Annotated in this window: 43 protein-coding genes, 2 tRNA genes and 4 pseudogenes (2 of these 49 only partly in view); 29 read left to right on the top strand and 20 right to left on the bottom strand. The window is 40.3% G+C overall.

Annotated elements, in window-relative coordinates; all coding sequences use genetic code 11:
* The 3 genes from P4S60_RS08395 to P4S60_RS08385 form a co-directional block, all read left to right on the top strand.
* A protein-coding gene (locus tag P4S60_RS08395) for a tryptophan halogenase family protein (protein ID WP_337115647.1) crosses the window boundary here: on the top strand, positions 1 to 238 show its end. Its footprint begins 1,331 nt before the window's first position; the window shows 238 of its 1,569 coding nt (coding positions 1,332-1,569); its start codon lies beyond the left edge, outside the window; the stop codon is at positions 236 to 238.
* 33 nt (positions 239 to 271) lie between these two features.
* The gene (locus tag P4S60_RS08390; protein WP_337115646.1) at positions 272 to 982 is read left to right on the top strand and encodes a SapC family protein; all 711 of its coding nucleotides are present in this window, start codon (positions 272 to 274) and stop codon (positions 980 to 982) included.
* A 260-nt stretch (positions 983 to 1,242) separates the two neighbouring features.
* The gene (locus P4S60_RS08385; RefSeq protein ID WP_337116842.1) at positions 1,243 to 1,524 is read left to right on the top strand and encodes a sulfatase-like hydrolase/transferase; all 282 of its coding nucleotides are present in this window, start codon (positions 1,243 to 1,245) and stop codon (positions 1,522 to 1,524) included.
* A 365-nt stretch (positions 1,525 to 1,889) separates the two neighbouring features.
* Here P4S60_RS08385 and P4S60_RS08380 read toward each other — a convergent pair whose 3' ends face one another.
* Together P4S60_RS08380 and P4S60_RS08375 are read right to left on the bottom strand one after the other, a co-directional pair.
* The gene (locus P4S60_RS08380; RefSeq protein ID WP_337115645.1) at positions 1,890 to 2,504 is read right to left on the bottom strand and encodes a GntR family transcriptional regulator; all 615 of its coding nucleotides are present in this window, start codon (positions 2,502 to 2,504) and stop codon (positions 1,890 to 1,892) included.
* A 104-nt stretch (positions 2,505 to 2,608) separates the two neighbouring features.
* Positions 2,609 to 4,945 (bottom strand): agarase, encoded by a 2,337-nt coding sequence (locus P4S60_RS08375; RefSeq protein WP_337115644.1) that lies wholly within the window; start codon positions 4,943 to 4,945, stop codon positions 2,609 to 2,611.
* A 325-nt stretch (positions 4,946 to 5,270) separates the two neighbouring features.
* Here P4S60_RS08375 and P4S60_RS08370 point away from each other — a divergent pair, with 325 nt between their 5' ends.
* From P4S60_RS08370 to P4S60_RS08330, 9 genes are all read left to right on the top strand, one after another.
* Entirely contained in the window at positions 5,271 to 6,866 is a 1,596-nt protein-coding gene (locus P4S60_RS08370) for an MFS transporter (protein WP_337115643.1), read from the top strand.
* Positions 6,863 to 7,801 carry a sugar kinase gene (locus tag P4S60_RS08365; protein ID WP_337115642.1) on the top strand — a complete coding sequence of 313 codons (939 nt, stop codon included), beginning with the start codon at positions 6,863 to 6,865 and terminating at the stop codon, positions 7,799 to 7,801. The genes P4S60_RS08370 and P4S60_RS08365 overlap by 4 nt, the downstream gene beginning before the upstream one ends.
* A 9-nt stretch (positions 7,802 to 7,810) precedes the next feature.
* Positions 7,811 to 8,899: a glycoside hydrolase family 117 protein gene (locus P4S60_RS08360; protein ID WP_337115641.1), complete on the top strand. Its 1,089-nt coding sequence runs from the start codon at positions 7,811 to 7,813 to the stop codon at positions 8,897 to 8,899.
* A gap of 11 nt (positions 8,900 to 8,910) precedes the next feature.
* The gene (locus tag P4S60_RS08355; RefSeq protein WP_337115640.1) at positions 8,911 to 9,963 is read left to right on the top strand and encodes a UDP-glucose--hexose-1-phosphate uridylyltransferase; all 1,053 of its coding nucleotides are present in this window, start codon (positions 8,911 to 8,913) and stop codon (positions 9,961 to 9,963) included.
* Positions 9,963 to 11,117: a galactokinase gene (gene galK / locus P4S60_RS08350; RefSeq protein ID WP_337115639.1), complete on the top strand. Its 1,155-nt coding sequence runs from the start codon at positions 9,963 to 9,965 to the stop codon at positions 11,115 to 11,117. Before P4S60_RS08355 ends, galK begins: the two co-directional genes overlap by 1 nt.
* Before the next feature lie 10 nt (positions 11,118 to 11,127).
* A complete protein-coding gene (gene galE / locus P4S60_RS08345) occupies positions 11,128 to 12,156 on the top strand; it encodes a UDP-glucose 4-epimerase GalE (RefSeq protein WP_337115638.1) in 1,029 nt (342 codons plus the stop codon).
* A 5-nt stretch (positions 12,157 to 12,161) separates the two neighbouring features.
* Positions 12,162 to 13,136, top strand: coding sequence for an aldose epimerase family protein (locus P4S60_RS08340; protein ID WP_337116841.1), 975 nt, complete (start codon positions 12,162 to 12,164; stop codon positions 13,134 to 13,136).
* Positions 13,137 to 13,225: 89 nt separating this feature from the next.
* The gene (locus P4S60_RS08335; protein WP_337115637.1) at positions 13,226 to 15,508 is read left to right on the top strand and encodes an alkaline phosphatase D family protein; all 2,283 of its coding nucleotides are present in this window, start codon (positions 13,226 to 13,228) and stop codon (positions 15,506 to 15,508) included.
* A 207-nt stretch (positions 15,509 to 15,715) separates the two neighbouring features.
* Positions 15,716 to 19,183 carry a TonB-dependent receptor gene (locus P4S60_RS08330; protein ID WP_337115636.1) on the top strand — a complete coding sequence of 1,156 codons (3,468 nt, stop codon included), beginning with the start codon at positions 15,716 to 15,718 and terminating at the stop codon, positions 19,181 to 19,183.
* Positions 19,184 to 19,241: 58 nt separating this feature from the next.
* Here P4S60_RS08330 and P4S60_RS08325 read toward each other — a convergent pair whose 3' ends face one another.
* Positions 19,242 to 19,724: a hypothetical protein gene (locus P4S60_RS08325; protein ID WP_337115635.1), complete on the bottom strand. Its 483-nt coding sequence runs from the start codon at positions 19,722 to 19,724 to the stop codon at positions 19,242 to 19,244.
* A gap of 57 nt (positions 19,725 to 19,781) precedes the next feature.
* Positions 19,782 to 20,147, bottom strand: a complete 366-nt coding sequence (locus P4S60_RS08320) for a hypothetical protein (protein ID WP_337115634.1) — start codon at positions 20,145 to 20,147, stop codon at positions 19,782 to 19,784.
* 363 nt (positions 20,148 to 20,510) lie between these two features.
* On the opposite strand from P4S60_RS08320, the pseudogene P4S60_RS08315 reads away from it, so the two are divergent.
* Positions 20,511 to 22,872: pseudogene (locus tag P4S60_RS08315) on the top strand (alkaline phosphatase D family protein).
* Between the two features lie 169 nt (positions 22,873 to 23,041).
* Here the strand turns inward: P4S60_RS08315 and P4S60_RS08310 are convergent.
* From P4S60_RS08310 to P4S60_RS08290, 5 genes are all read right to left on the bottom strand, one after another.
* Positions 23,042 to 23,488: an antitoxin Xre/MbcA/ParS toxin-binding domain-containing protein gene (locus tag P4S60_RS08310; protein ID WP_337115633.1), complete on the bottom strand. Its 447-nt coding sequence runs from the start codon at positions 23,486 to 23,488 to the stop codon at positions 23,042 to 23,044.
* A 535-nt stretch (positions 23,489 to 24,023) separates the two neighbouring features.
* Positions 24,024 to 24,100 (bottom strand) — tRNA-Val (locus tag P4S60_RS08305).
* 50 nt (positions 24,101 to 24,150) lie between these two features.
* Positions 24,151 to 24,227 (bottom strand) — tRNA-Val (locus P4S60_RS08300).
* Positions 24,228 to 24,341: 114 nt separating this feature from the next.
* On the bottom strand, positions 24,342 to 25,361 hold the full coding sequence (locus tag P4S60_RS08295) for a DUF3080 family protein (RefSeq protein ID WP_337115632.1): 1,020 nt from the start codon (positions 25,359 to 25,361) through the stop codon (positions 24,342 to 24,344).
* Entirely contained in the window at positions 25,336 to 26,694 is a 1,359-nt protein-coding gene (locus P4S60_RS08290; protein WP_337115631.1) for an MATE family efflux transporter, read from the bottom strand. The genes P4S60_RS08295 and P4S60_RS08290 overlap by 26 nt, the downstream gene beginning before the upstream one ends.
* Before the next feature lie 94 nt (positions 26,695 to 26,788).
* On the opposite strand from P4S60_RS08290, the gene P4S60_RS08285 reads away from it, so the two are divergent.
* On the top strand, positions 26,789 to 27,430 hold the full coding sequence (locus P4S60_RS08285) for a riboflavin synthase subunit alpha (RefSeq protein ID WP_337115630.1): 642 nt from the start codon (positions 26,789 to 26,791) through the stop codon (positions 27,428 to 27,430).
* On the opposite strand, the gene P4S60_RS08280 is transcribed toward P4S60_RS08285, so the two are convergent.
* A complete protein-coding gene (locus P4S60_RS08280; RefSeq protein WP_337115629.1) occupies positions 27,427 to 27,630 on the bottom strand; it encodes a CPXCG motif-containing cysteine-rich protein in 204 nt (67 codons plus the stop codon). The two genes, P4S60_RS08285 and P4S60_RS08280, sit on opposite strands and share 4 nt — an antisense overlap.
* Before the next feature lie 228 nt (positions 27,631 to 27,858).
* A pseudogene (locus P4S60_RS08275) lies at positions 27,859 to 28,718 on the bottom strand (fructosamine kinase family protein).
* Positions 28,719 to 28,830: 112 nt separating this feature from the next.
* On the opposite strand from P4S60_RS08275, the gene P4S60_RS08270 reads away from it, so the two are divergent.
* A complete protein-coding gene (locus P4S60_RS08270; protein WP_337115628.1) occupies positions 28,831 to 29,526 on the top strand; it encodes a DUF445 domain-containing protein in 696 nt (231 codons plus the stop codon).
* Positions 29,527 to 29,579: 53 nt separating this feature from the next.
* Here the strand turns inward: P4S60_RS08270 and P4S60_RS08265 are convergent, their stop codons facing one another.
* Entirely contained in the window at positions 29,580 to 29,942 is a 363-nt protein-coding gene (locus P4S60_RS08265; RefSeq protein WP_188730786.1) for a DUF3718 domain-containing protein, read from the bottom strand.
* A gap of 358 nt (positions 29,943 to 30,300) precedes the next feature.
* Between P4S60_RS08265 and P4S60_RS08260 the strand changes: the two genes are divergently transcribed.
* From P4S60_RS08260 to P4S60_RS08250, 3 genes are all read left to right on the top strand, one after another.
* Positions 30,301 to 31,086 (top strand): hypothetical protein, encoded by a 786-nt coding sequence (locus tag P4S60_RS08260; protein ID WP_337115627.1) that lies wholly within the window; start codon positions 30,301 to 30,303, stop codon positions 31,084 to 31,086.
* Between the two features lie 111 nt (positions 31,087 to 31,197).
* The gene (locus P4S60_RS08255) at positions 31,198 to 32,580 is read left to right on the top strand and encodes an amidohydrolase (RefSeq protein WP_063704983.1); all 1,383 of its coding nucleotides are present in this window, start codon (positions 31,198 to 31,200) and stop codon (positions 32,578 to 32,580) included.
* 11 nt (positions 32,581 to 32,591) lie between these two features.
* A complete protein-coding gene (locus P4S60_RS08250; RefSeq protein ID WP_337115626.1) occupies positions 32,592 to 33,818 on the top strand; it encodes an amidohydrolase family protein in 1,227 nt (408 codons plus the stop codon).
* A 63-nt stretch (positions 33,819 to 33,881) separates the two neighbouring features.
* Here the strand turns inward: P4S60_RS08250 and P4S60_RS08245 are convergent.
* Positions 33,882 to 35,080 (bottom strand): annotated as a pseudogene (locus tag P4S60_RS08245) (Nramp family divalent metal transporter).
* Between the two features lie 313 nt (positions 35,081 to 35,393).
* On the opposite strand from P4S60_RS08245, the gene P4S60_RS08240 reads away from it, so the two are divergent.
* Positions 35,394 to 35,810, top strand: a complete 417-nt coding sequence (locus P4S60_RS08240) for an MAPEG family protein (RefSeq protein WP_337115625.1) — start codon at positions 35,394 to 35,396, stop codon at positions 35,808 to 35,810.
* 74 nt (positions 35,811 to 35,884) lie between these two features.
* Here P4S60_RS08240 and P4S60_RS08235 read toward each other — a convergent pair whose 3' ends face one another.
* On the bottom strand, positions 35,885 to 37,732 hold the full coding sequence (locus tag P4S60_RS08235) for an ABC transporter ATP-binding protein (protein WP_337115624.1): 1,848 nt from the start codon (positions 37,730 to 37,732) through the stop codon (positions 35,885 to 35,887).
* A gap of 159 nt (positions 37,733 to 37,891) precedes the next feature.
* Between P4S60_RS08235 and P4S60_RS08230 the strand changes: the two genes are divergently transcribed.
* The 4 genes from P4S60_RS08230 to P4S60_RS08215 all read left to right on the top strand — a co-directional run bounded on the left by P4S60_RS08230 (position 37,892) and on the right by P4S60_RS08215 (position 40,090).
* Positions 37,892 to 38,722, top strand: coding sequence for an alpha/beta hydrolase (locus tag P4S60_RS08230; protein WP_337115622.1), 831 nt, complete (start codon positions 37,892 to 37,894; stop codon positions 38,720 to 38,722).
* Positions 38,723 to 38,725: 3 nt separating this feature from the next.
* Entirely contained in the window at positions 38,726 to 39,121 is a 396-nt protein-coding gene (locus tag P4S60_RS08225; RefSeq protein ID WP_337115621.1) for a VanZ family protein, read from the top strand.
* A 61-nt stretch (positions 39,122 to 39,182) separates the two neighbouring features.
* The gene (locus tag P4S60_RS08220; RefSeq protein ID WP_337115620.1) at positions 39,183 to 39,554 is read left to right on the top strand and encodes a PAS domain S-box protein; all 372 of its coding nucleotides are present in this window, start codon (positions 39,183 to 39,185) and stop codon (positions 39,552 to 39,554) included.
* A gap of 5 nt (positions 39,555 to 39,559) precedes the next feature.
* Positions 39,560 to 40,090 carry a GGDEF domain-containing protein gene (locus P4S60_RS08215; RefSeq protein WP_337115619.1) on the top strand — a complete coding sequence of 177 codons (531 nt, stop codon included), beginning with the start codon at positions 39,560 to 39,562 and terminating at the stop codon, positions 40,088 to 40,090.
* Between the two features lie 23 nt (positions 40,091 to 40,113).
* Here P4S60_RS08215 and P4S60_RS08210 read toward each other — a convergent pair whose 3' ends face one another.
* Both P4S60_RS08210 and P4S60_RS08205 read right to left on the bottom strand, forming a co-directional pair.
* Positions 40,114 to 41,214: a tyrosine-protein phosphatase gene (locus P4S60_RS08210; RefSeq protein ID WP_337115618.1), complete on the bottom strand. Its 1,101-nt coding sequence runs from the start codon at positions 41,212 to 41,214 to the stop codon at positions 40,114 to 40,116.
* 65 nt (positions 41,215 to 41,279) lie between these two features.
* Positions 41,280 to 43,769 carry a TonB-dependent receptor gene (locus tag P4S60_RS08205; RefSeq protein ID WP_337115617.1) on the bottom strand — a complete coding sequence of 830 codons (2,490 nt, stop codon included), beginning with the start codon at positions 43,767 to 43,769 and terminating at the stop codon, positions 41,280 to 41,282.
* Positions 43,770 to 44,077: 308 nt separating this feature from the next.
* On the opposite strand from P4S60_RS08205, the gene P4S60_RS08200 reads away from it, so the two are divergent.
* The 3 genes from P4S60_RS08200 to P4S60_RS08190 all read left to right on the top strand — a co-directional run bounded on the left by P4S60_RS08200 (position 44,078) and on the right by P4S60_RS08190 (position 47,499).
* On the top strand, positions 44,078 to 44,917 hold the full coding sequence (locus tag P4S60_RS08200) for a hypothetical protein (protein WP_337115616.1): 840 nt from the start codon (positions 44,078 to 44,080) through the stop codon (positions 44,915 to 44,917).
* An 82-nt stretch (positions 44,918 to 44,999) separates the two neighbouring features.
* Positions 45,000 to 46,010 carry a hypothetical protein gene (locus tag P4S60_RS08195; protein WP_337115615.1) on the top strand — a complete coding sequence of 337 codons (1,011 nt, stop codon included), beginning with the start codon at positions 45,000 to 45,002 and terminating at the stop codon, positions 46,008 to 46,010.
* Between the two features lie 91 nt (positions 46,011 to 46,101).
* Positions 46,102 to 47,499, top strand: coding sequence for a M28 family metallopeptidase (locus tag P4S60_RS08190; RefSeq protein ID WP_337115614.1), 1,398 nt, complete (start codon positions 46,102 to 46,104; stop codon positions 47,497 to 47,499).
* Here P4S60_RS08190 and P4S60_RS08185 read toward each other — a convergent pair.
* Positions 47,492 to 49,648, bottom strand: a complete 2,157-nt coding sequence (locus P4S60_RS08185) for an ATP-binding protein (RefSeq protein ID WP_337115613.1) — start codon at positions 49,646 to 49,648, stop codon at positions 47,492 to 47,494. The genes P4S60_RS08190 and P4S60_RS08185 overlap by 8 nt on opposite strands.
* 223 nt (positions 49,649 to 49,871) lie before the next feature.
* On the opposite strand from P4S60_RS08185, the gene P4S60_RS08180 reads away from it, so the two are divergent.
* From P4S60_RS08180 to gdhA, 3 genes and pseudogenes are all read left to right on the top strand, one after another.
* The gene (locus P4S60_RS08180; protein WP_337115612.1) at positions 49,872 to 52,061 is read left to right on the top strand and encodes an LruC domain-containing protein; all 2,190 of its coding nucleotides are present in this window, start codon (positions 49,872 to 49,874) and stop codon (positions 52,059 to 52,061) included.
* 2 nt (positions 52,062 to 52,063) lie between these two features.
* Positions 52,064 to 52,549, top strand: a complete 486-nt coding sequence (locus P4S60_RS08175; RefSeq protein ID WP_337115611.1) for a hypothetical protein — start codon at positions 52,064 to 52,066, stop codon at positions 52,547 to 52,549.
* A 76-nt stretch (positions 52,550 to 52,625) separates the two neighbouring features.
* Positions 52,626 to 53,977 (top strand): annotated as a pseudogene (gene gdhA, locus P4S60_RS08170) (NADP-specific glutamate dehydrogenase).
* A gap of 241 nt (positions 53,978 to 54,218) precedes the next feature.
* Here gdhA and P4S60_RS08165 read toward each other — a convergent pair.
* From P4S60_RS08165 to P4S60_RS08155, 3 genes are all read right to left on the bottom strand, one after another.
* Positions 54,219 to 55,193, bottom strand: coding sequence for a transposase (locus tag P4S60_RS08165; RefSeq protein WP_337115610.1), 975 nt, complete (start codon positions 55,191 to 55,193; stop codon positions 54,219 to 54,221).
* A 173-nt stretch (positions 55,194 to 55,366) separates the two neighbouring features.
* Positions 55,367 to 57,082 carry an AMP-binding protein gene (locus P4S60_RS08160; protein WP_337115609.1) on the bottom strand — a complete coding sequence of 572 codons (1,716 nt, stop codon included), beginning with the start codon at positions 57,080 to 57,082 and terminating at the stop codon, positions 55,367 to 55,369.
* Positions 57,083 to 57,319: 237 nt separating this feature from the next.
* On the bottom strand, positions 57,320 to 57,671 hold the 3' portion of the coding sequence (locus tag P4S60_RS08155) for a DUF3010 family protein (protein WP_054554891.1). 101 nt of this gene lie beyond the right edge of the window; only the last 352 of its 453 coding nucleotides appear in the window; its start codon lies beyond the right edge, outside the window — the gene reads right to left on this strand; its stop codon occupies positions 57,320 to 57,322.

Genomic DNA, 57,671 nt, shown 5'->3' with positions numbered 1-57,671 from the left:
TGACAACCACTTTGATTATTCTGTCGAGGTATTTCCAGCAGCAAGCTACCAATACGTGCTGTATGGCATGGGCTTTAAAACGGCGACGACCCATTATGGTAATCATCCTACAGCGATTAAAAAAGCGCACAATCTAGCTACTAAAAATACCAAAGACACGACTGAATTAGTGAGTAAATTACCGGATAACCGCACATTATTAAAACAAATCAAGCAGTATGGTTTACAAAAAATTTAGCTAAATCACCGCATTTAAATGAGCAACTTTACGATGACAGACGCAACAATATTAGATAAACAAAAACACGCAAACTTATACATAAACAATGCGCCAAGTGCTGAATTTGGTGACAATATTAATTATATTCCCATAGTGGCTGATGAGTTAAAGCAATTGGTGCTGGATTACCCTGTGTATTTTATGAAAAACCCACAGACAGGCCAGTTTGAACTGTTTGTTTTAACTGGCTTTACAGCGAGAGAGAACCTATTTTTGCAGCAAGGACGTTGGCGAGCACAGTACATTCCGCTGCACATCAAGCGCCAGCCGTTCAAACTAGGTTTACGTGATGCCACAATAACCAATCCAACGGATAACGATTTAGCAGTGCTTATTCACCAAGATCACCCTCGGGTTAATGCAAACATAGGAGAGCGGATTTTTGATCAGCAAGGAGAGCCCACAGCTTACTTAAATGCTGTTTGTGAGCAGTTAATGACATTAATGCACGGTAATAAGCGCACTAGCGCGTTTATTACAACCTTGCTAGAGCATGAACTGCTTGAAGCCGTACAACTGAGCCTGACTCAACATGGCGAAAAGCAAACGTATAGTGGCTTATACGCCATCAACGAACAAGAATTGGCACAGCTTGACGCACACACGCTTAAGTCATTACACGAAATGGGCTATCTCCAAGCCTGTTATATGATCATCGCTTCAACAGGGCATATACAAAAGCTATTAAACTGGAAGAGCTAAACGCTTTTTGATAATAAGGGGCTTTTATATTGTAATTGTACGCTTCGTATAGTTTTCCAATAAAAAATACACCCTGTTAAATATTAACAACTGATGGTGGGGTAATTCTATCCGATGGTGAATTGACTTTATAAGGTAATAAAATGACATTAAATTTATTTGCGGGAAACAGGGTTTCTCAGTTAATACTGCTAGTGCTTGGGTTTTACACATTATGCCTAAGTGGTTTTGTCGAGTCTAAGCAGCCGAATATATTATGAATTATTACAGACGACCAGCGACCAGACTCTGTATCGGCTTATAATCAGGCGGTCTATGGACAAAGCAACAGCCCGTTAGGGTATGTTGAATCCCCGAATATCGACAAATTAGCCGCTGAAGGCGTGTTATTTACCCATGCTTTTACTAATTCACCGGTTTGCGGTCCGTCGCGAGGTTCAATGCATTCAGGACGATACCCGTTTCGAAATGGCCATTATGCCTTTGAGTTAACACATCAAAACCCTGACTTTGTAAAACCGACTGTTTATTGTACGTCGTGACTTGTTCAGTAACTTTGCTGCATTGCCAATTGTTATTCTGTTTTCTGCTACTTTAGCAATAATATCAACAGTGAGTTGAGTTTTTGAATCCATCACAATCATCCTCAACATGCCTTATTAGTATTCCAAAAACAAAACACTAACAGACACGTAAAAAAGTGACCGACAAATTCCCTTGGTAATTAGCGATTACGACAGAATCGCTTGGTAATTAAGATACGACAAAGTCGCTTGGTGTTAACACTCTTAAGCTTAAGCGCGGCGCCTCATAATCTCTTTGTGAATAATAACTTAAAGGGGTTTTGTTGTCTTTAAAACTAAAAAAGCCGCTTTGCAGCGGCTTTGCTCAGCATAAATTTATTTCATTACTTGATATTGTGTTTAATCGCTTTGATTGCAGTGGCGCTGTCTTGGGCTTTTAGGGCTTCAAGAATTGCGCGGTGTTCGTTAACGCATTCAGAGCTTGAGGTAATACGCTTATAATTTAAACGCATACGCATCACATACGGATACCAAATATTAACCAGCTCTTCACCACCGGCTTGGTAAATTAAATATTGATGGAAAGAAATATCGATTTTTGTGACTTCAGTGTAGTCCTCACGTTCAAATGCTTCTTGTAGCGAGTCTAAAATAGCTTCTAAATCTGCAAAATGTTGCTCATTTAAATTACCGTTTAACTCGGTTACGGCATATTCTTCGATACTGCGGCGTAATTTGATCATTAACTTTTGCAGTTTAGGGTCGAGTATACTGTTTACTGATGCGCCACAGTTATTACGTGAAATCAATAAACCTTCTTTCGTCAATTGCAGTATGACATCACGAATCGGGCCACGAGATAGACCAAAACGTTCTGCTAATTCTTTTTCATTTAATTTAGTTTGTGGGGGCATCTCACCAGAAATAATATCTGAACGTAGCTGTTCAGCTATTTGATCTTTTACAGATAAAATTTTTGTTGGTCTAGCTGCGGCCATATTTTTTCCTACGATTATTTTATGCTTTGTTTTTCTTTATTTAGTGTATATAAAAAAAGCGAATGGTCTATTGTCAACACATTACAATAGACCAGAATTTAAGCTTATTTTTTAAATCGACGCTCGTACATTTCGTTGTTTACAGTTTTTGCCGCTTCGACCATTTCAGTATAGGGGCGATCTGTGACTGTAATAAAACCAACGTTATAGTTTTCTCCATCATAAGCTCGTCCTGTAATAGGTGAGTCTATGTATTGGAACCAGTGAGCACCAATAAAGTATGGGTTATCAATCACTGAACGCATGTAATCTGTGTACATTTTAGCACGGTCTTGTTGATTTGACGCATGGATAAGACCTGGGTGGAATAGGCCAGAATCTGATGCGCCTACATGGAACTCACCAATTATAGTTGGCTTGTCGAATTCACTTAAGAATTCCCATTTTTTCGGTTTAATGCCTTCTTTGTATGCATTAAAGCTTATCACATCAACATGCTTTGCTGATGCTCTAACGACCTCAATTGGCATACCCCAATCAGGAAAACGAGCGCCTAAGTACAAGTGATTAGGTAAATATTTGTCCATTGCGGCATTAACTACACTGAAATACTTATCAGCGTAAGCTGTAAGCATAATTGAAAAGTCAGCCAGTTGGTCGTTGTTTTTGACATCCACTTTGACGCCTTTATCAAACTCTTGCCATGAGGCTAAATTTAGGTCCCATACTTTGTTGAGTTCGTTTATGTCAGCATATTTTTCTTTCATCAAACGTGAGAACTCTGCTTTAGTTGGCACTGTTGCGGCATCTCTACCAAGAGTGTTGATTACAATGCCATAATGACTTTGCACTGAGTCAGGACGACCAAAGCTTTTTTCGTTATCAATAAACACGCCAACCGCCCAAGGGGAGTTATTAACCTCATTGGCTACATTTTCTACGGTTATATTGGCACGCTCAGTAAAATGTGGATCAAATACATCAGGCATTGCACCCCAAAAATCATTGCCGCTCGAAACGGTTTTAAAGTCGCCGATGATCCAGCCATTGGCAAAGTAGGGAACTTGCTGATTATCGTAGTAGCTTGGATCTGTCCAGTTACCTAGTGAGGTAAAGCCCCATGTGATCATGCGTTTTAAGGTTACTTCACGCCATTTTTGCATATAGTCACTATTGTTTTGACCATATTTACGCTCTAGGTTGGCAGAATAAAAGCTGTAAGTTTCACCATGAGCGAGTGGACCAGAGTGAGCACTCTTACGGTAACCATAGTGTTTACCCATTGGCTCATCGTAACTGGGCAACCATTCAAACAGGTCTTTACGTACTTGTGATGCGACAAAGCGACTTGCTAGGGCTTCTTTATTCACTTGATTTAAGCCTTTTGAATCTTCCGGTGTTAAACCTGATTCATTGGCACTTTTGAATAGGGATTGGTCAAAATCATAGCCAGTTAAGGTAGTGGAATTGGCAAGACGAATAATATCTAAGCCCGTTGCCAAATAAAGGTAGCCGTCTGGGTCAACCAACGACCATTTACCCTTGTGTTTTGCTGTTCTAAAGTAGCCTGTTCCTTCAAGTTTTGGCCCTTGTGCCCAACCGCCAAAGCGTGAGCGATCTGCTGGGCGCAGTGATAGCAGCTGTTGCGCTTCTTGTTTTTTATCTGCTATTAACTCGGCTTCAGAGTCTACCTTGTAAGCAAAGTCTTGTTTTGCATTTTGACCAAATTTATCAACTATGTGGGTTAAAAATTCAGTATCGAATTCAGGGTTGCTACGTAAATCGATTGATTTTATTTGTAAAGCTTTATCATGCAATGCGCTTTGTACACTTAAAGAAATTTTAGTGATCCCTTTAAGGTTTAAGTTCTTTTTGCCCCACATAGAGATAAACTGAGTTTCATCGGATTGCCATGTTGCAGGGTTAGAGCGTAAGCCTGAGGTAAAGTTAAGCTCTACATTTTCTTCTCCTTCAGGAGTAGCTAAATCATGACCATCAAGTTTGGCATAATAAGTATTAAAGCCACCGATAGGTACATTCACTGTGCGGGTATAATTAGCACCATCAATATCTGAGATATCTAAGTAAATTTGTACTGAATGTTGGCCTGGGTTTGCAAGTTCAAAGGCAATATTGAAATCTTTAAATTGGCTCCAATTCCATGGGGTATCTGGGGTTAATGTGATACCTGAATAGAGGTTTTGCTCTGAATCAAATGCAACATTAATCACACCGGTATCATTGGTGACTCTTGCGCCGCTGGTTTTTATTTGTACGGCGGTGTTAGCAGTATGCTGGGCATCATCTAACAGCTGCAGTAGGGTTTTGCTGGTGTTTATTGCTTGGGCTGCCACGGGCTCTGACACGCCGTTTGTCTTCTGATTACAGCCTGTGAGAGCGAGTAGGAGTGCAGTTACAGCTAGATTTTTGTTATGTTTCATTGTTGTCCAACCTTATTTAACTATTTAACACACCATACACGAAAAACAACAAATTGAAAATTGTTAACAAAGTGCAATTTGTTGTGTTGTCGTTATTCTATTCTAATTAATTGATTCTAAATGATTTAAAAGTTTCAAAAAAATATTAGCACAAATCGAATTTGCTAGTTTTTTCAAAATATATGTTGCATACGAGTTAATTATGAAATAACCTCAAATGAATCGCTTATGGTTAATTGTTAACAATATTAAGGATGCATGCTCTGATTGTTAATTTCTCAATTAATACACACACAATGATAACAACAAAATTGGATAAAGATGAATGAATGGTAGCAACCGTAATGTGTTCTTTTTCGCCTTGGTGGTCGCCTTTGGCGGTTTTATTTTTGGCTTAGATGCTGCTTTGATCTCAGGAACGGTTCGTTTTGTCTCTGCTGAGTTTAATTTAACTGATATACAAATAGGCACTGTGGTAAGCGCTCCTGGTTTTGGCGTGTTATTCGCCTTATTAATAACCGGGTATATATGTAACGTATTTGGTCGTAAAAATACACTGATTGGCATTGCATTCATTTATATATTTTCAGCTATTTCTTCGGTATTAGCGCAAAGTTACGAAGCGTTAGTGATTGCACGTTTTATTGGAGGGTTGGCATTTACGTCTTTATCAGTGGCTGCAATGTATATTGGCGAAGTAGCCCCAGCTAAGTATCGTGGCAAGCTGGTTTCTATGATCCAAATAAATATTGTTGTCGGTTTATCTGCAGCCTATTTCGCAAATTATTTACTCGTTGAGCTATCACAAAGTAGTTATCAATGGGTCAGCACTTATGCAATGCAAGATAACTTATGGCGTTGGATGCTGGGTGTTGAAGTTATTCCTGCTGTTATTTGGTTTTTATTGTTATTTACTATTCCGCAAAGCCCTCGCTGGTTAGTTATGAAAGGCAACGAAACACGTGCAAAAGCGGTGTTATTACGCTTAACCAAATGTAGTACGCTGGCCGCTGAACAACTGCAGACTATAAAGTCGAGTTTAACCGATTACTCAGATAGCGGTAGCTATTTAGCTTCATTCAAACAGTTACTTGATAGTCGTGTTCGTGCCGCTGTGATTATTGCGTTAACAATAGCATTGGTACAGCAAGTCACTGGGATTAACGCCATTATGTTTTATGCGCCAACCGTGTTTGAGCAGTTGGGTGTGGGGACTGATGCAGCATTTTTAAATGCGGTGTTAATTGGTTTGGTTAGTATTGTGTTTACAGTGGTGGCTATTGTTTTGATTGATAAGCTTGGCCGTCGACCTCTAGTGATAGGCGGTTTAGCAACGGCAACGTTGAGCTTATTTATGTGTTATATCGGCTTTAGTCAGGCAGAATACAGCTTATCAGCAGAGCATATTGCTGAATTTTCAAGCTTAAATACAGTGACTGGGTTAGAGCAATTAATTGGTCAGGTATATCACAGTGATGTTGAATTTAAACGTGCTTTGGCCACGGTGTTCTCTGCAACCCAATTACAAGGTTTTGAAAGTGATTTAATTCAACGTGCGGCAACAATTAATGCACCGCTTATTTCACTCGGTATTGCAGGTTTTATTGCCGCGTTTCATTTTTCAATCGGGCCTATAATGTGGGTGATTTTTTCTGAAATATTCCCAACCCGTATCCGTGGTGTTGCCATTCCAACGTTTGCCTTTATTGCCAGTGTTGTGAGCTACTTAGTTCAGCAGTTTTTCCCTTGGCAATTAAATAACTTTGGTGCGGCGAATATCTTTTTGTTTTATAGCATGAGTGGCGTGATTGGTTTTGTCTTACTTTATAAAATTATGCCAGAGACGAAAAACAAGTCGATTGAAGAGATTGAAGAGCAATTAGCCGGTGTATCAGCTAAAAAAGTATTGGAGGGTGTGTGAGTACTTTATTAGCGATAGGCGAATGTATGGTGGAGCTGGTTCCTCAAGGGATCAGTGAATGCAAGCAATCGTTTGCCGGAGATACGTATAACGCTTTAGTTTACGCCAAGCGTTTTGCACAGCAGCTAAATTGTGAATTATTTACAGCGGTTGGTGAAGACGTATTAAGTGTCAACATGCTGAAAAAATGGCAACAAGAAGGCATTAGCGCTCAGCAAGTAATAAAAACGGCTACGCATAATGTAGGGATCTACGCGATTTCAACAGATCAACAAGGTGAGCGTAGTTTTGATTATTGGCGCAATCAATCTGCTGCTAAACATATGATGCAACTGTTTGCTGCTAAGCCATTTGATTTAGGTTTAGGCGCGAATGATTGGGTGTTTTTTAGTGGTATTAGTTTAGCCATTCTTGATGATGAATCTAAACAAGCATTGCTCGATTTATTAGCTTGTTTAAAACGACAAGGCTGCACTATTGCGTTTGACCCTAATTACCGTTCCCGTATGTGGCAATCAAAAGAGCATGCAATTGACTGGGTAGAGCGCGCATACCAAATCAGTGATCTCGTATTGCCTGGGCTTGATGACCACCACACCTTATTTGGCCACACGGATATTGGCGAAATAGTCCAGTATTGCCAACAATTTGCTGTTAATGAAGTGATAGTAAAAGCCGGTGATAAAGGCATGCAGGTGTTTTGCCAAAATAGTTTAACGGCACAGTGCTCATTTAATCCTGCGCCACAGCAAGTTGACAGCACCGCGGCAGGCGACTCTTTTGCCGGCACTTACTTAGCGGCCAGAATGACTCATCATGAACCACAAGCCGCATTACACATGGCTGATAAAGTTGCCTCACAAGTTGTGCAACATCAAGGCGCCATTTTACCTTTTGACGTTTACCAAGCGCTTAAATTAAGCAGTGCAAAGTAAGGAATAGACATGTCTGATAATCAACAAAAATTAAGTTTAGCGAGCCGCCGAGCAATCGAAAGAGGCTATGACAGCCGAGGTCCTCAATGGTTAACAGAGTTTGATGTAGTGCCTTTGAAAGGTGATTTTGCTTATCAAGAAGGGGTTATTCGCCGTGATCCGTCATCAGTTTTATATATAGATGGGCTTTACCATTGTTGGTATACCAAGGGCGAAGGCGAAACGTTAGGTTTTAATTCAAATGATCCCGAGGCAAAAGTATTTCCGTGGGATTTAACACAAGTGTGGCATGCCACATCAAAAGACAGTATTACGTGGCAAGAGCAAGGCGTTGCTATTGCACGTGGTAAAGCTGGTGAATATGATGACCGTGCTGTATTTACACCTGAAGTATTTGCTCATTTAGGTAAGTACTATTTGGTTTATCAAACAGTTGAAACACCTTATACCAACCGTCAATATGAGCATATTGCCATTGCTCAGGCCGATTCTCCTTTTGGACCATGGCACAAGTCAGCTGCGCCAATCGTTAGCCCAAGCAAAGATGGTGTGTGGTCTGGGGATAAAGACAACCGCTTTGCCGTTAGTAAAAAAGGCAGTTTTGATAGCCATAAAGTACACGATCCGTGTTTAGTGTTTTTCCAAAATAAATTTTACTTGTATTACAAAGGTGAAACGCAAGGAGAGGGGATGAACTTTGGCGGGCGTGAAATCAAACATGGTGTTGCAATTGCTGATGACGTAATGGGCCCGTATGTAAAATCAGAGTTTAACCCTATCTCTAACAGTGGTCATGAAGTGGTGGTGTGGAACTTCAGAGGCGGAATTGCCAGCCTGCTGACAACCGACGGCCCTGAAAAAAATACCATTCAATTTGCAAAAGACGGTATCAACTTTGAAATCATGGCACATATTAAAGGCGGGCCTGAAGCCATAGGTTTATACCGCCCAAGCAAAGGCTTTGATGAAAACCCTGCGCCAGGTCTTAGTTGGGGGCTGTGTCATAAATATGATGCTAGTTGGAATTGGAATTATATTTGCCGATTTACACCGCGTAAGCAAGTGCTTGATGCCGGCACATTTCAAAATAGTAATTAAGGTTTGCAGTAATGAATAATCAAAATAACCAATTTGACCCAACTGAACACCCACACCGCCGATTTAACCCTTTATTAGGGGAATCAGTATTGGTCTCACCGCATCGGGCTAAGCGACCTTGGCAGGGCCAAGAAGAGAGTGTTGATCATGAAATCAAACCCGCTTATGACGAAAACTGTTTTTTATGTAAAGGCAATACTCGGATCAATGGTGAAGTAAACCCTGATTATGAAGGGACATTTGTTTTTACCAATGACTTTGCTGCACTGCGTGAAGATGTACCTGATGTCGCGTTTGATGATCCATTATTTAGTATGCAAACTGAGCGTGGTACCGCACGAGTAATCTGTTTTTCGCCGGATCATTCGAAAACCTTGCCCGAATTGTCTTTGGCTGAAATTACCAATGTGGTGGCAACGTGGCAGCAGCAATGTAAAGAGCTATCACAGACCTACCGCTGGGTACAAGTGTTTGAAAACAAAGGAGCTGTAATGGGGTGCTCTAATCCGCACCCGCATGGCCAAATTTGGGCTCAACACCAGTTACCTAGTTTAGTCGAGCGTAAGCAGCTTAACTTACAACAATACACCCAGCAACATGGGTCAAACTTATTGCTTGATTATGCCAAACGAGAAGTGGAATTACAGGAGCGCGTTGTCTGTATCAATGATGACTGGCTAGTGGTTGTGCCTTATTGGGCTGCGTGGCCATTTGAAACGCTATTATTACCGCGTTTTGCGATAACCAGAATGACTGATTTAACAACAGCTCAGCAAGCGAGCTTAGCTGAGGTGATCAAACAAATCACGGTCAAATACGACAATTTATTTCAATGTTCATTTGCTTATTCAATGGGCTGGCATGGTGCGCCATATGATGATCAAGATGACTCATATTGGCAATTACACGGCCAGTTCTTCCCGCCACTGTTACGCTCTGCAACCGTTAAAAAGTTTATGGTGGGTTATGAAATGATGGCCGAGGCACAGCGTGATATAACGCCAGAGCAAGCCGCTACCATTTTAAAACAGCAATCACTGACGCATTATAAAGAGGTGAAATAATGAACATTGAAAGCAATGCCCGCAACGCATTTTTATCTCATTACGGACGTGATGCCGATTTTGTAGTAAAAGCACCGGGCCGAGTAAATCTAATTGGCGAGCACACAGATTATAACGATGGCTTTGTACTTCCTTGCGCCATTGAATACGCCACTTATATTGCTGTTGCACCTCGTACTGATAACACGGTTAATGTGTTAGCACTTGATTGTAATAATGAAGTTGACTACTTTAGCTTAGGCCAAGAAATAGCTCATCACCCAAGCCAGAGTTGGAGCAATTATGTGCGCGGTGTGGTTGATGAGTTACAAAAACGTGGTCATGTGCTGTCGGGCTGTGATATTTGCATTACAGGCAATGTGCCGCAAGGGGCGGGTTTAAGCTCCTCGGCCGCCTTAGAAGTTGGTGTTGCTTATGCCTTTAACCATTTATGTGATTTATTTATTGAACGTAAAGAAATAGCTAAAATTGGTCAAGCGGCAGAAAACAATTTTGTGGGTTGCAACTGCGGCATTATGGATCAATTAATTTCTGCGTGCGGTCAACAAGGTCAAGCACTGGGGATTGATTGCCAGTCTTTAGATTTAATTGAAGTGAGCATTAATGAAGGCATGACCATCATGATGATCAACTCAAATGTAAAACGAGGATTGGTTGATAGCGAATATAACCTTCGTCGTGAGCAATGCTATGCTGGAGCAAAAGCATTTGAAAAAGCCAGTTTACGCCATGTTTCTATTGCAGACTATGAATCGAATAAAGCGCAGTTAGATGAGCAAGTTGCCAAGCGCGTTGAGCATATAGTGTATGAAAATGCACGAACACTTTCGGCAATGCAAGCCTTTACCAATAACGATATTGCGACGCTGAGTAAGTTAATGGCGCAAAGTCATCAGTCAATGCGCGATCTATTTGAAATTACTACACCAGAAATAGATACGCTGGTGGCAATAATCGACAGTGTATTGGGTAATAAAGGGGGAGTACGAATGACTGGCGGTGGCTTCGGCGGTTGTGTAGTGGCCTTTGTACCTAACTTTATGGTTGCAGAGGTTAGTGCGGCAATTTCAGCAAATTATCAGCAACAAACCGGTATTAAAGAAACAATCTATACCAGTTTACCTGCATCTGGTGTGTCTGTTATTCGAGCGTAAGGGGTTTAAAATGGAAAAAATACTTGTTACCGGAGGTGCCGGATACATTGGCAGCCATACCGTGTTGAGCCTGTTACAAAGTGGCTTTGAGGTTGTGGTTATTGATGATTTAAGTAACTCAAGTCGTGAGTCATTAGCACGAGTCGAAAAACTAGCGCAAAAGAAAGTAGAGTTTATTCATGCCAGTTTATTGGATGAAGCTAAACTCAAAGCAACGTTTAGTGCCCATGACTTTAGTGCCGTTATTCATTTTGCAGGTTTAAAAGCGGTGGGTGAATCAATGCAAAAACCGCTGAGTTATTATCAGACCAATTTACTATCGAGTGTTAATTTGTGTCAGTGTATGCTCGAATTTGGTGTCAATAAACTGGTATTCAGTTCATCTGCCACTGTGTATGGGGAAGGGGCTAAACCGCCTTACACGGAAAGTTTGCCATTGGGTCGTCCAGCGAGCCCTTATGGACAAACAAAGGCGATGATTGAGCAAATTTTGACAGATGTGGCTCGCGCTAACTCACAATTTCAGGTTGCAAGTTTACGTTACTTTAATCCCATTGGTGCCGATGCCAGCGGTGAAATAGGCGAAGACCCGCTCGGTATTCCTAATAATTTAATGCCCTTTATTGCTCAAGTAGCCGTGGGCAAACGTGAACAGTTAGCTATTTTTGGTGGGGATTACCCAACCGAAGATGGCACATGTGAGCGCGACTACATCCATGTTACTGATCTTGCAAATGGTCATGTTAAGGCATTGCAGTGGTTATCCAAGCAAAACCATGGGTTATACGAAGCTTTTAACTTAGGTACCGGCACGCCTTATTCGGTGTTGACCATGATGAAAGAATTTATTCGTCATACTGGCGTTGATATTAAATTTACCATAGCACAAAGAAGAGAAGGCGATTTAGCTGCGTTTTGGGCTGATGCTAGTAAAGCAACAGAAGTACTTAATTGGCAATGTGCATTTACCTTGGCCGATATGATGAAAGATACATGGCATTGGCAAAGTAAAAATCCCCAGGGCTTTTTAAGCGAGTAACCGTGATGCAGACAATAACGCTTAAGCAGCACAATGGATTAAAAGTGACTTTAAGTAGCTATGGCGCTACTATTCGATCAATTGAGGCGCCTAACGGCGATCACCTTGCTTTGTGTTATGACAATGAAGACGATTGGCGCAGTAATCCAGTTTATTTAGGTTCTACAGTAGGCCGTGTTGCTAATCGCATTGCTGATAGTAAGTACCTCGGTGAGCAACGTGTGATTAATCTCGTTGCTAATGAGGGCGTTAACCAATTACATGGTGGTAAAAATGGGTTAAGTCATGTTGATTGGCAGGTAATCGAGCACGATATCAGCAATAATAAGGTGGCTTTTCGCTACGTTAGCCCTAGCAATGATCAAGGTTTTCCTGGTCGTGTTGAGTTTATTGTTAGCTATCAGCTTAGTGATAACCAGCTAGTGATCACAATGCAAGGTGATCCAAGTGAAATCACTCCACTTAGTTTAACCAATCATATCTACTGGAATTTAGCGCTAAGTAAACAGCACGATGTTACAGATCATTTTGTGAAATTACCGGCCAGGTTACGGTTATTAAAAAATGAGCAAAATATTGCAAATGGTGAGTTTGCGAATGTTTATGACAGCCATTATGACTTTGCTGAATTTACCAAGCTTGCTTCAGTTCTAACTGGCAACGGTTTTGATGATTACTATTTATTAGACCCACAGGGGGCAGGGCAATTAAAGCTTCATGGCTCTATTTTAAATAAAACAACGGGCTACCAAGTTGATATACATTCAACGGCACCGGGTTGTCAGTTTTATACTGGATTTTACCTTGACCCGCAATTTAAGCATCTTGATGGCCAACAATTTGGCCCTTACATGGGGCTGTGTCTTGAGCCTCATGAACTTCCCAATGCTGTTAATCATCCACATTTTCTCAGTACGCTTTATGCGCCAGAGAAACCGTATTACCAACAAATAAAATTTGAGATCCATTTACCACAATAAAAATAATTAAAAATAAGGTAAGCTGATATGAAACGGAGAAACTTTCTTAAATTAAGTGCAGGGTTAATTGGCTCTAGCATGCTACCGGGTTGTGCGGTTTTTTTGCATCAGTTCGGCCTGAGCTGGCAACGACATTTCCAATTGATACTAGCAAAACAAATGAACAAACGTGGTTGGGCGAGCAATATTGGGCTAACCGACTGCAAGATTGGCGTCGTGTTGGTAATGAATTACAGTGCATCCGAGAAGGCAAAGGCTTTGAAGCGCGTACCGTCTCATTATTAACACGCCAACTAAATAACTCGCTACAAAGTGCGCGCTTAAAAGTAACTGTGCGTAATTTAACCCCAAGCAAAGAGGGTTTTTGCGGTTTTTTACTGGGTGTGGGTAAAGGGGAGTTAACTGCAAAAGGGGCGGCTTTAGCCCAACGCGCAGGTGGGGTTAATGGCGGTCTGGTTGCTGCGTTCGATAGCAGTGGGAAATTATCGTTTCGACAATTTGATGACGAAAGTAAAGCACTTGAGTTTGCCACAATTAATCGTGAGCTTTTTAGTCTAAAACAATATCAAGATGGCTCAGCCATTACATTAGATTGCCAACTTGATCCAATTGATGCAAATCACTTTGATATTCGTTTGAGCGCAATTGATGCCAGCACAGGCCAAGAGCTTGGCTTTGCTGTTTTACATCAGGTTCCTGCAGAGCAATTACACGGTGGAATATCTTTATTAAGTTCGTCTAAGCCATATAAAGCGGGTGCCCGCTGGGGCTTTAGCCAAATTGAAACTGGTGGTGAAAAAATCACTGAAAATAATGCCAACTCATTAGGGCCTGTGATGGGCTGTATGTATACAGTTAATAGGCATGCATTACGTATGACCTGCCAATTAATGCCTGTAAACTTAAACAGCATAAAACAAGTACGCCTCGAGTTTAAAGCTGAAAATGAACAGCAGTGGAATACAGCAGCCACTTCCCCGATTGAGGATGGCTATGTTGCGCGGTTTGCATTAAACGATTGGGATTATTTAACTACCTACCAGTATCGTATTGTTGATGAAACAGCACCCGATGTTACGCTTTACTCAGGCTTAGTTGCAAAAGATCCTCAAAATTCAAAAGAATTTAAAATTGCCCTTTACTCCTGCATTATTCCTACCTCAAAGAGTTTAGATAATACCAATTATACTCGATTAATTGCTAGTGAACGTGACATTGGTCGTTATACCAAAGACAACATTTTATTCCCTCATACTGAATTAGTGGAAAATGGTGCATTTCATGAACCCGATATGTATGTTTTTTGTGGCGATCAATATTACGAAACTTATCCGACACGGTACGGGCGTGATACCGAAGATGCCAAGCTAGACACACTCTATAAGTGGTATTTATGGTATTGGGCGTTTGCAAACAGTATTAAAGATAAGCCTACGATAATTCTTGCCGATGATCATGATGTGCTACAAGGAAATCTGTGGGGAAATAGCGGTGAAAATTCGGACATGCCAAAAGAAGAAGATGGCGGCTTTAAATGGGATAAAGATTTAGTACGCATGGTTTACCGCATGCAGCATGGACATAACCCTGAACCATATGATGCAACGCCTATTAAGTACGATATACCAGTAGCGTATGCCGCATTTGAATATGGTGGAATTAGTTTTGCCATTGTGGAAGACCGGAAATTTAAATCTCCGCCGGATTATAAAGCTGACAAACTTGCAACAACGGGTGAGCTATTAGGTCAACGCCAAGAGTCATTTTTAAAAGCTTGGCAAAGTATGCACCCAGGTAAACCTAAAATTTGTATTACGGCATCAATATGGGGGTCACCACAGACAGATGAAAAAGGGAATGCACTCATTGACTTTGATTCAAATGGTTACCCAGCGGATGGTAGAACCCGGGCAGTTAAGTTGGTCAGTGAAGCCAATGCATTGGTTATTGCCGGTGATCAGCATTTAGGCTTGTTAGCTTATCAAGGGATTGAGGATTACGATGATGGTAGTTTATTCTTTGCCGGACCTGCCAGTGCCGCATTTTGGCAGCGCTGGTTTGAGCCTAAACCAGCGCTCTCTAATCAACGCAATAACGATAGAAATACGGGAGAATTTATTGATACCTTTGGTAATAAAATGCGTGTATTAGCGGTGGCAAATCCAAAAATTAGCCACCAAGAGTTTGCTAAACAAAATAACAGCTGGGGTAAATTTTTGGCCGACCGAGAGCTCAAAAGTGAAGGCTATGGCATTATCAAGGTCAATCACCAGCAGCAACACTATCAATTAGAGTGTTGGGAGTGGTGCACCGACCCTGCAACGGGTAAACAATTTGCAGGTTGGCCTTATGTTAAAAAATTTAACAAATAATTTAACTGACTTTTATAAATAACGTTGAATCCCTTTAATTTAGCGAAACCGTGATAACGAGTGCGAAGTAAGCGTGAAAGCAGCCTCGCTTTTTTTAGAATTCATTTAACATTGTTAACAAAATACAGTTGACAATGAATTGCTGCTCATACTATTGTTTACAAAACAACAACCTGACAACATAATAAAACCTTCAACGGGGAACACATGACGACAATAAAGAAGACATTTAAACTCAGCGCATTGACAGCAGCGCTATTTGCTTCGAATTTGATTTATGCACAACAACAAGAAGATGAAAAAACAAAAGCTGAAGATGATATTGAAATCATTGAAGTAAGTGGCTTAGCAGCAAGTGTAAAAAAATCAATCAATGATAAACGTTTTGCTGAAAACGTTGTTGATTCAATTAACGCTGAGGATATTGGTAAGTCGACAGACCAAAACATTGCCGATGCGCTCTCACGTGTAACGGGTGTGTCAGTACAGACAGTGGATGGTGAAGGCGCACGAGTGACTGTTCGTGGTGCTAACTCTCAGCAAAATAATATTAGTATGAACGGTGTACAGCTCGGCTCAACGGGCTACAGCCAAGGTGTCGATTTATCTCAGTATTCATCAGATATCTTATCAAAAATCGAAGTAGTAAAGACCCCAAGTGCAGATCATGAAGAAGGTGCATTAGGTGCGAATATTAACTTAACCACAACAAAGCCACTTGATTTAAATTATGAAATAAACACCGTGACGCTTGAAGGTCGTTACAACGACTTATCAGAAGAAGATAATTATAAGGTGTCGGGCACTTTTTCTCGTAAGTTTTTTGATGATACGTTTGGTGTGGTTGTTACAGCCGTTAAAGAAACTAATGCTTATCGTAAAGATCAATACTCAGCAATAGAGTGGTTTGCGACAGAGTCTCCTCTTGCTACCGATACCAACGGTAATATTGTTGAAAATGTTGTGGGGATAGCACCTCAAACGACTCAATATCAATATCATGAAAGTGAAAATGATAGAACCAATTTTAATATCGGTTTGCAGTGGATTGCATCAGAAAAAACTGAGTTCAATTTTAATGCGATTTTAGGCAAGCAAGATATAAATAACTCTATGCATGGCATTAATACTCGCTCTAATCAATATGGAAACTTAGTGGAAGGTGTTGACCCTGGTTTAGGTGGAACAGGACCTGCCTTATTTACAGATCCCGAAGCAGATTGGCGTACCATTGATTTAGAAACCAATACATTTACTAAGTTTGTAAATCGCTTTGGCAATGGTGGGTTGGTACAATCTGAGGGTGATTTTGAAAATAAAAATCAAATACTTTCATTGGATATGAATCATAGCTTTACTGACTCCTTTGCAATGGAAGCAGGTGTTGGTTACTCTAAAACTGAGCAAATCCCCAATAACTCTGTGTATGTGGCATTACAAAATTTTGGCAATATTAATGCGTGGATAATAAATAACGTACCGCCAGAAGATATAGAGCCTGTGGGCTATGATTGTACCAGTAGCTCGGTATGTACGTTAGTTTCAGGTGAGGGTTTAATTGATTATGGCCCAAATGATAACTTTGGTGATCCGCTAAATATGTGGGATAACTATAGTACTACAGGTTTTAATGCTGATGAGTTAAGAGCCCAGCACCTTTCATATATGAGCCGTACATTAAATGAAGTTGAAGATACACAAAAATCATTATTTGTAGACTTTGATTATGTTTTAGACTCAGATAACTTTCGTTCTATAGAGTTTGGTGCTAAATGGTCTAATCGTACTAAGTATGTTGATGCACAAGTAGGTTCATTTAGCACTGTTGGTGAGGGTGTCGTAGTATTGAATCCTTACACTGGTAATCCTGCAGTACTGGGAAGCGGTCTGCGTGATATTACCGGAGAAATGGTCACCGATGGTGAAGAGTTCCCAGTTGATGACTTTATGGCAGGTCTTGGCTATGGTCGTGATAGCATTACAGATGGCTGGAACCGTTTCTCTGCATTTAAGGCATTTGAAGTTGCTCAAGGTAGTAGCGAAGTCGCATTTAATACCGATGATTCAAATACCCGTAACACAGAATTAGATAATTTAGCGCTCTATACAAAGCTAAACTTTGAGTTAATGGACGGTAAGATCACTGGTGATGTGGGTGTTCGCTATGTGAGAACTGAAGTTGAAGTGCAAGGTGCTTCAGGTGTGCAATTTGCGTTTGACCCGTCAAATGCTGCTCGCTTAATGGATCCATTTAAATTAGCTGAGTTACGTGATACCAGCCTAGCTGAATGTGCACCTATTTTATTTTACGGCACAGACTACAATGCTGAGTCTCGCTGGTCACGTGTCGATGGTTTAGGCTACGATACCAAGGGCACAAATGATTTAACTGATGACGTTGCGTTACCTGATCAAGGCCCGTGTCATGATCCTAATGCAATACAAGGCAACCCAAATGAGTCAGAATGGTGGTTATGGCGTCACTCTGATGTTTCAACAGAGAAAAACTATGTGTATGGTGAACGTAAGTTTGATGAAAATGGTAACTTATTGCCAACTGAAGACCGAAGCTTACGTTCTTTCAGTGTAACTGATGAGCATGAATATGACGTATTCCTACCGAGTTTAAATCTAAATTATTTGTATGACGAAGATACCATTATTCGTTTTGCGGCTTCTAAGACCATGGCGCGTCCGCAAATAGATTCTCTTCGCCCTGGCTTTAAAGTAAAAGAAACACAATGGGGTGGTGATAATCGTAATAACACTATTACACTTACCAACCCTAAATTAGATCCACTTGAATCATTTAACCTTGATTTATCTTATGAGTGGTACTTTAACAAGTCAGGTTTGTTAGCTGCTACGTTGTTTTATAAAGACATGACTAACTTTGAAGAGTCAGAAACAATCGTTACTTACATGGATGATTTACGTGATGTAGGTTTAACAGAAGGCGAAACCTATGATCCAAACGATCTCGTTCTGATTGCCGGTCAAGATAGTTTAGAAGGCTGTATGCCTAAACGTTTTCAAGGTAGTACAGATTATCAAGAAGATTGGATGTACTCAGGCGATTTAGAACAAATGTGTGCCAAATTTAATACTACCCGTATTAAAAATGGTAAAGGTGCGTCTATCAAAGGTCTAGAGCTACAATACATGCAAACCTACGACAACCTACCAGGTATTTGGTCTGGTTTAGGTTTACAAGCTAACTACACTTATCAAGATAGTGAATATGAGCAAGAAGTTTCTTCTATCGATAGTAACGTTAAAGTGCCATCACTTGCTGTTGCATATACACCTGAACACAGCTACAACTTAACGGGTTTCTGGGAGAAAAATGGTCACCAATTACGCCTATCTTATCAAGGGACTACAGATCAGTTAGTACAACGTTCTTGGGAGAATGGTTCGCTTTGGGAAGAAGGTCGTCAAACACTTGATTTCTCGGCTACTTATCAAGTTTCAGATATGATTTCAGTGTCTTTCCAAGTAGCTAACTTAACAGATGAAGGAGTTCGTCAGTACTTCACTAGCCGATTCTTAGAAGCGGGCGGTGTCACTTTTGATGAAGGTAGCCCACTTGAAGGTGAAGCAACTAAGTCACGTACGGTTTATCAATATCATACCGGACGTACATTTAGGCTTAATACCCGTATTAATTTCTAAACTTCTTATCCAATAAAACGCAAAGCCCGCAGCATCGGCGCGGGCTTTTATATTTCCATTAAAAAATAAAATAATTTGTGTCACTTTTCATTCTCAAGACAATGGTGCGCTGCTGTAATGCTGACACACTTTTAACAACCTCTGGCCAATCAGTGCCAGCGATATTTAGCGGTTTGTTGACTGTTTGATAGATGTTTGTACGGGCTTGTAGCGCCACTTCTTCTGACTTTAAACAGCTCGCGTTTTGCGTCATTTGAGTAAACGCAGATTGTGCATTTTCAGTGGCAAAATTATAAAATAGGCCATTATAAGTTTGCACTGCGGTCGCACTTCTGAAAATTTCGCCGTATATGTATACATCCAATTGTGTATTGCTTGCAGTATTTATAAAGCTATCGTGAAATGAGCGTTCGACACTGCTGGCGACTAAGTAATAGTAAGCATTTGACATTTTTCCTAACTGTTGCTCGCTACTGGCGATGACCACAATTTCACTCAATGTCATTAATAGTTTGCGGATCAGATCGTTAATTTCATACATTGTGTGAACTTCTCGACCAAATTGCGCTATGTATGCTTTACTTAGGTGATTTTTTCATCAGCTACTTGTCTGACTATTTGCAGATCGCTTAATTGTCTGCTGGTTCTCAGTAATGAATTGTTTAAACTGATTAGCATTTGTTAGCGCGTTTTGTCGATAAGCGAGCATCTGTTGCTGCGCTTGTTGTGCACCTGAAGCTGCATCAAGATACAACCTTGTGTAAAACCCTTCTTCTAACAAACTTGAAATCATTGGGTAAGTGACATTAGCGTAATCGAGTATTGCATCAAGCTTACTTATCGCTTGCTGCTGCGCCAAAGAGGAACGTACTTTTTCAACTGACATAAGCCCTGTAATTAGTAAAGGAATGAGCACTAGCGTTAAAATTCGTGTCTTGATTTTGTATTTATTTAGAAATGACATAATGAATCAAGCTGATGTTGATTGTTAACAATTAGCCAAGGCTACATTTTTTTGTCATTAAATAGCAACCATTAATTAGCGAAATAATAAAGCAAAGCATAAAGTTGCGGTTCAGTGTTTAGTTAAATGTTTTATTGTGTTGCGTTAATAAATGACAAACGTGTTAAATATAAGGGGTTAAATCAATGTCGAGCCATGTGTTATTGCGGGTGAAATAGGGGTCTTCAAAACATGTAATCTTACATTTGAATGAAGTTTTTATAATTTCTTAACGTTTTTATGAAAACAAATGCTGATATTTTTAACGAAAATATGTATTGTTTGTTTACTGTTAACAATATTCAATGTGTGAGATTGAAAATTATGAATAAAAATATATCTCGTCGCTCAGTTATCAAAATGTTTGTTGCTGGGGTTGTTGCAACTGGCCTCTCTGGCTGTACTCGTCATTTAGGTGCTATGAATTCAACCGTTACTAGCGGTACCAAGGCTCACCGTGATAACTGGTATAAAACGTATAATAGAGTTTGGCTTGGTAAACAGTATTGGGCTAATCCGATGGAAGATTGGCGTGTGAATAACGGTGCGGCTGAATGTATAACTCGAGGGGGAATCGCAGTGTTCATTCTCTAACACATCAAATAACGAATATTGATCAAGCTTTTTCCATGTCAGTGGAGGTTACGCGTTTAGAGCAAAATAATAACGATGGGGGGCGGGTATTCGTCTTGGCGCTAAAAGTGAACTCAATGAATACCGTAGTAACTGTTTTGTTCAACAGGGATATGACCTCGGTATTAAAAATAACGATTTAGTGTTAGGTAACAACACTGTGCCTTTAACTAGTCAGATAGAGAATCAAGCCGTTACTTTAACACTTACTGGGACTCCTCAATCAGGTGCTATGGCATTAGAGCTAACGGCTCGTTTAACATCATCCGAAAAAATAATCGGTACGGTTACCCATTTACTACCTGCATCAGAACTATTAGGTAATGTTGCGCTAGTCAGTAATTTCTCAATTCCATCTGTTACTTATGAAACTATGCCAGAAGATAAATTAGGCGCACGTTATAAATTTAGCCACTGGGCTATGCAAGGTGAAGCGTTCTCTGTTACTGATGAACAGTCATTTGGGCCTATTCTTTGGACTATGTATTCTTTAAGCGATACATTGAGTCATGAAGGATTTGTGATGAAGTTGAGTGCTTACACAGGGCCAATAGGTGAGCAAGATAATCAACAATTAGAGCTGCAGGTACAACGTGACAATCAATGGATTGCTATCGACTCACAGCGTATTGACCATGATGGCTGGTTGGCGACTTTTCGTATTGCCAACTGGGATGAGAAAAAAGATACGCCTTTTCGAGTTGTATATCTTGAGAAATTCAGCGATGGTACACGCGCGGCCGATCTATATTCAGGGATTATAAAAGCAAACCCAAGCAGTAATACATTACGAATGGCTGCATTGACCTGTCAAAATGATTATGGTTTTCCCTATCAGCCTGTAGCGCAAAATGTTGAAAAACTAAATCCTGATTTGGTGTTTTTCTCTGGCGACCAAATTTATGAAAGTCATGGTGGATTTGGTGTAATTCGCACGCCGGATGATTTGGCAATTTTGAACTATTTACGCAAATTTTATCAATTTGGTTGGGCTTTTAAAGAAGTCATGCGTAATCAACCGACAATTTGTTTACCTGATGATCACGATGTACTGCAAGGGAACTTGTGGGGTGAGGGGGGCGCAAAAATGCAAAATATTGCAAAAGACCCTTCAGCAAGTGTTTTAGGTGGTTACATAGATTCTGCGCGGGTGGTTAATATGGTACATAAAACATCGCTTAACCATCACCCTGATCCTCATGATCCTACACCAACGAATGGCATTAGTTCGTATTATGGGGCGATGCTATACGGCGGTGTTGGTTTTGCCATTCTTGCCGATAGGCAATGGAAAAGTGGCCCAGAGCGGATAAATGTTGTGGTAGGAAAAACAGGGCAAGACGAAGATCCGCTTTATTATAACCCGCTATTCAATCCTCCAGGTTTGGATCTGCTAGGAAATCGCCAAGAGAATTTTCTTAAAGCGTGGGGTAATGACTGGCGTGGACATAAATTAAAAGCGGTATTAAGCCAAACCGTATTCGCTGCTATTTCTACTCATCAGCCTTCGCCAGATCGCTTCTTAAAGTATGATTTTGACTCAAGTGGTTGGCCTGCCTCTGCACGTAACCGTGCAATTGATGCAATGCGTGACTCTATGGCGTTACATATTTGTGGCGATACCCATTTAGGTTCTTTATCGCAATATGGTGTAAATCAACAAAGAGATAGTAATTGGGCTTTTTGTACGCCTGCCATTTCAGCAGGTTGGCCAAGGTGGTGGAAACCTGACTCAATGAATATGCCTTACCAAAACCGCCCTGCACATGGACTTGGCGAAACAGGCGAATATAATGACACTTTTGGTAACAAGATTTATGTCTATGCGGTTGGTAATCCAGAGGTTGGAAAATCAAATAACCGCTATGTGAAAGCACATGAAAAAGGCAGTGGTTTTGGTTTCATTACGTTTGATTGTGACAACCTCACTTACACAATGGATGCCTATCGCTTTTTAGTCGATGTTAACGATGGTAAAGCAAGAAATCAGTTCCCGGGCTGGCCTGTAACAATTCATCAGCAAGAGAACAAAGGTAACAACCTGTTAAGTTAACTTGCTTCTCTAAGTATCACGCATCATAAACATATAATTTATGTTGCGTGAAAAACTTGACTAGACTGTATAGCACAAAGCTTTATGAAAACCAGATACTCTCCACTATAGGTCGTGTTTGAAACTAAAATTGTCATTAAGTTTATTGTTACCAAACAGTAAATTGTCATTAAGCTATAAACCCGTACTGAAGCTGCTTAATTACATTCCTTATCAGCTCGCGGCCACGAATTGAGTTTAAGGCGGTTACAGGTGCTTTGCCATTGAACTGAATATGAGCAGTATTTAACCATGCACTCCAGTTTTCTATATTTCCGAAATAATCAATACCCACTATGCTTATCCTTGCTACTTCAAGCGCCTGTTCGCTAACTTGAGAACTTAAGAGTTTCGTCTTGTTTTGAGATAGCTTTGTTGATGTAGTGCCTATTGCCTTTGCTACTGTTGCAATATCCCAATCAATAGCACTAGCAAATGCATAAACTCCTGATGCTTTTATTCCATGTTTTACTAGCTTAACTTCAATAAGTGGATTGGAATCAAATGCTAGTTCTTTGCATGACATTATACTAATGAGGTCAGTGTTATTTGAAAATTTTGACTGACTTTTTGCCATTATCCACCCACATATAAATTCTCACAGAGATATAATTTTAGCAGAAAAATATTTTTTAATTAGCATTAAAGAAATGGGGTGCATAAAGTCAAATATAAAAGACGTGTTAGGTTAGCTGTTGTAATGATGTCATTGCTATTAAAATTTAGTATTTCAATAGGTTGTTTTCGTGCTCATTAAAAATCAATACTTGTGCACAAAAATCCTGTTGGACACAGTGCTTAAAATTCATGACTAAGATGGTGGTCATTAATTTTGACCTCTATTACTATAGGTAGGGGTAACCATTTTTAGTCAATGTAGTGGTCAAAAATACAGGAGAAAAAAAGTGTAAATTTACCTAAAGGCACATAGGCACAAACTTGGGCACAAAAATTAAATTCTGCTCCTGATATACCTAATGTTAATATGTTTAAATATTACTTTGAATTAGGAATAAAAAATCTAATTTTATGGTTTTTAAGGAATAGTTCAGTAAAGAACTGTTATTTTTATCGCTGAAATTATAAGCAGTATTGCTTGTAATTTATTGATCTGGTACGACTGAGTGGATTCGAACCACCGACCTCTACCATGTCAAGGTAGCGCTCTAACCAACTGAGCTACAGTCGTACAATAAGGATTTGTGCAATATAATTTATTCATAAATGGCAGAATAAATTTGGTACAACCGAGTGGATTCGAACCACCGACCCCTACCATGTCAAGGTAGTGCTCTAACCAACTGAGCTACGGTTGTATTTTGATTTAAAAATGTTGTTAGCGTGGCTAAACAACGGAGGCTAATATATAGCGACTGGTTGTGTGAATCAAGCAGCTTTAGCTATTTTTGTGCTAAGTGCTGGTTTTTTATTCATAACGGACTAATTTCGCACGTTCTATAAAAACCTTGCCACCAAGCAACATGGCTTTTCGCAGAGTGCTTAAGACTTTGTAAAATTGCGTCATTACTGTCGCTATCTACAAACTGGGCCAATTCGGTGTCATGCCATATTTGCTGGTAAAGAGGTTGTAGGGTTTCTAATCGACCCACTAAGAATGATTGATAAGGCTGTAATTGCTCTAAATAAAACTTTTTAAACACATTACTTAGCGTTTGTGGTTTTTGTTTATTCTTGTTGGCAGGGCAGAGATCATCTTTTGAGTACTGCATGAGCAACGCTGTTAATTGTTGATTGTAATGTGTTTGCGCCCTTGCGGCGGAAATGAGTAACTTGTTGTATTTAAAGCGGTTTAATACTTCGAGTTGGCTGATGATTTGATCTGGCTCTATAGCGTTTATTTTGCCGTTATTAATATGATTGTTTAATTCAGCAATTTGCTCCATCGCGCTCACGGTTTCGCTAAAACCTGCGGTGTTTTCATCAATGTGTGTCGAACTTAGCTGCCAGCTTTGCTTAAATTCGCTTTCGTTGAGCAGCATAGCCTTAAAGTAGTTAGGAAGGTTTGCTTGCTTTTGTACTGCGGTGAGTTTTATTTTTTCAAATAGATCATCTTGTTCTTCAAAGCTTTCTAAGCATTCATTTGCGCTTTGAATAAACTTAATTTGATAACTAAGAATGTTAGCAGGCGTTGCTGTTTTGCCAAGCTGGTTATTGTGTTCAGCAATAAGGGTTGCAAGTTTACACTGACGTAATTGGGCAAGCTCGAGCATACCAATGGTTGCTTTATCTTCATTATTTTCTGCAAAGTGGTTTACAGTGAGTGTACTCGGTTTAGATAGCTTAAAACTTTTGGTTTTAAGCACGTTTTCTAATCGTTGTGCGTAGGTGTGATTTACATCACCTGAAGAGGGCGTGCAGGCAATAAGTACCATGCACGCTGTTGCGATAACAGAGTTTAAAAGGCTATTGGTTTTGCAAAAAAGGTGCATGTTTAAATCGCCTATGAACAGTGAACATCAACATAATTGCTGCGGCACTTAAACCCACAATAATGCCTATCCAAAAGCCATGAGGGCCCTGTGCTGGAACAATGAAATCTGTACGAGCAAGTACGAAGCCAAGCGCAAAGCCGATCAACCAATAGGATACAAAGGTGATATAACCAATCGGTGCCGTATATTTTAATCCCCGCAAAATACCATTAGCAGAAACTTGCAGGGCATCTGGTAACTGGTAGATACAAGCCAGTACCATGATTGAAGAGGCAAGTGCCAATACTTCAGGGTTATCGGAATATAATTGGCTAATTATATCTCGAGTAAAAAAGGTCACACTTGCCAGCAGAAAAGCAATTATCGCAGCTAGAATATAACTCGTTTTAACGGCATTTTTTAATTGCTGATAATGTTGTTGGCCAAATAAATTGCCTATTCGTATGCTAATGGCAATTGAGAGGCTCAACGGCATCATAAACAATAATGTCGTTACACTGGCTGCAATTTGGTGACCCGCAACAGCAACAGCACCTAAGTGCGCTATAAACAAAGGAATACAAGCAAATAGCGTGACTTCAAAAAAGGTAGCTAATGAAATAGGGATCCCCACTTTGGTGATGGCGCATAAAGTAGCGGGCTTTGGCGCTTCGAAATTTGCTAATAATGCTTTGGCATCAATCTTTTTATTAAAGTGGCAATAAATAACCTGAGTTAACGCCATTGCTGTAAATACTAGCGCCGTGGCAATACCACAGCCTGCGCCACCGTAGGCTTGAAAACCTAATTTACCATGTATAAATACGTAATTGGCCGGGATATTGACCGCCAAGCCAATTAAGCTAATGTAAAAAGCTGGTTTGGTCATTCCCATACCTTCAGTGATATTGCGATACACACTGAAAAGTAAAAAACCAAAAATACCCCATTTTACAAAATGAATGTATTGCTCAGCTAAGTGGGTAATAGACTGTGAGGTGTCTAATTGACTAAGCACCGTATCAGCAAGGCTTGCCAGCCCTAAACCGATTATGGCAAGTACTAACGCCAGATACAGACCTTGTTGAAAGTAGTGGCTAATACCTTGTTTATCGTTTGAGCCAGCAAACTGCGCAATGATACCCGTTAACGCCAATAATATGCCTTGCAGTGCAAGCATCAACGGATTCCAAATACCCGTTGCAATAGAAAGTGCTGCTAAGTCTGTTGCACTTACTTGGCCTGCCATCACTGTATCAACAACCGTCATTAAAATAAGGGTTACCTGTGCCAAAAAAACAGGAATGGCTAACGAAATTAACCTTTTGGCTTCCCAACTACAAAAAGACATAAATTACACGACTAAATAAACAGACAGCCATTGTAATCTATTCATAGATCAATAAAAATCGCAGTTATCTATTTAATGAAGAAAAGAGAAAGCGATGTTCACTGGAATTGTTCAAACGCAAGCCGTTGTGGTTGATGCGACTAACCAAGGCGGTGTACTAAGGCTAGCTTTAAAAGTAGAGCAGCAATATGCTGAAAACCTGAATATCGGCGCAAGCATAGCCATTAATGGTTGTTGTTTAACCGTAGTGAAGTTTGCATCTACCACTGAAGGTGACTGTGTTATAAATTTTGATGTGATTGATGAAACATTAAAGTTAACCAACCTAGGTATGCTGGCTGTCAATGATACGGTGAATTTTGAGCGTTCGGTAACTTTCGGGACTGAACTGGGAGGCCATATCGTGTCGGGTCACATTCATTGTATAGCCGAGATACTTTCAATTAACCACCATCAAAACAACTGTAAAATGCAATTAGCATTAGCAAAAGAGTGGCAAAAATACGTGCTTTATAAGGGATTTGTAAGCGTTAATGGGGCAAGCCTCACTGTAGGTGAAGTTGATGAGCAGGGCTTTTGGCTACACTTGATACCAGAAACACTTTCTATTACCAATCTAGATAACTACCGTGAAGGCGATAAGTTAAATATCGAAGTCGATCAGCAAACTTATACCATAATCAACACGGTCGAAAATTATCTCTCGCAAGAAGGACATATAAAACGAGCAAATTAAAAAATTTGCTCGTCGTCACTATCGACATGTAATTCAAGTTTGTTGTTTGCGTAATCGATATGCATATTCAAATGGATAGGGTTACAGCATGCTGCGCAATCTTCATAGTAATCTTGGTCACCTTCGCTTGCATCAAGTGCTACGTGAACGTGGTGGCCACAGTGCGGGCATGAAATTCGTTGTGTGTATTGGTCTTTCATCAGCTTTTACCTTAATCAGGCATGCCTGAGTTCGTTAAATTGCAATCTTATTAAACCCTAACTCATTAAAAATGAATCTAGATTTAATAAGATTGATATAACTCACTAACCGAATTGGTATAAGCGTAGCGCTACAACAAACGGCTAGCATCTTTATTAATACGCTTTATAAGCTAAATATAGCTGGGTTTAGGGGTTTGTGACATTCCTTTTACAGTGAATTCGCGCTTATTTCAGTAGCTGATCAATTTGTTGTTTTGCTTCAGTAAGATAGTGTCCTGCAAATATGTTGGCATTATTGAGCATAGGATATAGTTGATAGATAGCTCTACGTTGCTCATAACCTACCTGCAGTGGATAGATATCGTTGTAGGCATCATAAAAGCTATCTGGGAGTGGTGCATAAAGCTCACTCATTGCTATATCGCATTCCCGATCACCATAATAACAAGCAGGGTCAAACACACTGGGTACATTATTATAAAAGCCCATATTTCGGCGCCAAAAATCTCCGTGTAATAACGAAGGTTCTACAACATGGCTATGTAGTGCGTCTTTTACAAAAGTGATGAAGGTGTCTTGATTGACAAGCTCAATGCCTTTTTCTTGTAATAACTGCAATTGCCAACCAATGCGTTCTTCAGCAAAAAAACATCCCATTTTTTGTGCCAGCGATTTGGTTGTAGAGTAGGGCCAAGGAAATTATCGTTATCTAAGCCAAACATAGCTTGAGTATGCTTTTGGTGTAAATGGGCAAGGTGTTCCCCCATTTCATGCCAATTGGTATGGGGCTGTTTATCAAGCTCCAACCATTCAAGCACGATAAATGAAAATTCAATATTGCAACCCGTGGTGATGCAATCTGGGATCATAAATAGGCTTTCTTGGGTTAATAGCTCAAGATTAAAGGCTTCGCACTCTAAGCGCTCCAGATCGCTTAAATGAGCGACTTTCACAAAGAAGTGGTGTAAATCATCGCCAATTTGGAAGTATTTATCGTTATTGGGGGATTGTAATTGGCGCTTAAAGGTATGCTTAAAATCAAAATGCATCGCTTGGCTAATCTGTTCATTCACCGAATTCCACATAATTTTGTTCACCTTTTAACCATATAATTAAACTATGGCAAAAAGACGATGAATTAACAAACCCATAGCGTTAATATTGTTAAAGTTTATCGAAGTATTTATGAGGGATTGGATGAATAAAAGTCTAATTACTAATTTAGTGGCGCTTACCTTAGTATTAGTCGGATTTTTATTTGAACAAGCAATTGTGCTTTCGGTTGGTTTATTTGCGTTATCGGGCGCAGTAACTAACTGGCTTGCTATTCACATGCTATTCGAAAAAGTACCATTTTTATACGGCTCAGGTGTTATCACTTTAAAGTTTGCCTCTTTTAAAGTGGCTATTCGTAACTTGGTAATGACCGAGTTCTTCGCTGAAGAGAAAATCGATCAGGTCATGGCGCTCGCTAAACCAAATATTGATTTAGAGCCTGTGATCAGTGAAGTTAATTTAAGCCCAGCTTATGACTCTTTAATTGAGGTCATCGAAAACTCACAATTTGGTGGCATGCTATCAATGTTTGGCGGCCGTGATGCGCTTGAGCCGATGCGTGAACCTTTCATAGAAAAAATGAAAGCAGCTGTGATTGATATTTCTAAGAGCGACGAATTTAAAACGATTCTTGATGAAAAGCTATTTGCCAACTCTCATCTTGGCGGCTCATTGCATAGTACCGTTGAGCGTTTAGTTGATGAGCGCTTGAATGAGCTTACGCCAACCATGGTGAAAGATATTATTCAAACCATGATCAAAGAACATTTAGGTTGGTTAGTGATTTGGGGTGGAATATTTGGCGGCCTATTTGGCCTGATCGCCGCGCTAGTATAAAGAAGAAGGAATTTGTAGCAGGCCTTTAAAGACCTGCTACAGCGAATTCATCATTATTTAGAACCTGCAATTACAATCACAGTGTCATCAGATGCTTTAGCAATATCTTGGATACTGGTTTTTGTAGCTGTATCTAAATTTAGGTATTTTGCAGAATTATGAAAACCATAAGTGCTTGCAAACTTATCCGTTGTCATGTCATTGCAAAGTAGTTTTTCTGTCATTACGCGTTTGCTCAAGCGTAGATCACGCATTGTGCTTGATACATTGAGTGGTTTGTTAGAGGCAATAGCCATACACGCTTGCGTGCCAGGCGAGTTATCAGCGGCAACAAATTGTGCTGCGTTTGCGTCTGTTACTGCTAGTGAAGAACCTAAAATTAATGCTGTACCTAGTGCTGTTGTTAACGTATTCATCTTTCTCTCCAGTTGTTGTCCGTATGACGTTAAATATGTGCGACCTCGCTTTTTTGGATACTTCACACTTCCTGTTTGCTGGGCACATTTAAAGTATTACGCTAAACAAGCACAATTGCTGTTAATGAAAATCGACAAGATGTAAGTAAGTATGTAGATGTGAACAAGCAAAACTAACCGCTTGAAAAGTGCTATTTTAAAGTGTGAATTTTGACACAAATAGGCTGAAATTTTTTTCATTTAATTTTTAAAAACGTGTTCTAGCTCGTATTAAATGCTTAATTTTTACGTGGCTGTTACATTTAAGTATTAACTCTACCTTTTCATAAAAAGGCTAATCAAAGTATAAGGAGCATGAGTGACCACAAAATTAGCAGGCTATTATCAACAAGCCTATGCATCTGAATCAAAACACTTTAATCAATGTTTTTATTGTGGTTGTGAAGCAACTGAGCGAGATTTTTGTCCGCCACTGCATATGCTGCAAAGTATTATAGATTTGGGCGAAGAGGCCGAATATATTTCAATTCCTGCTTGTTATGAGTGCTTTGCATTACTGCATAACGAACGTGTACTAACCATTGATGGGCGAGTGAGAAAGCTTAAAAAGAAACTTTCAGCAAAATATGCAAAAGCACTGAGAATTTATCACATGTGGCATGAAAGTGAACTTCACGATATGAGCGATGAGTTTGTACACAGCATTAAGGCCGGCATGAAGCTAGGTGCAGAGGCGGCAGAGCGACTTGCATTTCAAGGTTATAGCTATGCAACTGAAGATGCCAGTGTCACTATTCGTGAGAAGCGCGCCGAATTTGATGTGCAAGGCAAAGTTTTTTATGACTTTAAAGACGCGCTTAACTACTGCATTAATGATTTGAACTTAGACAGAACTGAATTCTATAAACTGGTGGTGGAAGATTATAACGGTGATTTTAACCGTGCTTTAAGCCAGTACCATCATAGACACGATAAAGTAACTGCAGCAAATGATGCTGATTTACTGATAAAAAGTTTTGCGAAGCAGCATAAACAAAATTCAGACTTTGTAACTCGCACGGTGAAACATTTTATCAACAAAGATCCGAGTTTAACTACCGAAGGTGCGTTAGAGCAGCTATATAACAACTACATAAAGAAATAGAGCGGCGCGGGCTGGTTATTCATCTTGAAAATTGGTGACTGGCCTCTTTTGTTCGCATTCACATTAACATTTAGTTAAAGTAAATGAATAATAAAAAGGAGAAACAACATAATGCAAAAATTTGCTCCATCCGTGTTGGTTATGGCGCTTGGTGTCGCGTTAGCGGGCTGCCAAGACAATGGCCCACAAGATCCAAAAGTCTCAATTAACAAAAACCCATACCCAAGCACCTATAAGCCACTTGCATCGCAAAGTACGTTAATCACCAACGCTACTGTATTAACAGGCACAGGTGAACGCTTAGATGATGCAGATGTTTTCTTTGTTGATGGCAAAGTACAACAAGTAGGTAAGGACCTATCTGTTCAAGCAGACAAAACTATTGATGCACAAGGTAAATGGGTAACACCAGGTATTATTGATGTGCACTCACATTTAGGTGCATACCCAACTCCTTCGGTGGCCTCTCACCAAGATGGTAACGAAATGACTAGCCCAGTGACTGCAGAAGTGTGGGTTGAGCATTCAGTATGGCCACAAGACCCTGGTTTTAACCGTGCTCGTGAAGGCGGCATTACGTCGTTACAGATTCTACCAGGTTCAGCAAACTTAATCGGTGGCCGCGGTGTTACGCTTAAAAACATTCCATCGCACACGATGCAAGGTATGAAATTCCCTGATGCACCGTATGGTTTAAAAATGGCGTGTGGTGAGAACCCAAAACGTGTTTATGGTCGTAAAGGTGTTTTACCATCAACGCGTATGGGTAACATGGCGGGCTATCGCACAGCGTGGATTGACGCAACAGAGTACAAGCGCGAGTGGGATAAATACGAAAGTGACTATGCTGCTGGTAAAAACCCTGCAGCACCTCATCGTGACATTAAGCTAGATACACTAGCGGGTGTGTTAGAAGGTGACATTTTAATTCATAACCACTGTTATAAAGCAGAAGAAATGGCCATGATGATCGATCTCGGTAAAGAGTTTGGTTATCACTCTGGTACTTTCCATCACGGTGTTGAAGCATACAAAATTGCTGACTTACTGGCTGAAAACGGTAACTGTGCGGCACTTTGGCCAGATTGGTGGGGCTTTAAAATGGAAGCCTACGATATGGTTCAAGAGAACGTAGCAATTGTTGATGCAGTTAAAAATTCATGTGCTGTTGTTCACTCAGATTCTGATACAACGATTCAACGCCTAAACCAAGAAGCCGGTAAAGTAATGTACCGCGCGAATGATGTGGGTTACGACATCTCTGAGCAACACGCAATTAAGTGGATCACTTCAAACGCGGCTAAATCGCTGGGTATTGATGATAAAACAGGGTCACTTGAAGCTGGTAAGCAAGCTGATGTGGTTATTTGGAACCAAAACCCATTCAGTGTTTATGCAAAAGCTGAACAAGTATTTATCGATGGTGCCAAAGTGTATGATCGCAACGATGATAAATACCAAGCACAAAGCGATTTCATGCTAGGTCAAAAATAGGAGTAACATTGATGACAAAATTAACTAAATCATTAAAGCTGTCACTTGTTGCTGCTGGCTTATTTTCTGCGACAGCAAGTGCTGCATCGCTCGCGATTGTCAATGCGACACTACACACTTCAACAGAGCGAGGCGTACTGGAAGGCGCAAGCGTTGTTATTGAAGATGGCAAAATTGTTGCTATTAACCCGGCCTCTATTAATGCTGATACAACGATTGACGCCAAAGGCCAAATCGTAACTGCTGGCTTTATTGGCACAATGAACCAGTTAGGCTTAGTCGAAGTGGGTGCAGTTGATGGCTCACGTGATAGTGGAGACGACAAAGCGGGGATTGATTTTGATCCAAGCCTTGCATTTAATCCTCGCAGTAGCTTAATTCCTTATGCTCGCAAAGGCGGCATTACTCAGGATGTAATTGTACCAAGTGGTGGTGACAGTATCTTTGCGGGTCTTGCCTCTGTGGTTGACTTATCAGGTAGTTTTGAAAGTGTGAATAAAAAGCAAGTTGCACTTGTTGTTCACCTAGGCGAAAAGAGCAAAGGCTCACGTGCTATGTCGATGAAAACACTTATCGACAAGCTTGAAGGCGAAAAGTCAGCTAAAAAAGATGACAAAAAAGAGCCATCGACAGAGCAAAAAGTGCTAGCAGCTGTACTGGCTGGTGATATGCCGCTGATTGCGAGTGTTCAACGTGCATCAGACATTTATGAGCTTGTTAAGTTGAAAGAAACTTATGGCCTTAATTTAGTAATTCATGGCGGTGATGATGCCGTTGTGGTTGCTGATACACTCGCTAAAGCTAACGTGCCTGTGATCATCAGCTCAATGGCAAACTTACCAGGCAGCTTTGACTCACTTCATGCAAACCTTGCTAACGCAGGGAAGCTTGAAAAAGCCGGTGTTAAAGTCATTATTGGTGTTGCGGGTGATTCAAGCCACAATGTATACCAATTACGCTTTGATGCAGGTAATGCTGTGTCTTACGGTATGAGCCAGCAAGGTGCACTAAGTGCCGTAACCAGCAATATTGCTGATGTTTTTGGCTTAAACTCGGGCACGATTGCAAAAGGTAAACGTGCAAACCTTGTAATGTGGTCTGACGATCCTTTTGATTTTAAAGCTCACGTGAGCAAAATGTGGATCAACGGTGAAGAAGTTTCTACCGAAGCGCGTCAAGACAAACTACGCGACCGTTATACAACTGACTCAGCGATGCCACGCGCTTATACTAAATAAGTGTTCAGCATATGGAAAAGGCCGCAAATTTGCGGCCTTTTTTTAATGCTTATAAAGTATAAGCTAAAAAATTAGATTGCTTAGTTTATAAAGGCTAAGGCCAAATATAAGCAGTATTACTGGCACAATCACAAGATTAAGTAAAAGCGAATTAGTGTAGCCTTTCATCACTGATTTTTGATTCACTAACCAAACAAGATAACAGGTCACAATTGGAAGTAATAAACCATTGGCAGCTTGCGCAAAGATAATAACCGCAACCGGATCAAGCCCAAGCGATGCGACCAGTGCACCGAAAACAAGGATAACAATAGCAACGAGTTTAAAGCGTGTATTACTCATTTGCGTTGACCAGCCAAGCATCCCACAAACAGCGTAAGCACCCGCAAGAGGGGCAGTTATTGCACTAGTAAGACCGGCCGCACATAAACCGATAGCAAAGAAATAGTGAGCCATACCACCTAAAAGAGGTTCAAGTTGCACAGCCATATTTGCCGCTGATATTTTACCAGCGTCGGTACCGTAAAATGCCACTGAGGCTGTCGATAAAATGGCTAACGTAATTATGCCGCCTAAAGTAATCGAAATACTGGTATCAAGATTTGTTTCTTTGATGACTTTGTCGATGTTTTTTGAGCTATCGTTTTTTTCAGCAAGCACGCCTGAATGTAAAAATAGGTTATAGGGCACGATAGTTGTACCAATTAAGGCAAGCACGGTAGTGAGAGAATCCTCTGGTAAGCTGGGTATAAAGCCTTTTAGTACTTCCCCAAGTGGTGGAGCCGCCATCACTAGCGTTGAAATAAACACTAAGCTCATCAACACCACTAAAACAATTAACGCCCCCTCAATGACTTTATGTTTACCAGTGTACAAAAGAACTGCACTTAAAATTGCAATTAGGGAGTCCAGAGTATTGGGCTTATTGACGGTATTATTTCTTGCAGTCCTAAACTGGCGCCAGTCAGATTGCCTGCTTCATAGGCTGCACTGCCAATGCCAATTGCACTGATCACTAATATAGCAGCCAGGGCTTTAAAAATCGGTGTTTGAATGGTGGTTCTAAGTGCAGACGCTAAATCAAGTCCTGTAGCCACACCAAGACGAGCAGCCATGGATTGCAGCAAAATAGTTGCTACAACAGAGAATAATAACGTCCAAATAAGTGCAAAGCCAAAATTAGCACCAGCAACACTGGCTGTGGTGATAGTACCTGGGCCAATAAAAGCAGCGGTGACCAGAAGTCCGGGACCTAAACGCATGATAAAACCTTTTATTATTATTTTAGTACATTAACTGATAGATAAAACAGCTATCGTTATATAAAACAGATCTTAAGACTATAGAGAGTCGAAGCAAGGGTAAAGTAAAAGAGGTGAGCTGCGTTAAGTTCACGTGTTTAACAAATATCAATCCACTCTGTAAAATTTATACAAAGTAGGTAGCAGTGGCACAGCATACATAGTTTTTAATAAATATATAATTATTTAAAATCAGTAGGTTATTATAATTTTTGGTTTGGTTGGTTTTTTGCAAGGAATAGGCATTCATGTTGTTATACAAAAGGAAATGAAAATGCCTGAACTTACTTTTTCAGCTTATGCGGCTGTGTATGTTTATCTAATTATGCTAACTATTCAGTGGATAGTTGCAGCTGTCACTAAAGCCAAACAACCCAATGCAGTGCCTGGTAAACTCGATAACTCATTAAGCCATGACAGCTTTGTATTTCGTTCACATCGTACTTTTATGAATACCTTAGAAAATAGCCCGTTATTTTTAGGTACCGTATTTCTTGGGTTCTTTTTAAACTTAAACAGTAGTGTATTTGCACTGTGTATTTGGCTATATGTGATAGCCAGAATTATTCATATGCTGTTGTATTATGGTGTGGCTACTGAGAAGAACCCAAGCCCACGCAGCTATTTCTTTTTAATCGCTGCTTTGGCAAATAGTGTGATGCTAGTTCTGATTGGTTTACGTTTGATTTAAACAGCATTACTAACATATAAAAAAGGCATTGAAAGAATACTCATTCAATGCCTTTTTTAATACTGAAAACCTAGCTACTCAACGCCAATAAAGCCACCGGTTTGATGTGACCATAGGGCGGCATAGATGCCACCTTGCGCGATTAATTGCTCGTGAGAGCCTTTTTCAACCACGCCACCTTCATCAAGCACAATGAGTCTGTCCATTTGCGCAATAGTTGATAGGCGGTGCGCAATGGCAATCACTGTTTTACCCGTCATTAAATCGTCTAAGCTAGTTTGAATTGCAGCTTCTACTTCAGAATCAAGGGCACTGGTTGCTTCATCTAAGATTAGAATTGGCGCATCTTTTAGAAGGACACGTGCAATAGCGATACGTTGACGTTGACCACCAGAAAGCTTCACGCCGCGTTCACCAACTTGTGCGGCAAAGCCTTTATTGCCTTTGCTGTCTTCAAGGTCTTCGATGAACTCAAGCGCCTTCGCTTGTTTTGCTGCAGCGAGCATTTCATCTTCAGTAGCATCGGGCCTGCCATATAGAATATTATCTTTTACTGAGCGGTGTAACAGCGAGGTATCTTGCGTCACCATCGCTATGTGCTTACGTAAACTTTCTTGGCTTACCTCAGCGATGTTTTGGCCATCAATGCGAATTGTGCCCGAGTCAACATCATAAAAGCGCAGTAATAAATTAACTAAGGTAGATTTACCTGCGCCAGAGCGACCCACTAAACCTATTTTTTCACCCGGTTTGATGTCTAGATTTAAACCATTGATAACAGGGCCGCGATGGGTTTCGTTGGCAGCTTTACCATAGTTAAATTGCACATTATCAAAGCTTATCGACCCATTATTAACTGCAAGGGTACTCGCGTTTTCTTTATCATCCACTTCAATCGGTGTTGATAGCGTTTTCATACCATCAGCAACAGTACCAATGTTTTCAAATAGACTACTGATCTCCCACATGATCCACTGTGCCATGCCGTTTAATCTCAGTGATAAACTTACCGCTATGGCGATTGCACCAACACTTATGGCACTAATTGACCATAGATACAAAGAGAGGGCTGCAATACTGAATACCAATAAATAATTTAGCGTGTTAATAGAGAAGTTTAGGCTAGTAACTAAGCGCATCTGCTTGTATACCGGCTGTAAAAACACATCCATGCTGTCTTTTGCATATTGTTCTTCTCGTCGCGTGTACGAGAACAATTTGATAGTAGAAATATTGGTGTAACTATCCACCACACGTCCGGTCATTTCCGAGCGTGCATCAGCCTGCGAGCTGGCTACTTTTTTTAGCTTAGGTACAAAATACATTTGAATAGCGGCGTATAAAACCAGCCAAATCAATAATGGCAACATTAAACGCCAGTCAGATTCTGCGACCAAAAACACCATAGCGCCAAAGTAGACCACGATATACATAAGTACATCGAGCAATTTCATCACTGATTCACGAACAGCCAATGAGGTTTGCATCACTTTTGTCGCAATACGGCCAGCAAATTCGTTTTGATAAAAACTAACACTTTGGCGAAGCAAATAACGGTGGGCTAACCAACGGATAGACATAGGATAGTTGCCAAGCAGTGCTTGATGTAATACCGCTGAGTGAAAGAACACGACAATAGGTAACACCACCAGCAATATAATTGCCATTTTTGTCAGTTCAGCCTGCTGCTCAACAAACAAGGTATCTGGGGTATATTGACCAAGCCAATCGACAAGCTGGCCCATGTAACTGAATAGCGATACTTCTAAAATAGCGAGTGCTGCGGCGCTTAACGACATCAGCAGCAATGAAAGCTCCATGCCACGGGTATAATGACGGCAAAAAGCAAGTAAGCTATTAGGTGGTTGAGAAGGTTGTTCTTTAGGAAACGGATTAGTCATCCGCTCAAATAAACGATACATACACGACGCTTTTTAAAAATCAAAGTGGCCTTACTATACCATTTGAGTGGTTTTTTAGCAGTTCATTTAATTTAAAAACTAAGATTAAAATCTATCAACTATTCAGTTATTTACATCTAGTCTGAGAAATGAAAATATAATAAGAAAAAGGAATTAATGATGAAAAAGTTGCTTTGTACGCTGTCCCTCGTTTTCAGCTTACCACTTTGTGCCTACCAAACCGATACCCACATATTTAAGGGTAAAAAAACTGCCATCGAAAAACCTGTAACGGTGACATTACCGGATGGCTATCAAGACTCAAAAAAGTACAATGTTATCTATGTATTACACGGTTACAGTGGTAATCACAGCGATTGGACTAAGCTGACAAACATAGAAAAATTGGCAGACCAATATGATGTCATCATTGTTAACCCAGATGGCAACTTCGGTTCGTGGTATCTCGATTCTGATATCGAAAAAAGCTCGCAATACGAAACCTACATCGCAGACGATTTACTAAATTATATCGATTCCAAATATTCGACCAACCGGTCTAAAAATGGCCGTGCAATCACTGGTTTATCGATGGGTGGCTTTGGTGCCTTGCACATTGCAATAAATCACCCAGACCAGTTTGCAGCAGTTTCAGGGATATCTGCTGGGGTTGATGTTAGGCCTTTTAGTGCAGAGTTTGACCTTGCAAAAGTACTCGGCAGTTACGCTGAAAACAAAGAAAAATGGGATAGCATTGCCATTATTAATAATCTTCATAAAATTGCTGCAGGCAATACAGCATGGAAAAAAGACGCTGATATCTTACCAATTATGCTTGATATTGGTGTCGATGACTTTTTTATTGAGCAAAACCGAGCGCTACATCAAGCGATGTTAAAAATGCGGATCCGCCATGACTATGTTGAGCGTCCGGGTATTCATGACTGGCACTATTGGAATAAAGTGATTGCCTATCAATTTTTATTTTTAACCTCACATATGGCGCCATAAAAGATGTTTCAACGTATTCTTGTATTAATTGCCCTCGGCTTTTTTGGTTTTATTGGTTGGGTTATTTATCTTGCCAATACCGGGCAAAAGTCGGTGTTTTTCGAACTCGTTGCGGCTATGCCTTACGGTGATAAGTTGGGGCATTTTTGCTTATTTGGACTACTCACATTATTCATCAACCTTGCCTTTAAATTTAAAACAATGAACGTTGCTGGGCGTCCTATTTATTTAGCTGTGTTGATTGTTAGTACATTTGTGATTTTAGAAGAGCTAAGCCAGCATTTTGTCGAATCTCGAACGCTAGACTTTGTCGATTTAATTGCTGACTTTGCGGGTATTGCGGTATTTAGCGCTATTTCACCGTGGCTTTGCAAAAAGTTATATCCAACTAAGGTCTAAACTTTCAGTGACTTGTTAGGTTTCGTCTATACTCAATGTAGACCTAGCCTAAAAGTTGCGTATGAACAAAGATACCTCGGATTATTTGTCAGATATTATTGAGCTTCTACTCGATGCAGTATGCGTAGTTGATGCCAAAGGCACGTTACTTTTTACTAATCCAGCCTTTGAAACAATTTTCGGATACGCGCCAGAAGAAGCCATCAATAGAAACATGCTCGACTTTGTCTATCCAGAAGACAGAGCCAAAACCATCAATGCCATTAATCAAATAGTGGTTAATGATCAACACCCACGATTTGAAAACCGTTGGGTTAGAAAAGATGGCAGAATAGTGCATGTTTTGTGGTCTGTTTATTGGTCAAAAGAAAAGCAAGTCAGAGTGGCTATTGCTTATGACATTACTGAGCAAAAAAACTCGAACAAAAACTGATTTATATGGCAGGGCACGATCCTCTGACCGATCTTCCGAACCGCAGCTTCCTAACAACTCAGCTCGAAGAGTCATTGTCGATTGCGAACACCATTTCAACGGTGATTGCAGTACTGTTTATCGATATTGATGGCTTTAAGCAAGTTAATGATATTCATGGTCATGGCGCTGGCGACAAACTCTTAAAAACCATTGCCATGCGTATTCGTCATGTCTTAAAAAAAGAAGACAGTGTAGGGCGCTTAGGGGGCGATGAGTTTGTAGTGATCCTTAATAGCATTAAACATAAAAGAGACGTCATCGAAATGGTTGATGAATTAATAACCGAGATTTGCCAACCCTTAATTTATAACGATGCAGAGCTTATTTACTCGCCAAGTATCGGTGCCGTACTATTCCCTGAGCATTATGGTGACGCAGAATATCTCATTCAGTGTGCCGATAAAGCCATGTACAAAGCAAAGTATGAAGGGGGTAATCGCATGGTGTTTTATAATGATGGAATAAAGTTACCCGGCGCTAAAAATACAGGGTAACTTTGGAGTGAATGCAGTGTTATTTACAATAAGTACTTAGCACGCAGGATTTGAATGTCTTCATCACTTACGTCTAATTCGGCTTGAATGTAATTAAGTACGCTTCCGTGTTGCTGCTCCATGCTCTCAATTGCAGATTCAAGTAAAGGCTGAGTAACCCCTTTTAGTGGCATCGCTACTTCTTTTGGTAGGCTGGCAAAAAACTGCATCATAGCTGCATATTTTGGGTCCATTTTGCCTGTGTCTTTGGCAAGCATAGTTTCAAAATCGAGGTAGTCGTTTGATGCAAGATAGTCATTCATAATTGTCTGCTGATCAACGCCTAACACAGTTAAAATCAATGCAGCACTGATACCCGTACGGTCTTTTCCTGCCGTACAATGAAACAATAAACCGCCGTCTTTGTTTACTAAGCGGTCGAACATCTGTGTGTAGTTTTGTTTTTGGTCTTCTACAATTCGCGGATACATTTGTACCATGACATTTTCGAGTTTTTCACGGCTTAGGTTAGGGTCACGAAGCACTTTGCCTATTTGTCCCATATCAAAGTCCATTTCGTAGTCACGGTCGATGATTTCAACATTATCAGCAGCCCACACCGTGACTTCTGAATCTCGCTCTGAGTTTGCACGAAAATCAACAAGGGTATCGATATTTAAGCTATTGATAAGCGCATAGTCGTCGTTTGTTAGATTCGCTAAAACCCCAGAACGGTATATTTTGCCCCATTTTACAGTGCGGCCATCTTGGGTTTTGTAGCCGCCTAAGTCACGAAAGTTACGGCCACCTTCAAGTGGAATTAGTCGCGTTGTGGTCATAGTTGCTTCACCATTTTCTGGTTTTACAAAAAAGTAGTAACGCTGATGTTCATTGTTTGGTGACCAATTAAATACATTGGTAGTAATATCATCAGCAATGAGTATTGCATTCGTTAAATCGGGTGTTGTTGATACCAGCACATCAACAGCTGCAGGGATATTTTGCTGCCAGCTAATTTGGTAGTTTTCATTATTAAAATTAGTCTGTGCAGATTCAATAGCGACTTTAGGCGCAGTTGCTGTACACGCTGCAAGTGTTGATGAGACTAACGCAGCAATGGCAATTTTTTTAAAGATTGTATTCATGGTTATTCCTTAGTTATTACTCGGCTCAGAGCGATTAAACTCTGAGCGGTAAATTCAAAAGTAGGTTAGAAGTTGATACGAACACCCGCCATATAACGGCGACCGTAGCGTTCAATTTGGTTAGGAGTGGCTTCTGTGCCGATGTAACGCACGTCAATTTCATCGGTAAGGTTGTTGATGTTGGCGTAAAAACTCACATCTGAACCATACACAGGCTCTGCTAATGTGTAACTCAGTGAAAGGTCTAAACGGGTTTGTGCAGCCCAATATTCACCCATGCTGTCGTTTTCTGTTGTTGATAACCAATCATCACGATACTGATAATTTAATCGCGCAGAGAATAGGTCGTTTTCATAGTAAACGGAGCTGTTGAAAATCATGTTTGATGTGCCAGGTAAACTAAAGCTGCTTCCTGAAAGCGTGGTAAATTCACTGTCTAAGAGGGTTAGATTGGCAGAGAAACCAAAACCATCCCAACTTGCAGAGATAAAATCACTGGCTTGGCCAATAAAGTTAAGTTCGATGCCTTGGAAGTGACCTTCGTCTCCATTGACAAACCCTGTGTATTTCCATTGTTCACCGGCAAACTCACTGATGTAGTTACCTGCATCTACATAGGTCGTATCCGCATAAATTACATCGTCAATGTGTCGGTAGAAAGCGCCTACTGCAACAAGGCTAGCATCGCCTGCATACCACTCTAATGACATATCAGCGCCATATGAAGACTCAGCCTCTAAGAATGGATTACCCCCTGAGATGGTTTGCTCTGTGGTATCAATCGATGCTGATGCGCGCCATTCATTGTAAGTAGGGCGGCTCATACCCGTTGAAAGTGCGGCTCTGAATTTTACTTGATCAGTTAAATCAACATTTAAGTTCACACTCGGTAATACTTCGGTGAAGGTATCAGAATGTTCTCCTTCTGGACCACTGCTGGTGTAGTCAGTACTTTCGATACGTACACCACTGACTAAAGAACCCCATTTGAATTGGTTGGTCACCATGGCATAGGCTGTAGTAATGTTTTCATCTATATTGATTTTGCTGGCGTTATCTGGGGTGACCATAAGACCACCTGATGCGCTTTCTAAATCTGCTCTAAGCTGTTTATTGTCGTAGTAGGTGCCGTTAATGCTGTTTGTGAAATCCGTATGCCATGCTTGATCAGTTACATAGTCACTTGGGTCAATACCATAAAGTGATGCCATGCCACCATTTGTGCCATAGCCCTGTGCTTCACGCTGGTCATGGCCGATCCCCATTTTAAAGGTGTTGTTAAGCCCTGCGAAAGCAAAGTCAGTTTCTGCGTCTAGCTTAAATTGCAGGCTATCAATCGATAACGCACTGCCGTAAACCAGCAGCATTTCGTAGCCATAGTCTATATCGTTAAGTGAAGTGCCTGGTGCAAGTGTGACAAGAGGGTCGTTAATATCTGATACATCATAGCTTGCGACCGCGACGCCATATAAACTGTAAGGCAGGGGTAATAACACATCGTTTTCGGTTTTTGTGAAGTTTGTACGCGCTTCTAAAAACCAATCACCTAACTGGAGATCAGCACCGAGTGTGTTGGTCCATGTTGAGTTTTCATATAAACCATACTCTAAAGAGCGGCTTACCATGGCAAGACCAGTGCCTGTTTCACCGGCAGCTAGGTTGCTGCCCGCAGCTTCTGCACCGCCTGCAAAATCAAACACATACTGGTTGCGCTCTTCATGATCTTGGAATTTGCTGTATAGCGTACTAAAGAAAAATCGGTTCATTGAATCGCTCGGACGATATTCAAATCGGCCACCATAGGCTTCGTCTTCGCGTTTTACTTTATAGCTACGCATATCAAGTTCGTTAACAACTAGCTCTGAATCCACTTGTTCTAAATCGAATTCGCGGTTATCCGTGATTTGTTCACGGCTGTTTTGTGATGCGAATAAACTAATGCCTACATTTTCGCCAGACCATGACGTTCGCACTGAAAACTTACTAATATCACCATCCCCTAATGCTTGATTACCTAAACCTACATCAGTGGCTAGTGAGAAACCCTCGACATCAAACGGGTTAAAAGTTTCGATATTAATGAAACCAGCAATCGATTCGCCTGGCATATCAGGCATAATTGCTTTATTGGCTGATAAACGGCTAGTAATAACAGACGGGAAACTGTCAAAACGGGGAATACGGCCATTTTCAGCGCCAGGAATGGTCATGCCATCGATGGCAATTGTAGTGTAACGAAATGGCGCACCGCGAAAGTTTATATAGCGTGCTTGGCCTTGATCGCGTTCGATAGCAAGACCCGGAACGCGACCTAATGAATCTGCTAAGTTTTGATCAGGAAAGCGGCCAATGGTATCAGCTGCAACAATATCAACAAAGTTAGAGGCGGATTGCTTTGCCATAATAGCTGCTTTTTGGCTGTCTTTTATAGGGGATGCAACAGCAACGACTTCTTCTATTTCGTTATAGTCGTTTGTCTGTGCTGCATAGCTATACGACGATGAACAGGCAAGTACTACGCAAGCCGCTAATCGATTTCGAGCAAATGGTGTCACTTGAATACTCCGGGTTATTTTGGATGTTTTAAAAAGTTGGGCAAAGAATGGAATAGAAATATTGCAGTTTGGTTAAACCGGCATCGTTATAAAATACAGGGATATCTTTTAAATTTTAGTGTTTATTAAACAATAAGCTGGCAAGTTTTAGAGATGTCTTTTTAGTTAATTTACTTAACCAAATAAAGGGACATGAAAGGTTAAATTTGATGTTTTTATGACAAATAAACTAACCCAATTGCATTTCATAAGTTTGTAATACAAATGCTATAAATTAGTCATTTAAAAGACACCTTTAACAATAAAAAATGCCACGTAATTTTGTTTTCACCATTTTAAGACTGCTTATTGTCTCACTGGTTTTACTGCCTGCAATGGTGTTTTTAAGCCAGCAAACAATTGAGCCTGTTGTTTTAAAAGAGCAATACAGTTACAGCTGCAAAGTAAAACATACGAGCGGTAAAAAGCACTTTCATATTTATATGCCGACTAATTGGCAGGTTGAAGAGTTTGCACAAACCTTATGCGATACGTTGCTCGCTAAACAGAGTTTTGAAACTGTTACTGTGTCTTGGCAACCCAGAGAAATGCTCAGCACAGAACAATTACTCAGTGACAACTATGCGCTTTTTCTAAATCGTGATTATGCCTTGAGTGGTTTACTGCCAAATTGGGATGATTTTTATACAGCAATATTAAGCTTGCCTAGTTATCAGATTTCGTGGTTTTCACATCAAGACAATATGCAGCTTTCTGCAAATTCATTAAAAAATAAACGAATAGGTTTACTCGAAGACAAGCGCAGTGAGTCTGGTTATTTAGCCCCAATGAGTGAATTAAAACAGTTTGGTCATGGGCTTGAAAATGCGCAATTGGTTTTTTACCCCAATAGAGAAAGTTTGGTTAATGATTTCTTGGCAGAAAAACTCGATATTATTCCGAGTGTCGGTCACCATGGGCAATTAAAGCGTTGGCCAGCGTCAAAAACACAGCCTTTACAGCATGTTTCATCAACCTTATCTTGGTACCTTAATGATCAATATGCTGATTTAACGCCGTCGCTTGTAACCTATTTACAGCAATATCAGTCAAGGTTATTAAAGGTTCATACCACGCATCCGTATAGTCTTGATAAGGGTTTAAGATGAATTACTTAAAAGCCCTTGTATTATTTTTACTTTTTTTGTTGGGCTGATTTATTTATCTGGCCAAAATGCTAAACAGCAACTAATGATGACACTTGCAGAGCAGCTTCCTCAGGTTGTTAACCCTTCACTCAATAATGCCATAGATGAAAGCCAAGAACTTTCGCGCATTAGCCACTCACTAGTCGATGATTTACATGACATTACTTTTGTATCAAAGCTACCGGTTGACTTAGTGGCCTCTTTGACTGTGACTGAGTTAAACCTAAGTAAAACAGAGCTTTCAGGAAGTAACACACTTAACTGGCAATTTGGTAATCACGCACTCTATGCAAGCATTGATAGCTCAGTTAACTTTAACTATTGGCAGGTGGCTTTTTGGGCAGGCGCATTTACTGCACTAGGTCTACTTATTGATTATTTGTTCAAGTTTATATTTAAGCTCCAGACTAACAGGCAAAAAGTACCTATACCCGATCAAGTAATGACTGGGAAAGATAAGTTAAGCACAGCTATTGAAGAGTCACGCTGGTTTGATGGTTTAAAGCAACAGGGTTTAATAAAGGGTTTAACGGCACAGCAAGACTTACAATTGGCATCGCTTAAAGAGCAGCAACAATGTTGGTTTAGCATAGCCTTGCAGCAAGGTTTAAACATTGAACAAGCATTACAAGCGGCAGAGGCTGATGATACGTTGTGCTTTGACTTACCAAATCAGCAAGTAGTTATTCATGGTGTGCCTATCCGGCTTTCAAAGACACCCTTACTTTATTATTTTTGGTATGCAAAAAGAAAGCTTGAAGCCGAGCCTGCTTATTTAAATCCGCCGCAGGGTAAGCCTGATCATAAAAATGGTCAGCAGTTAGCCAAATTAATGCAGCAGTATGGCGGTCACCAAAAAGCGATACGTGATCTTGATGAAGGTTTAAAAGGTAAAACTTTAGATCAAAACCGCAATAAAATTAAAACTGAGCTGCAACGCGTGCTTGAAGGCTTTGCATGTAATTATCTTTTTGATAGTGAACGGGACGAACGAACTGCTCGCTATCGCTATAGCTTGAAGCTGCCAGCGGCTAAATTGAAGCTTGGCTCGTAGTTTTAACCTAGTAATTTGTTTTCTAACTCATAACTATTGCGCGAAATGAAATATTAGTTAGCCTTGAATGATTCATTGAAGGAGTGAAACTATGTTTAAGCGTAAAATAATAACAACTACGGGTGCTTTGTTTAGCTCATCGCTGTTATTGGTCTCGGCAGCTCATGCCACAACACCTCAATATAAAGATCAACAAGCTTTGCATGATATTGCAAGTGCCGTTTCTAAAACACGTATAGAGCAAGATATACAAACGCTGGTTGATTTTGGCACTCGCCATACGCTCTCTGAGACAAAATCAGATACACGCGGTATTGGAGCTGCAAGACGTTGGATCAAGTCTGAGTTTGAGGCGATTTCTAAAGCGTGCGGAAATTGCCTAGAAATTATCGAAATAAAAGACACTATTTCCGGTGAAAAGCGTATTCCAAATCCGGTTGAAGTTGTAAATATTGTGGCTATTCAGCGCGGTCAAGTTGATGCGAATCGTATGGTTATGATGTCGGGTGATATTGACTCGAGAGTGTCTGATGTAATGGACTACACCTCAGATGCGCCAGGAGCAAACGATAATGCATCTGGTGTGGCTGGTGTGCTTGAATCGGCGCGTGTTTTATCAAAGTATAAATTTAATGGCTCAATTGTTTATGCAGCATTATCTGGTGAAGAGCAAGGTTTGTTTGGCGGTAAAATTTTAGCTAAATACGCACAACAGCATAACTGGCGTGTTCATGGTGTTTTAAACAACGACATGATTGGTAATTCAACCGGCATTAATGGGGTAACAGATAACACAACTGCACGTATTTTCTCTGAAGGCACTCGCGTTATAGAAACCAAAGAGCAAGCCCATAAACGCCGCTTTACAGGTGGTGAAGTAGACTCTGCAAGTCGTAACCTTGCGCGTTACATAGATACAATCGCAGATCGCTATATTGAGAATCTGGATACCATGTTGGTATATCGACTCGATCGTTTTGGTCGAGGAGGACATCACCGTCCATTTAACGATGTTGGCTTTGCCGCTGTGCGTATAATGGAAACCAACGAAAACTATAATCAACAGCATCAAGACTTGCGTACTGAAGATGGTATTACCTACGGTGATACCATTGACCATGTTGATTTTGCCTATGCGGCGAAATTAACGTCACTCAATGCAGTGACAATGGCTTCAATGGCGTGGGCTCCAGCGCCGCCAACGGGTGTTAGTATTTCAGGTGCTGTAAAGCCCAGTACAACATTAGCGTGGCATAAAAGTGATGATCCAACCGTGGTCAGTTATAAAATCTATTGGCGTTACACCAGTGAGCCACAATGGCAATTTAGCCGCGATGTTGGCAACGTTACCGAAGCAACACTGAAAAATGTTGTTATCGATAACTACTATTTTGGTGTTGCCGCTGTAAATAAAGACGGTATTGAATCACCGGTTGTTTTTCCTGGTGATGTTGGTGCGTTTGAATGGCCAGACAAATCAACTAAATAGGAATCGTTAAGTCATAGCGTACACCACCCAGTTCGCTATGAGCTGCTGTAATATGCCAGTTATGGGCTTCGACAATTTGTTTTACTATCGCAAGCCCAATTCCTGAACCCGATTGTTTTACTGTTTTTAAGTCAGGCACTCTATAAAGATGGTCAAATATCTTTGCTAAACTCTCGTCGCTGACGCCAGGGGCTGAATCTTCATAGCAGATTAAAAGCTGTGTTTGGTTTTGGCTAATCGTCAAATTAATCTCACCGGGGTGATTTGTGTACTTAAGCGAATTACTGATTAAGTTTGCAAATAACTGGGAAAGCCGTGTTGCATCACACTCTAAACTTAATTCATCAGCAATATTTTGTGTGAATCCCACTTCAAATTTATCAAGCTGGATCAGCATATCTGCGTGTAAGCTTTGGAAATACTCAGCTGCATTAATTGTTGTTACGTTGAGCTGAAAGCTACTTTGCTCTAAAAGTGAAATTTTATTTAAATCAGTCACTAAAGTTGCCATGTCGGTGATTTTTTGGTTGAGCTTTTCGTATGTAAGCTCATTAAATTGGGTTAGGCCTGCTTGGAGCGTTTCAAGGTGTAAGCGCAAGCCGGTTAATGGACCACTTAGTTCGTGAGCAACTTGTGATAGTAACTTACTACGTTGGCTGATTTGTTTATCTAAATAATTTCGGCGCTGTTCAATAAGCTGTTTTCTTTGTCTTACTCGTAATAAAGCAATGCCCATTACAGCTAAAAGCAGGCTAAATAATAAAATGCTGTATAAGATCGTTTGGCGCTGTGAGGCGATTGCTTGGCTCTTTTCACTGTCTTGGAGTTTTAAATCTTGAATGGCTAAATCGCGGTCGCGCATCGCAATGGAGTTTTGCAGCTCTGCTAAACGTTGATTGTAGTTGTTACGGGCAAAGCCTTTTTCAAGCTCTGTAATAGTCCGTTGATATGACAGAGCCAGCTGAAAATCAGCTTGTTTTTCAGCCACAGTGATCAAATGTTCTAGAGCAATGATTTGCTTTTGTAGCTTATTTTTATTGTTACTTAATTGGTAGGCTTGCTCAGCATAATGTTTAGCTTGTTTAAGTTCAGCAGAGCCAATGTAGAGCTTTGCTAATGTAAGTAGTACATCTATATATAAGTGATCGTCTTGCTTGAGTTCAGTGATCACTTGTTTTTCAATGTTTAATGCTTGATTCGCTTTATCGATTTCGAGCAAATTTATCGCAATATTATGGTTTGCCCAGGCTGTATTACGCGTGCTGTTATAACTTGCGAACACCTGTTGAGCTTCTTGTGCGTATGCAAGTGCAGCAGAGTAGTTATTAAGTCCATATTCGCATTGGGATAGCTTAACTAAACTATGTCCGATATCAGAAAGTGAGCCCGTTTGCCTATCAAAAATGAGGGCTGTAATAAACTCGCTCTTTGCTTTTTTGTATTGCTCTAAATCTAAATAACTTTGAGCAATTGAATAACTAATGCCTGCTTGTAATGAGATGGACGGTGACATCTGCTGAATAACTTCACGGCGTTTTAGCTTATATTCTAGAGCAAGCGTTAAGCGGTCTAACTGTTCAAGATTACGCGAATAACCATGGTAGAGCATTTCTTTTTGTTTTAAGGTTAATTCACGATTTTTCTCGTGAATATAAACCTCAAGCAAGTTCAAGGCTGCTTGATACTCGCCTGCATTATGATAAGCACTGACAAGGCTCGCCACGGCATCAATTTCATAATCGATAAGTTGTAATCGCTGAAACAGGGCGACATTTTGTTGCGATAAATGAATTGCAGTTTCTAAATCATTTTCTCTGTAGGCCAACCGCGCTTTTGCAAGATATAACTCGCTGTAAATGGGGGAGTCGTTTTTGTATTTAGGGCCTGCTTCAAGTTCATCAATGATAGTTTGCGCTTGTTGAAATTGGCCGAGGTGTATGTGAACGTGAATTAACCTTACGTTAAAACTGATTTGTTCTGCAAGGCTGGCAGACTCGATGAGTTGTTTATTGATACTTTTTAAATAGTCATATCGTTTTTGGTAGTCACTGATTGTTCTGGCTTCATCAATGTTGTGTTGCAGTGTTGATGCAAAAGCACTGTTCAATGATAAGGCAAAGTACAGAATAGCAGGGGCTTTAAGTTTCATATTCGGGTTTATTATTATTTTTATTCTTAACTAGTCTAGCATGTCATTCTTTTAAGTGGGAATGATTTGCTTTTGTAGCTAAAAAGAATTGCATTATGCAACTATGCCACTTGCATCTTGCAAATACTCAGCCCAACTGTTTGTAACTTATTGTTTTAAAATGAGTTGTATTTTGGAATGGTTACTGCTTTGAGTAATAACACATCCACAGGAGAGTGTAATTATGAAAAGTAACATACCCGCTTACCTAATAACCGCACTTGCAACAGGCTTTGTAAGTGCAGCACCATTTGAACAGTGCCCAAGTAAAGCATTTTTGATTCAAGGTTCGCCTGCGCAAATGTATGGCGTTGACCTAGTATCCGCCAAAACCACCGTGCTTGCAGCTTCAATGGATTTTTCAACAGAAACGAATAACGACAGCGTTAATGCGGTTGGCTTTAATTATCAAGACCAATATATGTATGGCTTTAGTAAACAAGCACCAAAAAGTGTTGTGCGTATTGGTGACGATTATGTTTTAAAACGTTTGACTGTAAATGGCCTGCCAGATACCAATTTTTATGTTGGTGATATTCATGTAAATAGTGAAACTAATCAGGCGATTTACTATTTATACCACCCTAAATTTGGTTTATATGGCATTGATTTAACTGAAGAGGCCGACGAGTATCAGGCACAATTAGTTGCAGGCTCAGCGAACTGGAATTTAGCTATTTATGATTTTGCTTTTCATCCACACAGCAATCTTTTGTATGCGGTTGAGTCAAACGGCGACCTATATGAAATCAATTTAGATAACCAGACACCCACTTTTGTCGCTAACCTCGACATAGCAGGTGATACCGGTGCTAATGGTGCAGGCTATTTTGATGTACAAGGCCAGTTTTATTTTAGTAATAACCGCGACGGTAAAATCCATAAAGTAGATTTGAGCACCAGCCCTGTAATGGGTTATACGCCTACAGCAGCAGTGTTCACCTTAGGGCCAACATCGAATCAAAATGATGGTGCACGCTGTGCTATTGCTGAAGTAAAAGTAACTGATAACTCAATCGATTTTGGTGATGCGCCTATGCCATATAAAACAGCACTTGCTCACAGTGGTGCCCGCCATTTGTTTGATCCGAATGAAGACCAATCAAATTTAGTGTATTTAGGGGCCGTTGTTGATGGTGAAAATATTAACACACCTGCTGATTTACAGGCTTTACCCGTCGATAGCTCAGATGACGGTGTTAGATTTGTTACTGATTTTGTTGCAGGCTCTACTAGCCAGATAATAGTGACCGCACCTAATGATAATGGCTATTTATATGCTTGGTTCGATTGGGATCAAAATTTCCAATTTGATCCAGACGAAATCACAGTGAACAAATATCGCTTAAATCAAGGTGATAACAGCGTGCTGGTTGATGTGCCAAGTGATGCTGTGATGGGAGCTACATGGGCACGTTTTCGTGTCACAGATGGCAGCGAAGCTAACCCAATTACCGCAAGTGGTGGGGTAACAGGCGGCGAAGTCGAGGATTACCCGGTAACCACTTATGGCAGTTTGGTATACCCAAGTGAGAATGGTTGGGTAACCCTTGCCTATGAAGATCAATGGCCTTTCGCTGGTGACTATGACTTTAACGATTTAGTTGTAAATTATCGTACTACATTGATTGATAAAGAAGGCCAGGCCATGGGCTACAAGATTGAAGGGGAATTAGTTGGCATTGGTGCTGATTTTCATAATGGCTTTGCAGTACGCTTGTACCAAACGATAGCCGATGATGCTGATAAGCGAATATTAAGAAATCAGATTGATTCAAGTTCAATTAATTTAACTATAAATGGCGAAACACAATCACATTCTATTTTAGAGCAAGGTGTTGAGGATGCTATTTTTATTATCATGCCAGATACATGGGATTTTACAGATAAACAATCAAGCTGTAGTTACTTTAGAACTGAAACAGGCTGTGATACCAACAGCAAAGTTTCGTTTAGTTTAACTGTTTCACTTCAAAGTGGAGTAACAACAATAGAAGCCCCTAAATATACTTTAGATCCATTTATTTTTGCGGCTCAAGATCACTACCATGGTGAGTTTTTAGTTGGACAAAACCCACGCGGTTGGGAAGTTCATATTAAGAATCAACAACCAACCGAAAAATTCAATGCACAATTATTTTCAATCAATGGCTCTGATGATGCGAGTAATAGTGCTCAAAGTTATTATTTCCAAACAGAAACAGGCCTACCTTGGGCAATGGAGATTGGTAGCGCATGGGCACACCCGAAAGAGAGTATTGATATAACACATGCGTATGGTGACTTTAGAGCATTTGCTGAATCAGCAGGACGAGATAAGCCTCTTTGGTTTAATAATGCAAAACTTGCAAATGTTATTCTACGAGGAGAATAATCATGAAACATTATACTTTAGTAATCATTAGCTTAATGTTATCGGCGTGTGGTGGCGGTGGAGAAGGTAGTACTTCAACCAAGGCGGAAAGTACAACGGTTACGCAGACACCCACCACAAGCACTCCGCCATCAGAAACAACACCTCCAGAGACGAGTACAGATCCTGCGACAATGGTCGACTTAACAATTGCTCCTGAATTTGATTTAAGTAGCAAAATTGAGCTGAGTGTAGATGTAGATTTGAACATGGGTGATAGCAGAGCATACTTAAATATCTGCTTAAAAGGTGATGATAATAAAGCCAATTACAACCAATGCTTATTGCGCGCACCTTTAAAGCAAAGCAAGTTAACCTCAACTGTGATGCTTGCAAATAGTGCATTAGAGCTGGTGGCAGAAGTTTGGTTTTATGATTCTCAAAATGAGCCACTTCGTTTTTATTGGCAGCATGAAGAAGGGCAATCAGCGGTGTTCACTATTCGTTAAACATAAGTGATCGATTTTATGATTTAGGCAGTTTAATAGAGTTAATATTTTCAACAGCTTGAAAGAGGATTTTGTTATGCAATATGTTCAACAGATACTGCAATCAGTAAAAGAGTCTAATTCAAATGAGCCTGAGTTTTATCAAGCTGTTGAAGAAGTACTTTCATCAATTAGTCAGCTAGTTGAAGGCAATAGCGTTTATCAACAGCAAGCAATTCTTGAGCGATTAGTAGAACCTGAAAGACAAATTATTTTTAGAGTGCCCTGGCTTGATGATAATGGTTTAGTGCAAGTTAACCGTGGTTTTAGAATTGAATTTAGCTCGACATTAGGCCCTTATAAGGGGGCTTGAGGTTCCATCCGAGTGTCAATCAAAGTGTGGTTAAGTTTTTAGGCTTTGAGCAAATTTTAAAGAATGCACTTACCGGCTTGCCATTGGGAGGCGCTAAAGGCGGTGCTGACTTTAATCCCAAAGGAAAAAGTGACAATGAAATTATGCGTTTTTGTCAGTCATATATGACTGAACTTTATCGTCATATAGGTGCTAACACAGATGTTCCTGCTGGTGATATTGGCGTTGGTGCGAGAGAAATTGGTTATTTATTTGGTCAATACAAACGGATCACTAATCAATTTGAAGGGGTGTTAACTGGCAAGCCTGAGATTATGGGCGGGTCTTCACTGAGAACCGAAGCTACTGGCTATGGTGTTGCATATTTTTTAAGTGCCATGCTAGATGCTAAAGGCGATTCTTTAAGAGGTAAGCGATGCCTAGTTTCTGGTGCTGGTAACGTAGCATTGTATTTGATGGAAAAGCTTGACCAATACGATGCTGTTATTCTTAGCTGTAGTGATTCAAAAGGAACCTTATATTGTAAAGACGGACTTGATGTGGCTCTTGTTAAACACTTAAAAAATGAGCGTGGCGCTGAGCTTAGGGATTATTTGAATGAGCATAAAAATGCCGAGTTTACACCTGTAAATCAATATCCTAGCGACGGACATCAAGTGTGGCGCTATGATGCCGATATTGCACTTCCTTGTGCAACTCAAAATGAAATTACCGAAAAAGATGCTGAAGCTTTGGTTGAAAATGGCTGCTCTGTTGTATGCGAGGGGGCAAACATGCCGACCACAGCTGATGCGTTAAAAGTGTTTAAAGACAATGATGTATTTTTAGGGCCAAGTAAGGCTGCAAATGCTGGTGGAGTTGCTACCAGTCAATTTGAAATGGCTCAAAATGCCAGTATGCAAAAGTGGCGAGCTGAGCAAGTTGATGAAAAACTTCAACAAGTTATGAAGTCTATTTTCGATACAATTTCAGCTACTGCCAAGCAGTACTCGAATGAACATGACTTGGTCCTTGGTGCGAATATAGCAGGGTTTGAACGAGTTGCAGATGCAATGTTAAAGCAAGGAGTTGTGTAACTTTTCGGAATTAAAGTTAAATAGACATCCATTTTTTAAAAAAGACACCCATGTTTAGTATTTACAAAGTAGATTGTCACAGCTTTTGGTTGAGCTCATTTTGTACTTAAATGATGTTTAGTTCTTTTACATTATGTAGATTTAAGGGTAGGTCATTTAGTTTTAGCTAAAGTTATTTTCAGAAGATAGACATTTTCTATTCATAAAAAATAGAGTAAAAAGTAGTTCAAGTGCTCTAAATTCAACAAAATAAAGCTTGGCTATTAGCTATAGAGCTTCTTCGTTTTCGTTTCATGTGATTTGTATAAGCAGTGATAGCCTGCTCTTTACCTGCTGTATTTTTAAATGAACGTGTAAAAGAGGTGGTGAGTGTAAGCCAGTTATCACTACAAATATTTAGTCTTTCAAGAATTGGTAACGCATCTTCTGAGATTTTACCTGGCTTGTCATCTCGTATTGAACGCCCAGTCCAATCTACAAGTTGTAGGTATGTTTTAAGCTCAAATGGCAGTCCCCTAGGCATGTGTTTGCGTGGTTTACCTGCAAAGCGCATTAGAGATTTTGGTTGTTTATTATTTTGTGCTGAGATAATTCTAGATTTAATACTGGTGTAGTCAGATTCTTCTGGTAAATCAGCCGCTTTTGCTCTTACAGGGTTTAGGTCAACATACGCAAGGCAAGCGGCAAGTGCTGCTTCGTCAAGCAAAGCTTGTGATTTAAAGCGACCTTCCCAAAACCGTCTTTTGCATTCATCTTCTTGGTTCGCTTTTCTTGCAATGCTTTCATTAAGCACGCGCATAAACCAGCTTATACTGCTGAGCCGCTCTCTATATAAATTTACTCTGATATTAACCGCGACGAGCTCGGTTTGTGTTAGCAATTCGCGATTTAAGAATCGTTGGCAAAGGAATGTACTTTTGAATAATTTGTGCCATCTAATAAGAATCGCTTTATTATTTAGACGCTTAGCTTTTGCTATATCGATGTGGAGGACCGAATGCGTGTGGTTACTCATAACCGCGTAGGCACAAATATCAATACAAAATATCCTGCCAAGTTGAAGTAGTTTGTTTTCAACCCAATCGCGCCGGTGTTCATATGAACGACCTGTTAGTGGGTCTTTCCCACACAAATAGGCGCGACGGACGCGCCGTGAAATACAGTGATAGTAAGGTGTGTTTGAAACGCTAATTAAGTGTCTACGTGGTGTTGCCATGCTCTTCTCCTCCATGAGTTGAACAATTTAAGTTTAGTCATAATTTTGAGAAGTGAGAAATTTTAAATTGGGTGTCTAAATATCTTTTCTTATTATGAGTGTCTAGATAAATTAAAAAGCTCAGGCGGTGCTGAGCTTGGTTCAAATTAGGGTGTATTTTTGCGAGTAAATGATTACGAGAAGGCTTTTTCGCTTAGGAGTTCTTGCATTTGTTCGCGCATTTTAAATTTTTGAAGTTTGCCTGTTACTGTCATTGGGTATTCTTCAACAAAGCGTATGTGCTTTGGTACTTTGAAGTAGGCTAGTTTATCTTTTAAGAAATCACGAATTGCATTTTCATCAAGTACCGCATCATCTTTAGGTTGGATCCAGGCACATACTTCTTCGCCGTATTTTTCATCACTTATGCCAAAAATGGCCGCATCTTGAATACCGGGGTAGGTATAAAGCACTTCTTCTATTTCTCTAGGGTAGATGTTTTCACCGCCGCGGATGATCATGTCTTTTATTCGGCCTACGATAGCAACAAAGCCATCTTCGTCCATCACACCTAAGTCACCTGAGTGTAACCAACCGTCTTGATCTATTGTTGCTTTCGTTTTTTCTTCATCATTCCAATAGCAGCGCATAATTCCAGCGCCACGGCTACATACTTCCCCAGTTAAGCCAACTTTTTGAACATCACCTAGCTCGTTAATAATTTTAACTTCAGTATGAGCTAATGCTCGGCCCACTGTGGTGACTTGTTTCTCGAGTGGTGAATCGGTTTCGGTTACATTATTGATAGGGCTACATTCAGTTTGGCCATAACCAATAACAACCTCTTTCATATGCATTAATGAGTGAACATTACGCATAACTTGCTCAGGGCAGGTTGAGCCGGCCATTACGCCTGTCCGTAGGCTAGATAAGTCATAGTTTGCAAAATCTTTAAGCTCTAACTCGGCGATAAACATCGTTGGAACACCATGTAGGCCAGTGCAGCGCTCTTTTTCTACAACTTCAAGGGTCGTTTTGGGGTCAAAAGAATCCCCCGGAAAAACAGCCGTAGCGCCTTTACTTATACACACTAAGTTACCAAGCACCATACCAAAGCAATGATATAAAGGCACCGGAATACAGAGTTTATCTTCATGTGTCAGCTTCATCGCTTGTGCCATCAAAAATCCATTATTGAGGATATTCTTATGCGATAAGGTGGCACCTTTTGGGTTACCTGTGGTTCCAGAGGTAAATTGAATATTAATATCTTGGTCGCAATGTAAAGTGGCCGCAATGGCATCAAGCTCCAGCTTATGGGCATCTGTAGCGCGCTGCATGATATCGCTAAAGCTAAACATGCCAGCAGCAGGCTCATCGCCAATACGAATAATGTTTTTTAGATGTGGAAGGGCACTTAAATTTAATTTACCTGCTTGAGATTCTTTAAGTTCCGATGCGAGTTCATTCAGCATGTTTATATAATTACTGGCTTTAAATTCACTCGCTGTAATCAATGTTGAGCATTCTACGCTATTGAGTGCGTATTTTAATTCGCTTGGTCGGTATGCTGGGTTGATGCAGACCATAATTGCACCAATCTTGGCTGTAGCAAATTGGGTTAAGCACCATTCAATATTGTTAGGAGACCAAATACCAACCCGGTCGCCGGGTTTTACGCCAAGCGATAATAACCCCATTGCTAATTGATTAATCTGTTGCTGATATTGTTTATAAGTTAAACGGATCTGTTGATGATGAACAACAATCGCGGGGTGATCAGGGTGATTGTCGACAATGTTATCTAGGTATTGGCCAATAGTTTTTTCAATTAAAGGAATGTCTGTACGGCCTTGATAATAGCTTTGAGAAAGTGGAAGCGCATTACTGTGTGTGTTCGTTATCTGCATTGTGTTCTCCGTGTCCGGTTAATGTGTTGTCATGGACTTGATGCAAAAGAATTGAAACTATCATTTAAGATGATTCCAAAACATGCGTACCTGATTAACTAAACATAGATTGTCGACAAAGGAAAGCTTTATAAGACTAATGTACAGAGTGTGATTTAAACAAGGCAGAATAAAGAATGGGTTTTGAGGTATAAAAAAACGTGCCGTAGCACGTTCTTTTTGACACTAAATTAGCAATTAAGCTTTTGGCTCATCTTGCTTATAAGTTTTACGCATGATGTAAACGTAAGCACTTATGAATGCGTTTTCTTGGAACTTCTTCAGGCCTGTATCTTCAAAGTCGATAGGCACAGGGTTGCGTTTGAGCTGCTCTTTAATTTCAGTTGCCGATAAAATTTGCACATCTAAGCGCTCAATTAACTGAATAGCCGTTTCCATTTTGAAACCTTTTGCGCTACCAGCGAATTTACCTTTAGCTTGACGCTCTTTGATTGCCACAGAGTCAATTTGATAATCTTCCATTAACTTTTTGAAATCAAATTGGAATTTACGCATTACTTCTGTGTCATTACCGTTACCTAAGGTAAAA

The sequence above is a fragment of the Pseudoalteromonas sp. Hal040 genome, from assembly GCF_037162425.1.
GTDB classification, from domain to species: domain Bacteria; phylum Pseudomonadota; class Gammaproteobacteria; order Enterobacterales; family Alteromonadaceae; genus Pseudoalteromonas; species Pseudoalteromonas gelatinilytica.
Note: the sequence above shows the minus strand (reverse complement) of the source record. Positions and strands in the feature narration are given on the sequence as shown.

Excerpts from the sequence above, each read along its gene's own strand:
- P4S60_RS08390 (WP_337115646.1), top strand. The coding sequence starts at position 272 with ATGACAGACGCAACAATATTAGATAAACAAAAACACGCAAACTTATAC.
- P4S60_RS08380 (WP_337115645.1), bottom strand. The coding sequence starts at position 2,504 with ATGGCCGCAGCTAGACCAACAAAAATTTTATCTGTAAAAGATCAAATA.
- P4S60_RS08375 (WP_337115644.1), bottom strand. The coding sequence starts at position 4,945 with ATGAAACATAACAAAAATCTAGCTGTAACTGCACTCCTACTCGCTCTC.
- P4S60_RS08370 (WP_337115643.1), top strand. The coding sequence starts at position 5,271 with ATGAATGGTAGCAACCGTAATGTGTTCTTTTTCGCCTTGGTGGTCGCC.
- P4S60_RS08360 (WP_337115641.1), top strand. The coding sequence starts at position 7,811 with ATGTCTGATAATCAACAAAAATTAAGTTTAGCGAGCCGCCGAGCAATC.
- P4S60_RS08355 (WP_337115640.1), top strand. The coding sequence starts at position 8,911 with ATGAATAATCAAAATAACCAATTTGACCCAACTGAACACCCACACCGC.
- galK (WP_337115639.1), top strand. The coding sequence starts at position 9,963 with ATGAACATTGAAAGCAATGCCCGCAACGCATTTTTATCTCATTACGGA.
- galE (WP_337115638.1), top strand. The coding sequence starts at position 11,128 with ATGGAAAAAATACTTGTTACCGGAGGTGCCGGATACATTGGCAGCCAT.
- P4S60_RS08340 (WP_337116841.1), top strand. The coding sequence starts at position 12,162 with ATGCAGACAATAACGCTTAAGCAGCACAATGGATTAAAAGTGACTTTA.
- P4S60_RS08330 (WP_337115636.1), top strand. The coding sequence starts at position 15,716 with ATGACGACAATAAAGAAGACATTTAAACTCAGCGCATTGACAGCAGCG.
- P4S60_RS08325 (WP_337115635.1), bottom strand. The coding sequence starts at position 19,724 with ATGTATGAAATTAACGATCTGATCCGCAAACTATTAATGACATTGAGT.
- P4S60_RS08320 (WP_337115634.1), bottom strand. The coding sequence starts at position 20,147 with ATGTCATTTCTAAATAAATACAAAATCAAGACACGAATTTTAACGCTA.
- P4S60_RS08310 (WP_337115633.1), bottom strand. The coding sequence starts at position 23,488 with ATGGCAAAAAGTCAGTCAAAATTTTCAAATAACACTGACCTCATTAGT.
- P4S60_RS08295 (WP_337115632.1), bottom strand. The coding sequence starts at position 25,361 with ATGCACCTTTTTTGCAAAACCAATAGCCTTTTAAACTCTGTTATCGCA.
- P4S60_RS08290 (WP_337115631.1), bottom strand. The coding sequence starts at position 26,694 with ATGTCTTTTTGTAGTTGGGAAGCCAAAAGGTTAATTTCGTTAGCCATT.
- P4S60_RS08285 (WP_337115630.1), top strand. The coding sequence starts at position 26,789 with ATGTTCACTGGAATTGTTCAAACGCAAGCCGTTGTGGTTGATGCGACT.
- P4S60_RS08280 (WP_337115629.1), bottom strand. The coding sequence starts at position 27,630 with ATGAAAGACCAATACACACAACGAATTTCATGCCCGCACTGTGGCCAC.
- P4S60_RS08270 (WP_337115628.1), top strand. The coding sequence starts at position 28,831 with ATGAATAAAAGTCTAATTACTAATTTAGTGGCGCTTACCTTAGTATTA.
- P4S60_RS08265 (WP_188730786.1), bottom strand. The coding sequence starts at position 29,942 with ATGAATACGTTAACAACAGCACTAGGTACAGCATTAATTTTAGGTTCT.
- P4S60_RS08255 (WP_063704983.1), top strand. The coding sequence starts at position 31,198 with ATGCAAAAATTTGCTCCATCCGTGTTGGTTATGGCGCTTGGTGTCGCG.
- P4S60_RS08250 (WP_337115626.1), top strand. The coding sequence starts at position 32,592 with ATGACAAAATTAACTAAATCATTAAAGCTGTCACTTGTTGCTGCTGGC.
- P4S60_RS08240 (WP_337115625.1), top strand. The coding sequence starts at position 35,394 with ATGCCTGAACTTACTTTTTCAGCTTATGCGGCTGTGTATGTTTATCTA.
- P4S60_RS08235 (WP_337115624.1), bottom strand. The coding sequence starts at position 37,732 with ATGTATCGTTTATTTGAGCGGATGACTAATCCGTTTCCTAAAGAACAA.
- P4S60_RS08230 (WP_337115622.1), top strand. The coding sequence starts at position 37,892 with ATGAAAAAGTTGCTTTGTACGCTGTCCCTCGTTTTCAGCTTACCACTT.
- P4S60_RS08225 (WP_337115621.1), top strand. The coding sequence starts at position 38,726 with ATGTTTCAACGTATTCTTGTATTAATTGCCCTCGGCTTTTTTGGTTTT.
- P4S60_RS08220 (WP_337115620.1), top strand. The coding sequence starts at position 39,183 with ATGAACAAAGATACCTCGGATTATTTGTCAGATATTATTGAGCTTCTA.
- P4S60_RS08215 (WP_337115619.1), top strand. The coding sequence starts at position 39,560 with ATGGCAGGGCACGATCCTCTGACCGATCTTCCGAACCGCAGCTTCCTA.
- P4S60_RS08210 (WP_337115618.1), bottom strand. The coding sequence starts at position 41,214 with ATGAATACAATCTTTAAAAAAATTGCCATTGCTGCGTTAGTCTCATCA.
- P4S60_RS08200 (WP_337115616.1), top strand. The coding sequence starts at position 44,078 with ATGCCACGTAATTTTGTTTTCACCATTTTAAGACTGCTTATTGTCTCA.
- P4S60_RS08195 (WP_337115615.1), top strand. The coding sequence starts at position 45,000 with ATGATGACACTTGCAGAGCAGCTTCCTCAGGTTGTTAACCCTTCACTC.
- P4S60_RS08190 (WP_337115614.1), top strand. The coding sequence starts at position 46,102 with ATGTTTAAGCGTAAAATAATAACAACTACGGGTGCTTTGTTTAGCTCA.
- P4S60_RS08185 (WP_337115613.1), bottom strand. The coding sequence starts at position 49,648 with ATGAAACTTAAAGCCCCTGCTATTCTGTACTTTGCCTTATCATTGAAC.
- P4S60_RS08180 (WP_337115612.1), top strand. The coding sequence starts at position 49,872 with ATGAAAAGTAACATACCCGCTTACCTAATAACCGCACTTGCAACAGGC.
- P4S60_RS08175 (WP_337115611.1), top strand. The coding sequence starts at position 52,064 with ATGAAACATTATACTTTAGTAATCATTAGCTTAATGTTATCGGCGTGT.
- P4S60_RS08165 (WP_337115610.1), bottom strand. The coding sequence starts at position 55,193 with ATGGCAACACCACGTAGACACTTAATTAGCGTTTCAAACACACCTTAC.
- P4S60_RS08160 (WP_337115609.1), bottom strand. The coding sequence starts at position 57,082 with ATGCAGATAACGAACACACACAGTAATGCGCTTCCACTTTCTCAAAGC.